Origin of the sequence: Dyella sp. SG562 (assembly GCF_011759495.1) — a bacterium.
GTDB lineage: Bacteria > Pseudomonadota > Gammaproteobacteria > Xanthomonadales > Rhodanobacteraceae > Dyella_D > Dyella_D marensis.
Genome location: NZ_JAAOYS010000008.1, coordinates 57,672 through 114,387 on the forward strand (window position 1 = coordinate 57,672; position 56,716 = coordinate 114,387).

Here is a 56,716-nt window from a genome sequence, read left to right on the forward strand (position 1 = left end):
AGCGCGCTCACCACGTTGCGCGCCTGCGACAGGTGGATCGCCTGCGGCACGCCGTTGTTGTAGAAGCCCTTCGGGTCGAGATAGTACGGAATCACCGCGACCGTGAACGGCACGCCCTTGCTCGACAGGTAATCGGCGATCGCCCGCAGCGCGGCTGGATCGTCGGTGGCGTTGACGTCCTCGATGCGCACCAGCGCCCGCTTGCGCGCCAGCATCGACGGATTGGACACCTTGCCGATCAGGTCGGCGGCGATCAGGTAGCGATCGTTCATGCCGATATAGCTGAAGGGGATCTCGCCGATATAGGTGAGGTTCGCACCCTTGGTCGCCCAGTTCACCGTGCCGCCGGTGTCGTTGGTCGCCACGGCCACGGCCGTCGCCTTGGTCGGATCGGTGATGCTCGTCTGCAGCAGGCCCGACGGCACCGCCAGTGCGTTGCGCTGGATCGCCACGCCCTTGTAGGTGACGGTGAGCGTATTGCTGAAGTCGAAGAACATCGGCGAGAAGCCATACTGCGCGGCGAAATTCGGCGAGCGCGCGGCCAGCTGCCAGATGTTGTCGTTCATCCACAGCACCGGCTTGGTGGTGGCCAGCACGTCGTCGAGCATCGCGGTCGGCAGCGGTTCGTCATAGGTCGAACCGACATAGACCAGGCCGGTGTAGTTGTTGAGTTCGCCGGCGGTGTAGCTCGCGGCCGTGTGCAGCGTGTACTTGCTGCCGTGCGAAACGAGATTGGCCGCCATCACCGCATAGGCTTCGCCCAGCCAGGCCCACGCGCCGGTGCTGTCGTACAGCACCAGGGTGTTCTGGCTGGGATTGGCGCCGGGTGCGCCGGCGAAGGCGTTCGCCGGTGCGCCGAGCAGGATGCTCAGCGATACATTGCGCTGCACCGAGCCGGACGCGGTCAGCGTCGACACCGACTTCTGCGCGGTCTTCATCGACGGTGCGACCACGAGCGAGCGCGGCGGCGCCGGCAGCAACTGCATGTCGGCGTGTTCGGCCAGCTGTGCATGGACAGGAGAGGTCAAGCCGGCTGCCGTGGTTAACACCAGGGCGGCACTGGCGAGAAGAGACCTCACGACGGAGGGCTTGAGGCGGGACCTGGTCATGGGAAATCCTCACATGCTGCGATGGAAATCGACGCAAGCCACGAATGCCCCCGTGCTTGCGCGCATGGCGGAGAACGATTTTCCGAAGCCCAGGTCCCTGTTCCCGAGAGTGGAGAGGCATCGCCCCCAAGTTGAAGCTTACGGGCCTGGAATGCGCGTTTTTATTGGTCTGTCGAGGTATGGCTTTTAGTCAATCGTCAGGCAGCCCGGCGCGACCCCAATATGCGACCCGGACGCAACACCCATCGCAGGTCGAAAACCACCACGCGGACTCCTCAGCCGACACGTCTATCCGGGAACCAGGGACCCCGGACGACCGCTCTTCCCCGCCGTTTGCGCGGCGGCAGCGCGGCGCCGGACATCTGGGCCAGGACACGCGTCGCCATCCTTAAGGGGGAAGGAGTCATGCAGGACATCCTGATCATCTGCGGCACCCGCCCGGAAATCATCAAGCTTGCGCCGGTCTACCACGCGCTGCGCAACAGCGGCTGGGCGCGGCCGGTATGGCTGCACACCGGCCAGCACGACGACATGGCGCGGCAGATGCTTGCCTGTTTCGATATCCAGCCGGATATCGAACTGTCACGCGGAGGTGACACCCTGGCGCAGTTCAGCACGCGCTGCCGCGAACTGCTGGACGAGGTGATGGCGAGCCGGCCGTGGTCGCTGGTGATGGTGCAAGGCGATACCGAAAGCACCTTCCTGGGCGCGCTCGCCGGTTTCTACCACCGCGTGCCGGTGGCGCACGTCGAAGCGGGCCTGCGCACCTACGACCTGGCGCGGCCGTTCCCGGAAGAAGGCCTGCGGCAGATGGTCAGCCGCATCGCCAGTTTCCATTTCGCGCCGACCGCGCGCGCCTCGCAGGCGCTGCAGGCCGAAGCCGTGCCGGACGAGCGCGTGTTCATCACCGGCAATACGGTGATCGACGCGCAGCACTGGGTTACGCGCCATCGCCGCATCCAGCGCGGACATGCGGGGCGCGGCCATCTGCTGGTCACCGCGCACCGGCGCGAGAACTGGGGCAGCGACCTGCGCGAAATCTGCTACGCCATCGCCGACGTGGCCAGCCACCATCCGGAACTGCAGATCCTGTTCCCGGTGCACCTGAACCCGACGGTGAGCAAGCCGGTGCACGCCATACTGGGCGAGCTGGGCAACGTGCACCTGAGCGGCCCGTTCGACTACCTGCGCATGCAGCAGGCGCTGATCGACGCGTGGCTGGTGCTGACCGATTCCGGCGGCCTGCAGGAAGAAGCACCCACCTTCGGCGTGCCGCTGCTGGTGCTGCGCACCGAGACCGAGCGGCCGGAAGCGATCGAAGGCGGCTGCGCGCGGCTCGCAGGCACGCGGCGCGCGTCGATCGTGAAACAGATCGAAGACCTGTGGGACGACGGCGAGGCCTACGGCGCCATGGCGCGCGCGGGCAATCCATTCGGCGACGGCCGGGCCAGCGATCGCATCGTGGATCTGCTGCAGGGGGCGCTGGAGGGCGGCGAACGCCGGCGCGAAGCGGTCTGACAGGGGAGAACACTAAGGATGTGGTGGCTGGATGCATTCACGACGTACCTGTACGGCCTGAGCGTGGCCGTATCGGCGATCGCCATACTCATGCTGCTGAGCGGCATGGACGATCTGTTCATCGATCTCGTGTACTGGACGCGGCGCACGTGGAAGGCGCTGGTGGTGTACCGCCGGCACGAGCGCACCTACTACCACGAGCTGTACCGGCCGGCGGAAAAGCCGCTGGCCATCATGGTGCCGGCCTGGCACGAGACCGGCGTGATCGGGCACATGGCCGAGCTGGCCGCCAGCACGCTGGACTACGAGAACTACCACATCTTCGTCGGCACCTATCCGAACGACGCCGATACGCAGCGCGACGTGGACGAAGTGAGCGCACGCTTCCCCAACGTGCATAAAGTGGTGTGCGCGCGGCCGGGTCCGACCAGCAAGGCCGACTGCCTCAACAACGTGCTCGACGCCATCCTGCAGTTCGAGCGCCGCGCCAAGCTGAGCTTCGAGGGTTTCATCCTGCACGATGCGGAGGACGTGGTCTGCGCGATGGAGCTGCGCCTGTTCAACTACCTGGTGGGCCGCAAGGACCTGATCCAGATCCCGGTGTATCCGTTCGAGCGGCAGTGGAACAACTTCACCAGCCTGCATTACCTGGACGAATTCGCCGAACTGCATGGCAAAGATGTACCGGTGCGCGAGGCGCTGGCCGGCCAGGTGCCCAGCGCGGGCGTCGGCACCTGCTTCAGCCGGCGCGCGGTGCTGGCGCTGATCGAGGAAGGCAACGGCGTCGCCTTCGACGTGCAGAGCCTGACCGAGGACTACGACATCGGCCTGCGCCTGAAGGCGCGCGGCATGCAGGAGATCTTCGTGCGCTTCCCGGTGCTGCGCTACCGCAAGCACCAGAAGCCGCCGCCGTTCGGGCAGAGCCGGCGCGAGTCCAACGTGATCTGCGTGCGCGAATATTTCCCCGACCGCCTTTCGACCGCGGTGCGGCAGAAGTCGCGCTGGATCATCGGCATCGTCTACCAGGGCTACCGCACGCATGGCTGGAAGTGGCGGCACGGCCTGGTGCTGAATTATTTCCTGTGGCGCGACCGCAAGGGCGCCATCGCCAACTTCGTCAGCTTCGGCGCGATGCTGGTGCTGGCGCAGCTGCTGGTCATCGGCACGGTGCAGCAGCTGTGGCCGGGCGCGCCGCGCTTCCTGTCGATCTTCGAAGGGCAGCATTGGCTGGACATGGTGCTGTATGCCAATGCGGGCCTGATGGCCAACCGCATCCTGCAGCGCATCGTGTTCGTCACCGCGTACTACGGGGTGAAGCAGGGACTGCTGGCGATCCCGCGGCTGCTGTGGAGCAACCTGGTCAACTTCCTGGCCAACTGGCGCGCGATCAAGCAGATCCTGCAGACCGGCGATCCGCGCCGCGTGGCCTGGGACAAGACCACCCACGATTTCCCCAGCATCGGCGGCGAGAACCGCTCCAAGCGTTCGCTGGACGAATTGCTGGTGACCCAGGGCGCGCTCACCGAGGCGCGCCTGCGCCAGGCGCGCGCGCAGCCGATCGAAGGCCTGCATCCGGGCAGCACGCTGATCCACCAGGGCGTGATCACCGCCGAGCAGCTGGCGCGGCCGATCGCCGAACAGGCCGGCGTGGATACCGAGACGGTGGATGCCGAGACCTTGGCGCCGGAACTCTTCACCGCGATGCCCGCGGCCGTGGCCTTGCAGTACGCGGTGCTGCCGCTGCGGGTGGACGGCGGCACGCTGGTGCTGGCGAGCGAGTCGTACGTCGACCCGGTGTCGCTGGCGGCGATCGCGCGCAAGCTGGACCGGCCGGTGCGCTACGTGATCGCGCACAAGGGCCAGGTCACGGTGGGGCTGCGCCGCTGGTACGCGCAGTCGCCGGAGCGCGAGCACGATCCGCGCAAGCTGCTGGAGGCCGCCGCACGCAGCGGGCGCATCGGCGCCGAGCGCGCGCGGCAGCTGTGGGACGACTACGTTTCCCGGCAGGTGATGCTGGGCGAGATCCTGGTGGCGCAGGGGCACCTGGATGAAGTGGCATTCAAGGCATTGCTGTTGAGCCATGCGCGCAGCGGGCAACCGCTGGGTGCGTTCCTGGTGGCCCAGGGAGTGATCGGCCAGGACACGCTCGACCGCTTGCTGGCCCTGCAATCGGCGCTGCAACCCAGCCTCGCGGCGCTCCTGGAGAAGGAGGCCGCCCCGCCGGTGCAGCAGGTTATGCAGTGGACGGAGCGCGTGGCATGAAACGCCCATGGCCGACTCGTTGTGCGGCCGCGCTGTTCGCCATGGCACCGGCCCTGCCGCTTTGCGCGGCGGGCCAGCAGCCGGACAGCGCCAGCCGTTACCAGCAATTCCTGTTGTATCCCCATCGCCAGGCCGGCTTCGCCGCGCTGCGCGCCAACGACGAGCGCACCGCGCTGGCCGAATTCGAGCGCGCCCGCGCGCTGGCGCCGCAGAGCATCGACACCGCGCTGGACCTGGCCGAGGCGTATCGCCATTTCGGCCATGCCGACAAGGCGCGCACGGTGCTGGACGACCAGCGCCGCTATACGCCGGCCGATCCGCGCCTGCGCGCGCCGCCGCCGGCCGAGGCCGCGGTGGACTGCAAGGTCGACAACCGGCCGGTGTGCCGTGCGCAACGCGGCTTCGACGCCTTGCAGGCGGGCCAGCTCGATCGCACGCAGGCGGAACTGGCCGCGGCGGATTTCGCCAAGACCAGCGAAGGCCTGGCACTGCGCCGCGCGCTGGTGCAGCGCTCGATCTATCTGGGCGATCGCAACCGCGCCGTGCAGCAGCTGGCCGCGCTGGATCAATTGGGGCAGATCGGCCCCGACGAACGCGCGCAATGGTTCAATGTGCTGCTGATGCAGGGCAGGGCGCTGGAAGCGCGCGACCTGCAGGCGCGTGGCGGACTCGGCGCGCCGGCACAGGAACTGGCCGTGGCGCTGGGCCTGTCCGCTGCGGGCGAGCGCAAGGCGCTGGAAGACTATCTCGCCGTGCACCAGCCGGCCTTCGACGACGAGAAGGACGAGCGGCAATGGGTGAACCTGCTGGCGCAGGTGGGGCGCGCACGGCCGGAACTGCTGGATCTGTACGAAGCGCGCTTCCCGGCCAATGCGGCCTGGCAGGCGCGTTCGTCGCTGCCGCTGGCGCTGGCGCGCCACGACGATGGCGCGACGCAGCGCCTGCTGGCGCGGTTGCCCAAGGACAGCTATCGCGAGGAGCGTTTCTCGCTGGCGCTGGCGCAAGGGCGCTATGAGGACGCGCGCGAACAAGCCGAGGCGCTGGTGGCGCAGCCGGACGGGCATCGCCTGCTCGATCCGCTCAGCTATCGCCTGATGGATGCCGGCGCGCCGGACCAGGCCGAGCGGCTGCTGCTGGCCTCGTATCCGTTCGGCGGCAATCCGCAGGCCGGCACCTTGTTCGCGCGGCTGGCGGTGCTGGCGGCCAAGCAAGCCGCCGCGTTCTCCGCCGCCGACCGCGCGCGCCTGGCGCGGCCGCTGGACAGCGTGCCGCTGCGCATCGTGCAGGTGCCGATCCTGGCCGCGCTGCGCGACTGCGACGGCATCCGCCAGGTGATGTCGGACCTCTCGCCCGACTATCCGGCGGAACTGTGGCGCCAGCTCGGCGACTGCTACGGCAACGACCGCCCCGGCCTGGCCGAATACGCCTATGCCGAAGCGAACAAGCGCAAACCCGACCCCGACACCACGCGCGCGCTGGCCTACCAGGCCTACGGCGCACGCGACTACGCCACCGCCCTGCAGGCCTGGCGCGCGGTGCCGGTCGAGCATATGAAGACCGACGACCTGCTCGCCGCGGCGACCACGGCGATGAGCGCCGAGCAGCCCGGCGTGGCGCGCGCCTGGCTGGACAGCTACGCGGCGCAGGGCGGGCGGCAGGACCACGCCTACTGGTGGCTGCGCGCGCAGGCTGACGAGCCGCGCGACCCGGCGCTGGCGCGCACCGATCTGGACAACGCCATCGCCCTGCATCCGGAAGCGCGCTACTACCAGCGCCTGGCGGCCTTGCAGACCCAGGCCGGCGAAACCCGTCCGGCCCTGCTCTCGCTGCAGCGCGCCGCCTTGCTGGCGCCGGACGACGACAAGCTTGCCGCGCAGCTGGGCTACGCCTATCTGCAGAATGGCTCGCCGGAATTGGCGGTGGTGCAGTTCGAGCGTGCGCACCGCGCCAACCCGGACGACGCCAAGCTCACCTGGCAGTTGCTCTACGTGCACCAGAAGCTGGGCGACAGCAGCCAGGCGCGCAGCTATGCCGCGCAGGCGATCGACCAGCTCGACGCCGGCGGCACCGGCGCCGCTGACGCCACGGATGCCGCACAGGACGAAGGCCAGCAACGCTTCGAGCTGCGCCGCCTGCACGAGGACCTGGGCCGCAAGTGGCGCTTCAATGCCGACATGACGCTGGGCGATACGGTGTCGTCGGCGGCGAACGCGGCGAACCCTGGCCAGTCGTACCGCAGCTATTTCCAGATGGAAGGGCAGTACCGCTTCGATCCGCCGTGGAACGGCGCCGATATCAATACGCTGGCGGCCTATGCGCGCGTGTTCGCCGGCAGCGGCAACGGTGGCTCGGTGTGGCCGATTCATGGCTGGATGCTGGGCGTGGGCGTGCACTGGAAGCCGCTGACCACGCAGAACATCGTGCTGTCGGCCGAGCAGCAGACGCCGGTGTCCGGCAGCCGCTTCACCCGCAACGACACCTTGCTGCGCGCGGCCGGCTCCTGGTCGTTCGGCCCGCACCTCAACGACGACTGGCATGCCTCCGGCGGCGGCTGGTGGTCGCAGAACTTCTACGTGGACGTGGCGCGCTATCTGCGCGCCAAGCAGACGGTGCTGACCGCCGACTACCAGCTCGGCTGGCACCGCAAGCTGGCCGAGGGGCAGTCGATCGAGCCGTATGCGCGCGTGCAGTTCACCGGCATCGACCGCAACCGGGGCAGCTTCCAGCGCGACGGCCGCGTGGGCCTGGGCGTGCAATGGAACCTGTGGTTCGGCGAGACGCGCTACGACGCGTATCCGCATCGCTTCAGCGTGGCGGTGGAGGGGCAGCATGCCTTCACCAGCTATCTGCGCGAGAAGAACGCGGTGTTCCTGATCGTGAGGACCGCGTGGTGAGCCGGGCGCGGCGGTGGTGGTTGATGGTGGCGCTGCTGCTGGCGCCGTGGCTGGCGCATGCCGCCACGGCGGTGTTCTACCAGCCGCAGACGCGCGACCGCGAGGTGGCGGTGGCGCAGTGGCCGGGGTGGTTCGCGCAGTTGCGTGCGCGCGGCTTCGACACCCTGGTGGTGCAGTGGACGCAGTATGGCGATGCCTTCGCGGATCCCGCGGGGCATGCATGGCTGTTGCAGCGGGTTCGCGAAGCGCGCGCCGCCGGGTTGCGCGTCGTGCTGGGGCTGCACAGCGATCCGGCGTTCTTCCAGCGCCAGGAAATGCCGGCAACGGCGCTGGACGACTACCTGCGTTCACTGGCCCGCCAGGATGCCGAGGCGGCGCGCCGTTGGGCCGCCGAGCTGGGCGGGCAGGACATCGCCGGCTGGTACCTGCCGATGGAGATCGACGACCGCCGCTGGCGCGAGCCGGAAGCGCGCGAGGTGCTGCGCGATTACCTGGCGCTGGAGCGGCGGCAGCTGGACCGCGTATTGGCGCGGCCGGTGTTCGTGAGCACCTTCTTTGCCGGGCATATGGCGCCGGCGGCGTATGCGCAGCTGGTGGCGGACGTGCGTGGCAGCGGTGTGCAGGCGTGGGTGCAGGACGGCGCGGGGACGGCGCGGTTGAGCCGCGGCGAGAGTGCGGTGTATCTGGCTTCGGCGATGTCGTGCGATCGGAAGGGGGCGGCGGGTGTGGTGTATGAGGTGTTCCGGCAGACCGGGGGCGACGAGGCGTTCAAGGCGGAGCCGCTGGATGGGCGTGATGTGGAGGTGGCGCTGGTGCAAAGGGCGCCTTGTGGTGGAGACACGGCTTTTTTTGAGTTGCGGTATTTGCCGGAGATGGAGGCGCTGCGGCGCTAGAAAGCCCCGCCTAGTAAAACCCTTCGCCCCTTCGGGGAGAAGGTGGCGGCAGCCGGATGAGGGGTGGGTGCTCGCGGTGGAAGAGCGACGAAGCATTGCTTGCTTTGCTGCTTCGCTTCATCGCTCCGTAGGTCCCCCTCACCCCAACCCTCTCCCCGCTGGGGAGAGGGGGCAGGTTGCGCGAAGGCTTGAGTTCCCTCGCCAGACCAATATGGATTCCTTCTCCCCTTCGGGGAGAAGGTGGCGGCAGCCGGATGAGGGGTGGGTGCTCGCGGTGGAAGAGCGACGAAGCGTCGCTTGCTTTAGTGCTCTCGCTTCACCGCTTCGTAGGTCCCCCTCACCCCAACCCTCTCCCCGCGGGGGAGAGGGGGCAGGTTGCGCGAAGGCTTGAGTTCCCTGGCCGGAGGGGGAGGTCGGGCGAGGCTCGCGCGTGCCCCGCCAATCTGAATTGGTCTCTACGAATCCGTCCAAATTGGTTATGTACCGTCCGCGCGGCCGGCGCCTATCTTTGCCTCCAGCCGCGATAACGAAAAGTTGATGTCCCCACACTCAACGGTTTGACGCGGCCACCTTGGCTCGCCGGAAGCTCCCCACTTCCGTGCGAGTCCCTTCTTCCAGCCCAGTCGATCCGGAGTGAACCCTGTGTCCGCTTTGGTATCCGTGTCCGATGATTTGCTGGCGGCGGCGAGAACGATCTCGACCGGCGCCGCCGTATCCGGCGTTCCTTTTGCACTGGACGTAGCCGACCGCCGAGGCAAGGCGCATGCCCGAGCTTACACCAGGCTTGCAGCATCGGCCCGAACCGCCGAACAGGATTTCCCCGAGCGCATCCGGCTGCTGATCGGACGTGCCGGCGGCGTCGGCGCGCTGGCGCGCTGCTGCGGCGTCACCGCGCGCACGGTGAACAACTGGAGCCGCGGCCGCGGCGATATCTCGCGTCACCGCTGCGTGGTGCTGGCGCGTGCCATGGGCATCTCGGCGCTGTGGCTGGTCAGCGGCGAGGGCGGCATGACCGCCGACGACGTGCCGGCGGCGAACGCGCCGGCGCACAAGACCGGCGTCGATGCCGAACGGCTCGCCGCCGCCTTGCAGATGCTGCAGTCCTACATCGTGCTGGCCGGCGGCGCGCTGAGCGTTGCGCAGCGTGCCGAAGCCATCGTCGAGCTCTACACCATGCTCGCCGAGCCACCCGACGCCACGCGCGTCATCGCTTTCCACAAGAAGCTTGCCGGCTGTCTGCGCGGCAACGGTCAAGCGCCGCCCGCCTGAGCGCAGGGGATCGACCTCATGTTCGTGCACAGGCCTCCGCACGGGAGGTCGTGGAGGCCTGTGCGCCAAAACCGCCACGCCAGGCAGTTGCGGCCGCGGCGTGGTCCTCGCCGGTGCCGATGGCACCACCGCAGTGTCTTCGCGGCATCCGGGCCGCGGATATCCATCAAGCTATTCAAGGGGAGTCGCATGAACTACCAGCATCGGATTCGCTCGGCCCGATCCAGGGTCTGTCCGTCCGCCCTCGGCATGGCCCTGGCGCTCGCGCTGTACGGCGCCATGGCGCCGCCCGTGCATGCGCAGGCCACCACCGGCAGCATCTTCGGCCAGGCGCCGGCCGCCGCGGGCGGCACGGTGAAAGTGCAGAACGCATCGGGCGTGACGCGGCAGGTGGCAGTGGATGCATCGGGCCGCTATGCGATCGGCGCGCTGCCGCTGGGCACCTACACCGTCACCTTGCAGCGCGATGGGCAGACGGTCGACACGCGTACCGACGTCGAACTGCACGTCGGCTCGGGCACCGAGGTTTCCTTCGTGGCGCAGAACGCGCAGAACCTGGCCTCGGTGACGGTGACGGCGAACAGCCTGCCGGCGATCGACGTGACCCAGGTGGATTCGCGCACGGTGATCACCTCGCAGCAGCTGGCCAGGCTGCCATTGGCGCGCAGCGCCGAGGCGATCGCCTTGCTCGCGCCGGGAGCGGTGGAGGGCAGCGACCTGTTCATGGGCATGGGCATGGGCGCATCGTCGCCGCGCAAGTTCGTTTCGTTCGGCGGTTCGTCGGTGACCGAGAACGCGTATTACATCAACGGATTCAACACCACCGATCCGATCAGCGGTTTCGGCGGCCTGACCTTGCCTTACGGTTCGATCGACCAGGAAGAAATTCTCAGCGGCGGCTATGGCGCGGCGTACGGTCGCTCCGACGGCGGCGTGATCAGCCAGGTGGGCAAGCGCGGTACCAACGAATGGCATTTCGGCGGGCAGTTTCTGTGGAAACCGAAGGCCCTGCTGGGCGATCCGCGCGATATCTATTACGGCGAGGGCAGCCCCAAGGCGGGGCAGCTGTATTGGCGCCGGCGCGACAACAAGTCCACCACCACCACGGCCGATGCCTATGTCGGCGGCCCGCTGATCAAGGACAAGCTGTACGTATTCGCTTCGGTCGAGGGCGAACGCATCGAAGGCACCGGCGCCTCCGGCGGCACGCCCTCGGGTGCGGTCGGTTCCGTGGCGGGCGTGGGCTTCAACCAGAAGCCCAGCTACAACAACCACAGCCGGCTGAGCGATCCGAAGTGGTACACCAAGCTGGACTGGAACATCACCGACAGCAACTTGCTCGAGCTGACCGGCGCGTCGAATAAATCGTCCTACCGCGGCAACCTGTACCAATACGACTACGCCACCGGCAAGCAAGGCCGCTTCGACCATCCCGACCTGAGCATCAAGGACGGCTCGGATCTGTATCTGGGCAAGTTCACCAGCTACATCACCGACTCGCTCACGCTCTCCGTGCTCTACGGCAAGATGAAGGGCACGCATTTCAACGAGCTGCCGGGCTACGACCCGACGCTGGCGCCGATCCTGCGCCAGACCTCGCAGAACCCGGCGGTGACCGGCGGCCAATCGTTCGGCAACTCGCAAAGCCTGTCGCAGCTGTTCGATCCGCAGCACATCACCAAGAACACCAACCTGCGCCTGGACCTGAGCTACAAGCTGGGCGACCACACGCTGACCGCCGGCCTCGACAACCAGGACGTGCGCGACATCCACGACGGCCAGTTCACCTCCGGCCCCGGCTACGCATGGCAATACCTATTGGGCGATCCGAACGGCTGGATATCCGGCGGCCCCGACGCCAATGGCCCCGATTGGCAGATGTATCCCTGGGTGCGCCCGCCCGGCGGCTATACGGGAGGTTCGACCGGCTATTACGTTTCCAAGCGGGTCATCGTCAACAGTGCGTCGGTGCGCGTGAAGCAGCAGGCGCAGTACATCGAGGACGCCTGGCAGATCAACGACCGCTGGCTGGTCAAGATCGGCCTGCGCAATGACGAGTTCACCAACTACAACGGCGCCGGCACGCCTTATCTGCGCCTGACCCATTCGCAGCTGGCGCCGCGGCTCGGCTTTACCTGGGACGTCAACGGCGATTCCAGCCTGAAGGTGTATGGCAACGCCGGCCGCTATTACCTGGCCATCCCCGCCTCGGTGGCGCTGCGCTCGGCCGGCTCCTCGCTGTTTACCAATGTGTATTACACCTACACGGGCATCGATCCGAAGACGGGTTATCCCACCGGCCTGACGCCCATCGACACCTACCGCGGCCTGGAGCAGCCGATCTCGGCCAATCTCGAATACGGCCAGCCGCGCGATCCGAAGACGGCCGCGGCGACCAATATCAAGTCCGAATACCAGGACGAGTTCATCCTCGGCTTCGACAAGAAGCTCGGCGATGCCTGGGTGTACGGCGCCAAGGCCACGTACCGCAAGCTCGGGCGCGCCATCGACGACTGGGGCGACACCGGCCGCATCGCCGCCAAGATGGCCCAGCTGGGCATGGACGACTACGACAAGGTCAACGGCATCAAGGGCAGCTATCTGATCAATCCCGGCGTGAACCCCATCATCCAGGTGGCGAAACTTTCCGGCGGCTATTACGACGTGCCGCTGGACTGGAAGAAGGACATGGGCTTCAACACCACGCTCAAGCGCAAGTACTACGCGCTGGAGATGTACCTGGAGCATCCGTTCGACGGCAAGTGGTACGGCAAGCTCGATTACCTGTTCTCGCGCAACTACGGCAATACCGAGGGCCAGGTGCGTTCGGATATCGGCCAGGTCGACGTGTCGGCGACGGTGGACTGGGATTACACGCAGGTGATGGATTACGCCAACGGCTATCTGTCCAACGACCGCAAGCACCAGATCAAGGCCTACGGCTACTACCAGCTCACGCCGGAGTGGATGCTGTCGGGCAACCTGGCGATCCTGTCCGGCTCGCCCAAGAGCTGCCTCGGCTATTACGGTGCGGACCAGACCAACCCCGGCCTGGCCTACGGACCCTTCTACCATTTCTGCGGCGGCGTGCCGTTCACGCCGGGCTCCAAGCGCCAGCCATGGACCTACCTGCTCAGCCTGGGGGCGCAGTACCGGCCAGAGTGGGGACGCCAGCGGCTGGGTTTCAGCGTGCAGATCTACAACGTGCTCAACAAGCAGCAGATCCTGCAGACCAATGCCAACTACGGCAGCTCGGCCAACGTATTGCCGAACTACAACCTGCCGTTGTCCACGCAGGCGCCGCGCTACGTGCAGTTCGGCGTGACCTACGACTACTGAGTCCGCGCGGCAGGTGCCCGGCACATGCGCCGGGCACCTTTGCAGCGATTGCCTATGGGAGCTATGGCGATGAACAAGTCGATGCTGTTGGCGGCGCTACTCTCCTTCGCTTGCGGCGAAGCAGTGGCGTCCACGCCCACGCAAGCCCCCGAATTCGCCGGCATCGACCACTGGTTCAACTCACCGCCGCTGCGCATGTCCGCCCTGCGCGGCAAGGTCGTGCTGATCGATTTCTGGGCGTACTCCTGCATCAACTGCATCCGCGCCATGCCGCACGTCGAGCACCTGTACGAGACCTACAAGGACCAGGGCCTGGTGGTGGTCGGCGTGCATGCGCCGGAGTTCGATTTCGAGCGCGACCCGGCTAATGTGCAGGCGGCGATCGCGCGGGCCGGCGTCACCTATCCGGTGGCGATGGACAGCGGCTTGTCCACCTGGAACGCATGGCACAACCAGTTCTGGCCGGCGGAGTACCTGATCGACCGCGACGGCAAGCTGATCGGCCATCACTATGGCGAAGGCGGCTACGACAAGATGGAGAACGCGATCCGGCTGCTGCTGGGCCTGGACATGCAGGCGCCGGAGAACACGGCGAACCAGTTCAAGCCGGGGCCGGGCGACACGCCGGAACTGCATCTGGGCAGCGCGGGACAGCAAGGCTTCGGCAATGCGGAAAGCGGCGGCGAAGGGACGCGGCGCTTCAGCGTTCCCGCGGCATTGGCGATGCACAAGTTCGCGCTCGGAGGCAGCTGGGAGATCACCCGCCAGTACGCCCGCACGGTGGGCATGGAGGTGGAACTGCAGCTGCGCTTCAAGGCAGCCAGGCTGTACATGGTGGCCAGCGCGGACAGCACCACTGCGCTGGAGGTGACCGTCGACGGCAACCCGCAACCGGCGGTGGAAGTGCAGGGCAGCCGCCTTTACACGCTGTTCGACAGCCATGACGACCGCGAGCACGTGCTGCACCTGCGCATCCCGCGGGCGGGGCTGCGGGTGTACTCCTTCACGTTCGGCTGAGCGTGGGCACGCTTCGTGCAGCCGCGCCGCAGCATGCCCCGGGATTGCTGCGCACCCGGGTTGTGCGCAACCCTTATGGCCGACGCCATGGAGTGTGCGCCGGCATGTTTCTCGAACTCGACGGTCAAGGTCCGCAATACGCGCAGCTGGTCCGCGCGCTGAAATCGTCCATTCTCGACGGGCGCATGCTTGCCGGCTCGCGCCTGCCGCCGACGCGCGAGTTCGCGCTCAACCTCGGCCTGTCGCGCACCACGGTGCTGGCGGCGTACGAGCAGCTGCGCGCCGAGGGCTTTATCAATGGCCGGGTGGGGTCGGGCAGCTACGTCAGCGGCCTGCAGCTGACGCCGTCGCTGCCGCGGCCGGCGAATGCGGCCGATACGGCCCAGTCGCGCTATGCCGAGCGCGCCCGGCTGTTCCGCGAGCGCAAGATCGCACGCTTGCATTACGGCCTGCGCTACGAAATGCGCTACGGCGACCCGCTGACCAATCCGGCCTTGAATGCCGCCTGGGGACGCGAGCTGGCGCGCGCCGCCGCCTATTCGACGCTGGGCATCACCGGTTCGTGGGGCCTGCCTGCGCTGCGCCAGCAGATCTGCGCCTACCTGGCGCGCCGGCGCGGCCTGCTGACCGAGCCGGACAAGATCCTGATCGTCACCGGCACCCAGCAGGCGTACTCGCTGTGCGCGCGCGTGCTGCTCGACGAGGGCGACACAGCCGTGCTGGAGGAGCCGCATTATTTCGGCGCGTATCACGTGCTGCACGCGCATGGGGCGAAGCTGCATCCGGTGCGCTGCGATGACGACGGGCTGGTCTGCGAGGAGTTGCCGGAGCAGGCGCCCAAGCTGATCTGCGTCACCCCTTCGCATCAGTTTCCCACCGGCGCCGTGCTGTCGCTGCCGCGCCGGCTGGAGCTGCTGCGCTACGCGGCGCGCAAGCAGTGCTGGATCATCGAGGACGACTACGACGGCGAGTTCCGCTACGACGCCCACCCGCTGGCCGCGCTGCGCTCGCTCGACGAAGGCGACCGCGTGATCTATGCGGGCACTTTTTCCAAGACCTTGTTCGGCACGTTGCGCATGGGCTACCTGGTGATGCCGGAGGCGCTGCGCGAAGACCTCACCACCGCCAAGTACCTCAGCGACGTGTCGTCGCCCGGCATCGAGCAGGCCGCGCTGGCGCATTTCATGGAGAGCGGCGGTTTCGAGCGGCATCTGCGCCATGCGCGGAAGGAGCTGCAGTGCCGGCGCGAGGCCTTGATCGCCGGCCTGCGCCGCCATGCCGGCGACCGCGTGGAGATCGTGCATTCGCCGGCGGGCATGCATGTGGTGGCGTGGTTGAACGGCTACGACCACGAGCGGGCCGAGGCCTTGATGTGGTATGCGCACGAGCGCGGGCTGGGGCTGTATTCGATGGCGCCGCATTATTTCGCGCCGCCGAAGCGGCCGGGTCTGCTGCTGGGCTATTGCAGCCTGTCGGTGGCGGAGCTGCGCGATGCGATGCAGTTGCTGGGGGAGTGCCTGGATGCGGTGCCGGCGTGAGTTGCGGCGGTGCTTGATTCATACGTTGTCGGAAAAAGAAAACGCCTCCGCAAGGAGGCGTTTTCTGTTCCGGCGCATGTTGGGGTTCGCTGCGCTCACCCCAACCTACGATAGAGCTGCGGTGCGGTCTTATTGCGGAACCTTCAGCGTCGAGATCGTCTGGTTCAGCGTGCCCCAGTAGGTCTTGGTGTACGGCACCATCTGCTCGGCGTAGTTCCACCAGAACACGCCGCCGATGTAGCGCGAGTCCTTCATCGTATTGACCATCGGGTAGTAGGTCTTGATCAGGTTGGTCTGCACGGAAGCCGGCGCGCTCAGGCTCGAGGTGCCGATTTCGCCGAAGCCGACCTTGGCGTTCGGGAAGATGCCTTCCAGCGCGGTGAAGTCAGCCTGCCACGACGGCGACAGCCCCGGGCAGTCCTGGTAGGGGTAGTAGCTGAACAGGGCGTAGTCGGTCTGCTGGCGCACGGTCAGCGGCAGGAAGGTGGTCGGCCAGGTCTTCCAGTTGTCGACCGGCTTTTCCCAGCAGTTGGTGCCCTTGCTGTCGTCGTTGTAGTACAGCGTGATGGCGGTCTTGCCGCCGGCGGCCTTCACGATCTGGTGCGCGGCGGCGACCATCTGGCCGATCTGCGTTTCCTGCGCATTGACTACCGAGTTGCTGCCGTTCGGGTTCGGGCGCAGCCACTCGCCGTTGATCTCGTTGGCGATCTCCCACACGTCGACCAGGCCGTTGAGCTTGCCCACCAGCTCCTTGGTGCGCGCGGTGTAGGTGTTGATGTCGGTCGGGAAGTAGTACGAGTCCATGATCTCGCCCATGGTGTAAGCCACGGTGTGCAGCTTGACGAGGGCGGCGTAGTAGTCGGCGGTGCTGGTGTCCGGATCGAACACCACGCGCACCGTCGGGCGGTACGGCAGCTTGCTGAGCGAAGTAACGATGGCGTTGATGTTGGAAATGTCATCCACCGTCACGCCGTAGATCGGCGCCTTGATGGTGGTGGCGGCCTGGGCGTGCACGTCGGGGGACAGCGGAGCCGAGCCGGCGTAGAGCGCGGCCGAGGCGAGCAGGGAAGCAAGAAGGGTTTTTGCGGTGGTCTTGTTCATCAGATTTGATTTGAGTTCGCTTGCGTGGGCGATCCGTTCCCCCGGTGGGCTGCGGCGAAAAAAAGGCCGCAGCGATACGTCGGTCGCCCCCGAAAGTCGGGCGGCCGGGCTTAAGTCGTGCGTTCCGCGCACTGGTGAAGGTCGTCCGTACAACGCAACCCCCGGCCCCTGGGCCGTGGAGACCGAGGGGATGCGACGGATATCGACGCTGGGAGTGCCGGCGAAACGGCAGGAACCACCAGGAGCTCATCGCGGAACGACACCCTTCCGGTGTGCCCTTCCGCGTGGCTCCGCCCGTCCTGGAGCGGGCCGGACCGTATCACCCGGGAGACAACGCACCGGGCTTCGCTGACGGGGAGCAGTCTAGTTGCTCATCGTTACAAGTGATGAAATTTTAGTTAGCATGAATCACATGGATCGAGTCAAAGCATTCAATCCATGCGCAGGACTGTCGCCGGCCTTACATTGACGCAGCCAGTGCACGATCTTTCAGTCACTTGCGTGAGCGTGCGTGAAGCCACTGTATCGCTCATGTGACACGCGATCCGTTCATGTTACGTCACTCCGTGACACCCGTAGCCACAGGCTGCGGAACGCGCTTGTGCGCCATATCACGTTGGGAAAAAACACAAGCGCCATTCCCGGAAATCACAAGCCGCTCTTGCCCAAGATGCGCGCTGGCATTCGCGCCGGTACGAGGGAGAGCAGGCGATGGGGTTGCGCACGTGGGTGGTGGTATTGGGGTGTTGCGTGTCGTCCGGCGCGGTTGGCGTTGCATTTGCCGATGCGCCAAGTGCGCAGGTGACGGTGCATGTGGATCGACCGGGCGCGGTGATCCATCGCGAAATCTACGGCCAGTTCGCCGAGCAGCTCGGGCGCGGTATCGATGAAGGATTGTGGGTAGGCGAGAACTCGTCGATTCCGAATGTGCACGGCTTCCGCAAGGACGTGGTCGATGCATTGAAAGCCATCCACGTACCGGTGATCCGCTGGCCCGGCGGCTGCTTCGCCGACGAATACCACTGGCGCGACGGCATCGGCCCGCGCGACAAGCGCGCCGTGCGGCCCAATCACTCGTGGGGCGGCGAAGAGCACAATGCCGTCGGCACGCACGAGTTCATGGATTTCGCCGAGCTGGTGGGCGCGCAGACCTATCTGGCCGCCAATATGGGCACCGGTTCGCCGCGCGAGATGAGCGACTGGCTGGAATACGTGACCGGCAACGGGCAGACCGATCTCGCCCGCGAGCGCCGCGCGAACGGCCGCGACAAGCCGTGGCAGATCGCCTACCTGGGCATCGGCAACGAGAGCTGGGGCTGCGGCGGCAACATGCGCGGCGCGTACTACGCCGACCAGTACCGCCAGTACGCCACGTTTGCGCGCACCATGAGTGGCCCAGCGTTGATGAAGGTCGCCAGCGGCGCCAACGCCGACGACTACGCCTGGACCGAAGCCGTGATGGCCGGCGCGGCCTCGCAGATCGACGCCTACGGTGTGCACTACTACACGCTGCCCACCGGCGACTGGAAGCACAAAGGCTCGGCGGTGGCGTTCGACGAGAACGCCTGGATCGCCACCTTGAAAGCCGCGCTGCGCATGGACGAACTGGTCTCCCGCCATAGCGCCATCATGGACAAGTACGACCCGGCGAAGCGCATCGCCCTGGCGGTGGACGAATGGGGGACCTGGTACGACACCGAGCCCGGCGACTCCGCGCTGTACCAGCAGAACAGCCTGCGCGACGCGATGGTGGCGGCGATCACGCTGGACATCTTCCACGCGCATGCCGAGCGCGTGCGCATGGCCAATATCGCGCAGATGGTGAACGTGCTGCAGGCGATGATCCTCACCAGCAAGGGGCGCATGGTGCTGACCCCGACCTATCACGTGTTCGACCTGTACCAGGTGTTCCAGGGGGCGACGTCGTTGCCGGTGGAGGTGCGCGCGGGTGAGTACGCGCATGGCGGCGCACGGGTGCCGGGCTTGTTCGTCACCGCGGCGCGGGGGACGGATGGAGCGGTGCACGTGGCGCTGGTCAATCCCGATCCGGAACATGCGTTGCGGGTGGCGGTGGCTTTGCCTGGGATGAAGGTCGGGAAGGTGAGCGGGCGTGTATTGACGGCGCCGGCGATTAACACCATCAACAGCTTCGAGAAGCCGGATGCGGTGAAGCCGGTGGGGTTCGATGGGGCGAAGATCGGTGGCGATGGTGTTCTTGCGGTATCGCTGCCGGCGAAGGCCATCGTGACTTTGGAGTTGCGGTAACGCCCTTTGCTCGTCATCCCGGCGCAGGCCGGGATCCAGTAGCGTCGCTGTCCGGCTTTCGCGAAAGCACTAAAGAGCAAGCCCTTAAGCGCCATCGCCTCCATCAAACGCGTCGCTACTGGATTCCGGCCTGCGCCGGAATGACGGGGGTGTGAGGTTCGGCTTGCCTTGATCGCAGGCGGGGAATGTCACGCTGATGCCGAAGCCAACGCCATCCAGGCCATCTCCAATCTCAATCCTCGCCCCATGCGACTGCGCAATCCGCGCCACCAGCGACAAGCCGATCCCGCTGCCGCGCTCATTGCTCCCCGCCACCCGATAAAACCGGTCGAAAATCCGCGGCCGGTCTTCCTCCGCCACGCCAGGCCCGTTGTCCTGCACCTGCAACCGCACCCGGTTGCCATCGCGCAGGCAACTCACCGCCACCCGCCCGCCCGCCGGCGTATAGCGCAAGGCATTGTCGATCAGGTTGCCGATCAGGATGCCCAGCTCGTCGACGTCGCCCTCGATCGGGCTGGGGCAGGTGTCGAGCACGATGGACTGCTGCTTGGCCGCGGCGATGGTCTCGAACTCGCGCGTCAGCATGGCCACCAGGTCGGCCAGTTCCACCGGCACGCGTTCGCTGTTCGGGCGGTCGGCATCCAGCCGTGCGGAATCCAGCAGCTGCTGCGAGAGGCGCGCGCTGCGCTCCACCCCTTTGACCAGCTGCCGCAGCGGCGCCTGCGCTTCTTCCAGGCTGTGCGAACGCAACGCCACCTGCGCGTGGGTGAGCAGGGCGGCCAGCGGCGTGCGCAGTTCGTGCGCGGCTTCGGCCAGGAACTGGCGCTCGTTGTGCATCGCGCGGTCCAGCCGGGCCAGCATGCGGTTGAAGGATTCGACCAGCGGCTGCACTTCGTCGGGCAGGTTGTGGTCGGGCAGCGGGGCAAGGTCCAGCGTGTCGCGCGCGGTGATGGCCTGGCGGATGCGCGTGATCGGCCGCAGCGACCAGAACAGCACGCGCTGGATCGCCACCGCCAGCACCAGCACCAGCAGGGCAGTGGTGATCAGGCCGATGCGCACCCCTTTGCGCAGGTCGTTGGCCAGGTCCGCGGTGGGCTTGCCGACCTGCACCTGCACTTCGCCATGCGAATCGGTGATGGCATAGATGCGCCATTCCTCGCCGTCGATGCTGCGCGTGGCGAAGCCGTCGGCGAAATCCGGCTGCAGCGGTTTGCGGAACGGTTCCAGCGAGTGCACCACCAGATGCTGGCGGTCCTTGATCCAGACCTGGAAGATCAGGCGCCCGAGCTTGCCGTGCCGTTCCGGCGGCGGCGCGCTGTGCTCGGGCAGGCGCAGGTTGGCATTGCCGTCGAGGCGGCTGACGTCGGCCGGCATCGAGACCAGGATCTCGCGCGCGATCTCGCTCAGGCTGCTGTCCCACAGGCCGGTGCGGTCCTTCGAATAGCGCACGCCCAGCACGGTGAGAGTGACGCCCCAGGCCACCACGAAGATCGCCAGCATCACCACGAACAGCCGCCGCCGCAGCGAGCGCATGCGCAGGGCCATCAGCGTTCCTCGCCCAGGCGGTAGCCATAGCCGTGCACGGTGGCGATCACGTCCTCGCCCAGTTTGCGCCGCAGCTGGTGCACGTATACCGCGATGGTGTTGCTCTCGATCGCGCCCTGGCCGCCGTAGACCAGGTCTTCCAGCAGATCGCGCGCCACCGCGCGGCCCTGGCGTTCCATCAGCGCGAGCAGGGTGCGGTATTCGTGCGCGGCCAGCCGCACGGATTCGCCATGGCGGGTGACGGTGCGCCGGGCCGGATCCAGCACGATGCCTTTCCAGCTCAGCACCGGCGCCACGCGGCCTTCGCTGCGCCGGATCACCGCGCGCAGGCGCGCCAGCAGTTCGTCGATCTGGAAGGGTTTCACCAGGTAGTCGTCGGCGCCGGCGTCGAGGCCGCGGATGCGGTCGCCGAGCTGGTCGCGCGCGGTGATGATCAGTGCCGGCGTGGTGTCGTAGCGCTCGCGCATGGCGCGCAGCACGTCCAGGCCCGAGCCGCGCGGCAGGCCCAGGTCGAGCAGGGCGGCGGTATAGGCATGGTCGGTAAGCGCGATGCGCGCGGCCGCGGCGTCGTGCGCGCAGTCCACGTGCCAGCCGTCCTGGCGCAGGGCCGCGGCGATGGCGTCGGCCAGCATGCGGTCGTCTTCGACTAGCAGGATGTTCGGCAAGGTCCCCTCGTGGCGCTGCAGCCGTGTCATGAGTCATGCAGCCTAGGCGCGCGGCTTTAAAGAATTCTTAAATCCGGACGGCCAGACTGCCAGACATCCGGCACGGTCCGCTCCACCCCGCACGCGGACAGGGAAGGGGCCGGCTCCCTCCGTCCAAGAGACGATGCCTGAGACGATGCCATGAGCGCCCAACCCAGCCGCCTGCCCATCGATGCGCCGCCCGCCGCCGTTCCGGATGAAACCGCGCCGGAACGCTGCACGATGCGCCTGAGTGTGAACGGCCAGGCCCGCACGATCAATGCGGACCCGGACACTCCCTTGCTGCGCGTGCTGCGCCAGGACCTGGGCCTGACCGGCGCCTGCTTCGCCTGCACCAACGGACGCTGCAGCGCCTGCACGGTGCACGTCGACGACCGGCCGACCCGCGCCTGCCGCGTGCCGGTGCACGTGGTGCAGGGCGCGCAGATTGTCACCATCGAAGGCCTGGCCGCGCGCGAAGGCCTGCCGCCGGGCCAGCTGCATGCGGTGCAGCGCGCCTGGGCCGAATGCGGCGTGCCGCCGTGCCCGTGCCAGGCCGGCATGATCATGGCCGCCACCGCCTTGCTGATGGACAACCCCGATCCGGGCACCGCCGAGATCGAGGCCGCGCTGTTCCTCGACTGCGGCTGCGGTGCGCGGCCGCACGTGCTGCGTGCGGTGCGTTCGCTGGCGGAGCGCCTGCGCTCCTGGTGAGCGCACGCAAGCCATCCCTCACTTCCCCCGACTGGAGTTCCCCATGCATCACCGTGCGCGTGGTCGTGCCCGTGCCTTGTCCCTGGTTTTCTTCCTGTCCGGCAGCGGCGCCGCGTTCGCGGCGGATGATGGCTGGCATGTGGTGGTCGGCGCCGGCGGGCTGGACATGCCGCGCTATCCCGGCAGTTCCGAGCGGCGCAGCCAGCTGCTGCCGATGGTGAGCGCCAGCTACGGCCGTTTCTTTCTAGGCGGTGCGCCGGGCTCCGGCTCGCCGGCGGGGCTGGGCATGTATTTCCATCAGGACGAGCAGTGGCGCGCCGGCGTGTCGCTGTCGTACGACTTCGTGCAGCCGCGCAAGGAATCCGACGACCGCAAGCGCCTGCATGGCATGGGCGATATCGACCGCACGGCGCGGGTCACTTTGTTCGGCAGCTATACGCACGATTGGCTGACGGTGCGCGGCAATGTGTCCAGCGACGTCGCCGGCAAGGACCAGGGCACGACGGCGTCGCTCGACCTGGAAGGCAAGTACCGCTGGAACGACAAGCTCAGTTTCGTGGCGGGGCCGGGTGTGACCTGGGCCGACGGCAAGCACAATCGCACGTTCTATGGCGTGGACGATGTGCAGAGCCTGCGTTCGGGGTATGCGGCGTATCGGCCGGGGTCGGGATTGGAAACGGTGCGGTTTTCGCTGGGCGCGGATTACCGGATCGGCGAGCGCTGGACCCTGGGTGCGCGAGCGATCGCGGCGCGTTTGCAGGGCGATGCGTCGGATAGTCCGATCGTGGCGAAGCGGATGCAGAACACATATGTGGCGTATGCGTTCTACCGGTTCTAAAGCCACGCCCCGCCGGGCGTAGGTTGGGTGAGCCGCAGGCGAACCCCAACAACGCGATGCGCATCAACGTGCCGATGTTGGGGTTCGCCTGCGGCTCACCCCAACCTACGCCGGGCGCTGTCGGGATCAGGGTTGCTTGAACGCCTTCCGCGCCTTCTCCACCTTCGCCCGGATCGCGCACGTCTCCACGTGGTCGTCCACCAGCCCCATCGCCTGCATGAAGGCGTACATCGTGGTGGGTCCGACGAACTTCCAACCCTGCTTCTTCAGCGCTTTCGACAGCGCCACCGACTCATCGGAAGTGGCAATGGCCTGGGTCGGCGCCGGGCGCTTGCGGTCGGCCTCGTAGCGCCACAGGTAGGCGGCCAGCGAGCCTTCGCGCTCCGCCAGTTCCACCGCATGGCGGGCGTTGTTGATCACCGCCTCGATCTTGCCGCGGTGGCGGATGATGCCTTCGTTCTTCAAGAGCCGCTGCACGTCGCGCTCGGTGAAGCGCGCCACGCGGTGGTAATCGAAACCGTGGAATACCGCGCGGAAATTCTCGCGCTTGGCCAGGATGGTGCGCCAGCTCAACCCGGACTGGAAACCTTCGAGGCTGAGCTTCTCGAACAGGCGGAAATCGTCCGCGACAGGGAAACCCCATTCGGTGTCGTGGTAATGCATGAAGTCCGGCGCGGACGCGCTCCAGCGGCAGCGCGGCTTGCCGTCGGGGCCGGCGATGGTGTCGCTCATGGGCAGCGGTTTCCTGGGGAAGGCTGCCGGCGATCATGTCACTGCGGCCGTTGCCGGACCAGATATTGCTCGACCATCGGCTTGCCCCATTGCTCGCCGGGCGCTTCCGAGACGAGATGGAACCCGGCGCGCTCGTACAGGTGGCGCGCGGCATCGAGGCCCTTCACCGTCCACAGGTGGATTTCGCGGAAGCCTTGCTCGTCGCAATAGCGCAGCACGTCGTCCAGCATGCGCCGGCCCACGCCGCGGCCCTGCATGCGGCCGTCGACGATAAAGGTGCGCAGATGGGCGATGCCCGGGCCCATGCTTTCGCCGTCGATGGCGACCGAACCGACCAGGGTGTCGCCGAGCATGGCGCGCCAGATCTGGTTGCCGGGGCGGTCCAGGCGCGAGGTGAGGTCGGCCACCGCCGCCGCCACGCGGCTTTCGAACACCTGGCCGAAGCCGACCGCCGGTGCGTAATACGCCATATGCAGCGCGGCCACGCCGCCGATCACGCCGGGCGCGTAGCCGGTCTCGATGCGGATCTCTTCCGGTACCGGCGCCACCCCGAGGCGATTCGCGCGCAGCGCTTGCGCATACGCGACGAGGCTGCCGCATACCGTTTCCAACCGGGCCGGCGCGAAGTGCGAGGCGGCGGCGGTCACCTGCTTGCGCGCGAAGGCGTCGACGGCGGCCAGCGTGCGGCGGCCCTTCTCGGTGAGTACCAGCGGCTTGATGCGCGCGTCGCCGGCGCTGTCGAGCACGGTGATCTCGCCGGCCTCGGTCAGCTTGGTCAGCAGGCGGCTGATGCTGGACTTGTCCAGGCCCAGCAGTTCGACCAGGTCGGCCGCGGTCAGCGTGCCGCGCCGGCCGAGTTCGACGATGGCGTGCACGGCGGAAGGCGAGTAGGTGGTGCCGGCCAGGGTGGGGCGCAGGAAGCCCCATTCGCGCGCCATCTGGCGGGAGGCGGCGCGGATGTCGTCGATCAGGTCGTTCATGGTGGCGGCCCCCTTGGCGGCTATTGGTTGCAATATACAACTTTATGGGGGAGTTGCCAGGGATGGAAGGAAATCTTTCCAAGTCATTGATAAAGCTGTTTCTATCCAGGGGAATTTGGCTGGGAAGCACCACCGTCCGGGGCTCTCGGATATTTTGCCCAGTATATATTGACCGAGCCAATTAGCCCGGGTATATATGTCGGCCCCGCCCTCCAAGGATCAACCCCCTATGCCATCCCCGACTCACCAGCCGCCCCCCTCTGCGCGTGGCCGCAACATCCAATTGTTCGACCGCCACTGGGCCTGGCTCGACGCGCAGCCGATCAGCGCCCAGGCCACCCTGCGCCGCTTGGTGGAGCGCGCCAGCCGCGACGCCGACGGCCACTACCGCAAGGCCGCGGCCAAGGAGGACTGCTACTTCTACATGCGCGACGCCGGCGGCGACCGCCCGCAGTTCGAAGAAGCCGCGCGCGCCCTGTTCGCCGACGACCGCCCGCGCCTGCGCCTGTGCATCGCTTCCTGGCCGGACGACGTGCGCGCACGCATCGAAGCCATGCTCGGAGCAGCGTGATGGACCGCGCCAGGCGCAAAGCCCTGCTGCAGGCCTACAAGCTGGCTTTCCCGCCGATGGGCATCTACGCCGTCCGCAACCTGCGCAGCGGCCGCATGCTGATCGGGCAGAGCGCCAACACCACCGGCGCGCTCAACCGCCACCGCACCCAGCTGCGCCTGGGCATGCACCGTATCGCGCAGCTGCAGAACGATTGGCGCGAGCTGGGCGAGGAGGCGTTTGCGTTCGAGGTATTGCAACTGCAGGAAGAGCGCGCCGAAGCCACCTTCGATTACGCAGCGGAGCGCGAAGCATGGCTCGACGCATGGCGCGAGCGCATGCCGCCGGAGGACGCCTATCTCTAGCGCGGTGCGCCGAAAAAAATATGCGCGGAATTTATGCGCAGCCACCCGCGCTTGGTGGAGCCTTTATCCGCACCGGCGCCAAGATGGCCTGGTTCCCCCAACGAGGTCCATCGCTTATGAGCATCCTGATCGTCCAAGGCCCGCATGCGGAAGGACACGCCGTCGGCGGCGATTTCGTGGCCGCGCTGCAGCGCGCGGTGCAGGCGGCGGGACATACGCTGGCGGTATGCCAGTGCGGGGGCGTGAAGGATCTGGTCGGGCGCATCCGCGAGCTGCGCGCGGACGACACCGAATTCGTGGTGCTCGATCCGGGCGACCTGGCCGAACAGGTGCGCGCGCAGCCCGACGGCCTGGGCGAAGCGCTGGATGCCTTGCCTTCGCCGTATATCGAGATCCACGACGACAGCGGCGCGGCCATGGCGCCGCCCGGCCCCGCGCGGCATGCGCCGCTGGCCACCATCGTGATCAACGGCGATCTGCCGACCAGTTATCGCATCGCCATGGGCATCGCCCTGCGCCAGCTGGCGGCGTGAAGGCGGTGTGGAGTGTGATGCGCGTCGCGGTTGTGTCATATCCGTGTGCGAGCCTGCGCCTCCCGCAAGCACCAGTACATAAGAAGAAGAGGATGGCGATGTCCATCGAACTGGACCAGGCCGACATCGACACGCTGCTGCAGATCCATGCCGGCCGTCTGAAAGTGGTGGAAACGCGCCGCGCCGCGCGGTTGATGCTGATGGGCTATCTCGCCCCGCTCGAAGCCGGCTGTGCCGCGCTGGCGCCGGCGAAGATGGAGCGCAACGGCAAGACCGTGCCGCTGCGCATCACCTACCGCGGCAGCCGCCTGCTGGCGCTGCATCGCTGCGACGACGGCGGCGAGGACGGTCCCGCGCCGCGCCCCGTGCGCGCCGCGGGCTGAGCCGCGGCTTCAGTCCAGCGACACCACGCAGTCGATGCCTTCGCGCGCCATCTTGGCGTAGGGGCAGATGCGCTCGGTGTTGCGCACCAGTTCTTCGGCGGTGGCGCGCGCCACGCCGGGAAGCTCGATGCGCACCCGCGCGATCAGCATGAACAAGCCGTCCACCGGATCGCGGCCGAAGGTGACCGCGGCGGTGACCGCCGCATCCGGAATCGCCACGCCCGCACGCGCGGCCAGCAGGGTCAGCGCGCCGTGGAAGCAGGCGGCATAGCCCGCGGCGAACAGCTGCTCGGGATTGGTGCCTTCGCCCTGGCCGCCGAGTTCCGCCGGCATGCGCAGGCGCACATCCAGCTTGCCGTCGTCGGAACAGGCCACGCCGGATGCACGCGCATGCGCGGCCTCGCCGCCGGTGACGCGCACGGTGCCGGTGTAGAGCGGGCGGAAATCCGCGCCGCGGTACTTGTCGAGCAGTGCAGTGGAAGGGCGCTGTGGCTGGCTCACGTGGAACTCGCAGGCGTCTGGGCTTATACCGACTGCGCGAACTCGGAACGGTCGAACCAGGTCTGGAAATTTACCGCGCCGATCCGTGCGCCCGAAGCCGGCAGCAGCGAGTCCCGCTGCAGGATGGCGCCGAAGTACGGCGCGCTGGCATCGGCCAGGACTTCGTGCGGATCGTGGGTGAGCGTGAGAAAACGCTCGACCAGGGCCGACAGGCCGAACGCATCCGGGCCGGCGATTTCCACCGTGCCGTTCACCGGCTTGCCCAGCGCGTAATCGGTGACGGCGTCGGCCACGTCGTCCGAGGCGATCGGCTGGATCAGCGCGGGCGACACATGCACCTGCCTGCCCTTGGCCGCGGCTTTGACGATGCCGCTGAGGAATTCGAAGAACTGGGTGGAGTGGACGATGGTGTAGGGGATGCCGCAGTCGCGGATGATCTGCTCCTGCACCAGCTTGGCGCGCATATAGCCGCTGTCCTTGAGGCGCTCGGTGCCGACCACCGAAAGCGCCACGTGGTGCCGCACGCCGGCCTTCTTCTCGGCGGCGGCAAGGTTGCCGCCCGCGGTGCGGAAGAAGTCCAGCACGGCCTGGTCCTCGAACGAGGGTGAGTTGGCCAGGTCGATCACGATATCGGCGCCGGCCAGCGCCGCGTCGAGGCCTTCGCCGGTCAGCGTGTTGATGCCCGAAGCCGGCGAGGCGGCAATGGCTTCATGCCCGCGCTGGCGCAGGCGCGCCACGACCTTGCTGCCGATCAGGCCGGTACCGCCGATGACCACGACTTTCATGGGGAATCTCCGCTGGGGGGCGCTGGATGCGCGTCGTGGTGATGCTAGGCAGCGGGGCAGGGAGGCGGTAGGCGCGGGGATGGGCGCATGGTGTTGCGTTGGGGGCATCAATCGAACACCGCGCGCGGCGTAGCGCGGCGTAGGTTGGGGTGAGCCGCAGGCGAACCCCAACGGGCGGTGCGTATGGGGTGCGCAAACGTTGGGGTTCGCCTGCGGCTCACCCCAACCTACGCCGGCTGGTGCGGAGCGGACAATCCGTGCACATGCATCAACTCCAACCCCCGCACCGCCTCCGTCATGTAGTCGATAAACACCCGCACCCGCGTCGGCAGCTGCTGCCGGCTGAGATAGCACAGGTAATGCCCCCGGTCGTCCGGCGCGTACTGCGCAAGGCAGGCCACCAGCCGTCCCTCGCGCAGGTAGTCGCTCACCATGTAGCCCGGCAGCTGCGCCAGGCCTTCGCCGCGCAGCACGCTTTCCAGCACCAGGTCCAGATCGTTGAAGGACGAGCGCGACGGCGGCACCAGCCTGCGCTTCTGTCCTTCCACCTTGAATTCCCACTCCGCGATCCGCCCCGCCACCGTGCGGTAGTGGATGCAGGCATGCGCGTCCAGCTCGCCCACATTTTGCGGCAGGCCATGCGCCTGTACGTACGACGGCGCCGCGCACACCAGCAGCTGCATCGGCACCAGCCGCTTGGCGATTACCTGGCTGTCTTCCAGTTGCCCGTCGCGGAAGGCCACGTCGACGCGGTCGGAGGTGAAGTCGGCCAGGCGGTCGTCCAGCACCAGGTCGATGGCGATCTCCGGATAGCGTGCGCGGAAATCCGCCAGCAGCGGCGCGATCACGCGGCGGCCGAAGCCCACCGTGGCGCTGATGCGCAGCTGCCCCTTCGGCGGGCCTTCGCGCAGCTCGCGCATTTCCTCCAGCGCCTGCACGATCCGCTGCACGCCGGGGTGGCAGTTGCGGAAGAACAGCTCGCCTTCGCGGGTCAGCGAGGTGTTGCGGGTGGTGCGCTGGAACAGCCGCGCATCGAGCTGCGCTTCCAGTTTCTGCACGCTGCGGCTGACCGCGGAGCGGCCCACGCCCAGGCGGTCGGCGGCGCGGGCGAAGCTGCCCTCGGCGGCGACGGCAATAAAGGCGACCACGCCGGCATAGCTGGCGGTAAAGCTGGAGGCCAGGGCGTCGGCCTCGTGCTGCGGTTTGTCCGGGAGGTTCAAGCTCATGCGCGGATAGCCTCGTCGATAGGGAGCCGGACGGATGCCGGCGCAGGCGCCGGCCGGTCCATGCCCCCTAGTCGTATGAGCCCGGGCGTTTGTGACGCGGGCGGCGAAAAAAATCCGTCTCGGCTAAATCCCGCCCAGGCGCTGCTCGATCCGCCGGTCCGGAATGAACCACATCGCCGCCACCACCGCGTACAGCACGCAGGAAGCCACCGGGCTGCGCAAGGCCAGCGAGGTGGCCGCCAGATGGATCGCGATCGAGAGCCGCGTCTTGCGGTCCGCGCCCAGCGCCTTGCGCAACTCCGACTGCTCGCCGCCGTTGGCCGCGATCAGCCTGCGTTCCAGCAGGCCCCACGACAGCGCGGTCAGCAGCAGGGTGATGCCGTAGCACACCGTCGGCACCGCGGCCGGCGCGGGCTGCGCCTTGTTGAGCCAGGCGGTGGAGAACGGAAACAGCGACAGGCAGAACAGGAAGAACAGGTTCGCCCACAGCACGCTGCCGTCGACACGGCGGACCAACTGGAACAGATGGTGATGGTTGGTCCAGTAGATGCCCACGTAGATGAAGCTGAGGATGTAGCTGAGGAAGACCGTGCCGTCCTCCAGCAGCGCCGTCCAGGTCGCGGCCGAAGGCACGTGCAGCTCCAGCACCATCACGGTGATCACCACCGCGATCACGCCATCGGTGAATGCTTCCAATCGCCCCTTTTCCATCGCACCGCTCCGCCGCTCCGCCAGGCCTGCATGGTGGGCCGGAACGCGGCGCCACATTGGTGCGCTTCCGGCAACGCGCTATGTCCCTCGCCGCGGCTTTTGGCGCTGCGGGTGCGGGCCTAGCATCGAAAACCTGGCTGCGGCCATTCGATCGCCCATGGACATCGGCCATCGCCCGTTGAGGTAGCGCATGAACATCGTTGTGGTGGGTGGTAACGGACTGGTCGGCCGCAACGTCGTGCGCCGCCTGCGCGCCAAGGGGCACGAGGTGGCGGCGGCATCGCGTGCCACCGGTGTCGACATCGTTACTGGGAAAGGCCTGGTGCAGGCGCTGGACGGCGCCGAAGTCGTGGTCGACGTGAGCAACTCGCCCGTGCTGGTCGGCGAGGCGCCGTGCGATTTCTTCAAGGCCGCCATCGCCAACCTGCTCGAGGCGGAAGCGGCGGCGGGCGTGCAGCATCATGTCTCGCTGTCCGTGGTGGGCACCGAGCGGCTCGGCGACAGTCCTTACTTCCGCGGCAAGGCCTTCCAGGAGCAGCGCATCCGCGAGTCCGGCCTGCCGTTCACCGTGCTGCATGCCACGCAGTTCTTCGAATTCCTGCTGGATATCGTCGAGGTCAGCGTCTACGACCAGGCGCTGCGCCTGGCGCCGGCGTATATCCAGCCGGTGGCGTCGGCGGACGTCGCCGCCTGCCTGGCGGAACTGGCGGTGCGTCCGCCGCGCAACGGCGTGATCGAGATGGCGGGGCCGGAGCGCGAGCGGATGTCCGAGATCATCCAGCGCTTTCTCACCCAGATCGAAGCACCGTACGACGTGGTCGCCGACCCGCTGGTGCCCTATTTCGGCGCGCGGCTGGCCAGCGATTCCCTGCTTCCCGGCACCGATGCGCATCTGTGCGCGATGGACTTCGATGCCTGGATCGAGCAGTCCGAATACTGGGGCGCGAGCTGGTGATGCGCATTGATGCCATGCAGGCAACAGCGTGAGCCGCCGCGCGCGCCTACCGGCCGCCCATCGCCTGTTCCAGTCTTCCGCCGGCCACGCAATGCCTTCCACCACCACCCACGAGGAAAGACCATGAGCCAGCGCCTCAACTACCAGCAGCAGTCGCCCGAGCTGTTCAAGAAGTTCGCCGACTTCAGCCTTGCCCTGAATCATGCCTCGATCGAGGCGGCGATCCACGACCTGGTCAATATCCGCGCCTCGCAGCTCAACGGCTGCACCTTCTGCCTGGACATGCACGTGAAGGAGGCGACCTTGCACGGCGAGCGCGCGCTGCGCCTGTATCACGTGACGGCCTGGCGCGAATCCACGCTGTTCTCGCCGCGCGAGCGCGCCGCGCTGGCCTGGACCGAGGCGCTGACCGAGCTGCCGCGCGAGGGTGTGGCGGACGAGCTCTACGAGCGCGTGCGCACCCAGCTTTCGGAGAAAGAGATCACCGACCTGACCTACCTGGTGATGGCGATCAATGCGTGGAACCGCATCAACGTGGCGTTCCGTCCGCAGCCGGGCGCGTTCGACAAGGCCTATGGCCTGGACAAGGCCGGGCTGGCCTGATCACTGACGAGGAGAACAGCATGAGCGTTTCCAGAATCCTTGCGGCCCTGCTGCTGTCGGCCGCCGGCGCAGCCGGCGCGCAGGAAACCGGTCCGCATGCCAGCGTGGCCACCTTGATGACCAAGGCGTTGAGCGACTACCCAGGCAAGGAGGCCACCATGATTACCGTGGACTATCCGCCGGGCTCGGTGGATCCGGTGCATCGCCACGATGCGCATGCCTTCGTGTATGTGCTGGAAGGGTCGATCGTGATGGGCGTGAAGGGCGGCAAGCCGGTGACGCTGAAGGCGGGCGATACCTTCTATGAGGGGCCCAACGATGTGCACACCATCGGCCGCAATGCCAGCCAGACGCAGCCGGCGAAGTTCGTGGTGCTGTTGTTGAAAGAGCAGGGGAAGCCGCTGCTGACGCCGGTGCATTGAGGCTGCTATTGAACCCTTCTCCCCGTCGGGGAGCACGCGGGGAGCGCACATGGATGTGCGCGGCTTTGAGGAGCGAGGAAGGTGGCGGCAGCCGGATGAGGGGCCACTCTTGCCACGGTCGTTCTACGCAGCGAAGAAAAGCTCTTCGGCTTTTCTCGACCCTCGGCTCATCGCTCCGCCCGGCCCCTCACCCCAACCCTCTCCCCGGAGGGGAGAGGGGGCAGGTGGCGGTTTAAAGTGGGGTCCACAGTTCCAGGCCAAGCTTTTGCGCCACCCCCGCCAGCTTCTCCGGATTGCGCTGCACGAACATATCGGTGACCCGCTCGCCATCCGTCTCGACCATCATCACCGACTCCAGCTTCCCGCCGATCGAGCGCAGGATCGCCAGCCGTCCGTTGACCTCCACCACGTCGATACCCAGCTCGCCCTTGAAACGCAGCTTGCCGGCATACAGCAGCTGCGCGATTCGCTTGCCGCCAGGCATCGGCCGGGGCAGCGAAGTGGTCCTGCCGCCGCCGTCGCCGATCAGCTCCGCGTCGTCGGCCAGCAAGGCCGTGAGCAGCTTGAATTCCCCCTCGGCCGTGGCCTGCGCGAACCGCCGCACGATGCGCAGGTGCGATTCCGCGGACACCGCATAGCGCGGCCGCCCATCCTGCAGATGCGTCTTCGCGCGGTGCACGATCTGGCGCACGCCGGCCTCGTTCTTGTCGATGATCCCGGCGATCTCGGGATAGCCCACGTCGAACACTTCGCGCAGCAGGAAGGCCGCGCGGGCCTCCGGCGACAGGCGTTCGAGCAGCAGGAGCAGGGCGACCGACACCTCGCTGGAGCGCTCCTGCAGCTGTTCCGGCGTGTCCGCGGCGTCGGTCAGCATCGGCTCGGGCAGCCACATGCCGACGTAGTGCTCGCGCCGTGCCTTCAGCGCGCGCAGGCGGTCGATGGCGGCGCGGGTGGTCGCGGTGACCAGCCAGGCTTCGAGGTTCCCGATGCGCGATTGCTCGGCGGCATGCCAGCGCAGCCACACGTCCTGCACCACGTCCTCGGCGTCGGCCACGCTGCCGAGCATGCCGTAGGCGATGCCTTGCAGGCGCGGGCGCAGGCCGTGGAAGACGGCGTTGAGGTCATTGGTGGCCATGCGCTGTGCTTACCCCTTGCGTGGGAGCGATCCCTCGCCCGTGACGATCGTTTGCGCCACCTTGCATTGTGGCGCAGATGCACGGCGGCGGTTGGTGCCCGCGCGGAAACACGGTGGCGTCCCGCGCGGACCTACAGCGGCGCGGCGGCGGTGGACATGCTGGCCGCCCTCGTTCATCCCTGCCGGGAGCAAGCCATGACCGTATCCTTCGCCAAAGACATCGCCGCGCTGTTCACCGACGGCGACGCGCGCTGCATGGGCGGCATGGGCGTCCATCTGCGCGAGTACGACTACATGGCCAACCCCGCCGGCGACGCCGTGTTCGCCGACTACGCCAACGCGCGCCACGTGCTGGCGCGCCTGGACGGCAGCGAGAAGCCGCGCATGCCGCCGAGCGGCCCCGGCTGGAACCAGGACCAGCTCGCGCTGTTCGCCGCGTGGATGAAGGACTGGCAGCCCTGAGCCGAATTGACAGGTCCGTGGCCGCGCCGCAATGTTCCCGCACTTTCGCGGCGCCGCAACCCGGCGCCGCGGCAAGACCGGCCATTCAAGCAAAGGATTCGATGTGTCTTCTGTCATGACGCAAGCGGTGACCGCCCCGCTGACCCAGGCGGCGATCTTCCTGGTGGTGACGCTCAAGCCCGACCCTCGCGGCGACGCGGCCGTGCGTGGATTGTGCGCCGATCTGTCCGCGCTGGTGCGCTCGATCGGCTTCCGCGATCCGGAGCGCCGCCTCTCCTGCGTCACCGGATTCGGCTCCGCTGCGTGGGACCGCCTGTTCGGCCAGCCCCGGCCGGCCGAGCTGCATCCGTTCCGCGAGATCCGGGGCGCGCACCATGCGCCGTCCACGCCCGGCGACCTGCTGTTTCATATCCGTGCCACCCGGATGGACATGTGTTTCGAACTGGCGACGGTGATCATGTCGCGCCTGGGCGAGTTCGCCGCGGTGGAAGACGAGGTGCACGGCTTCAAGTATTTCGACGCGCGCGACCTGCTGGGCTTCGTCGACGGCAGCGAGAACCCGGTGCACCAGGAGGCGTTCGACGCCACCATCATCGGCGACGAGGACGCAGGCTTCGCCGGCGGCAGCTACGTGATCGTGCAGAAGTACCTGCACGACCTGAAGGCCTGGGATGCGATCCCGGTCGAGCAGCAGGAAAAGATCATCGGCCGCAGGAAGGCCTCGAACATCGAGCTGGACGATGAAACCAAGCCCAGCTACGCGCACAACGCGCTCACCGTGATCGAGGAGAACGGCGAGGAGCTGGACATCGTGCGCGACAACATGCCGTTCGGCGAGGTGGGCAAGGGCGAGTTCGGCACCTATTTCTGCGGCTATGCGCGCTCGCCGTCGCGGATCGAGCGGATGCTGGTGAACATGTTCGTGGGGCGGCCGGCGGGGAATTACGACCGTTTGCTGGATGTAAGCAGGGCGGTGACGGGGTCGCTGTATTTTGTGCCGACGGCAAGTTTTCTGGACGGGCTCTAATAAGCCACGCGGCGTAGGTTGGGGTGAGCGCAGCGAACCCCAACGATGACCACTGCCGAACGTATCGTATCGTTGGGGTTCGTTGCGCTCACCCCAACCTACGCCGGCACGGTCATGGGCGCGGGGCTGAAGACGGCCGCGGCTGCGCGGTCTGCGCCTTACGCGCATGTGCCGCCGCTCGTTCCAGTGCGGTCACCACGACGTCCAGCGGGCAGGGTTGATCCACCTCGCATCCCGCCGGTACCAGCGCCAACGTCTCCGGCGGCGCCTTGCCATCCAACCCCCGCAACTGCTCCAGACTCTGCGCCTGATACAACAGGCGCACATAACGCTTGCCCGCCGCGTCCTTCCACAACTCCACGCCAAACGCCCCGCCGATCGGCGGATCGTCCTTCGCATACCCGCCAAGCTGGAAATGCACGCCCAGCACGGCCGCCAGCGCGACGATATTGTTGTCGCTGCCGACCAGCACGCTGAGCCGCGGCCCATGCGGGTTGCGCAACAGTTCGAGCAGGCGCCCGCTCATCGACGAAGCCACACGCTGCGCCACATAGCTGGGCCGCGCATGGATCTCGAACAGCAGCGCATGCAACTGCGACAGCTGCTGCAGCCGCTGCGCGTCGGTGCGGCCCCAGCCCACTTCCGGCAAGGGCCGGCCTTCCGCATACGCCATCAGGATCGCTTCGGCCGTGCCCGAGGTGGTGGCGATCGGGCCGGTCAGCCGCATGTGTCCCGTTTCCGGCGCGAGCGCCAGGCTGCCGTGCCATGTGCCCGGCGAACACCACGCCGGGTCGTGCGCGCCACCGCAACCCATTACCTGCGCCATCGCCGCCAGCGCATCGGCATGCGGCGCGGTCAGCGCGTCCGGGCCGCCGGTGGCGCTCTGGATCGAAGCCACCGCATCCGCTTCGTTCCAGTCGGTGGTGTTCGCCTCGATCGGATGGAACAGCGGATCTTCGCTGCCCTGCGGCTGGTGGCCCACCGGGATATGGCAACCGGGCGCGAAGCCTTCGGCCAGCGCCGCCGCGCTGTCGATGGTGCGCTGGTCGGTATTGGCCCAGAACCACAACTGCTCCGCGGCCGGGCAACCGTGTGGCTTGAACAGCCCCAGCGCGGCGAGGCGCTGGCGGTCATAGGCGCCCATCAGCTTCACCCCGGCGATGCCATGCGGTGTGAGCTGGCTCGGCGCCTGCTTCCACTGCGGCCATGGCTTGCCGCCGGCTTCGTCGAGCTGGATCTCGCCGGGCAGCGGCGTGCGCACGCCGTGGCGGTACAGCAGCACCACACGTTCCAGCTGCATGCTGTCCGTGGCGGCGGAAGCGTGGGAGGACATCAGCGCCAGGCCCAGGCCCAGCAGCAGCCACGCCGCCACATGGGGCAGCCGGCGGTGGATCGCGATTTGCATCGTCATGGCATCGATACGGCGTTCAGGGCTTGAGGTCCGCGTCGCTGCAGCGCGCCTCGGGAAACTGCGGATTGCAGCGTGCGCGCAGGTGCCTGGCGAAGCCGACGACGTAGCCATTGGCAGCCGCTTCGCCGTCCGGGTAATCGGTGCTCAGCAGTTGCGCGCCGCTGGCCAGCATGGCGTCGCGGCGCCTGGTGTCGTTGCGCTGCGCTTCCTGCAGGTCGGCATCGGTGCGGGTGCGCACCAGATAGCCCTGCTTGACCAGCTGCGCGATCTCTTCGGCGCTGCCGTCATTGAGTTCGGTAAAGGCGGCATCGTCGTCGCCGGGCCTGGCGTTGGTGAACAGCACGCGGCCGCGCAGCGAGGCGTGGCCTTGCAGATACGCCGGGCCGACGTGGCGCTGGTCGAGCAGGAACACGATCCTGCCGCGTGCGCTGTCCAGCGTCGGCCAGCCCTGCGCGCGGATGGCGGCGTTGAGGGTGGCGAAGTGGCCGCGCACGTCGTCGGGCGCGATGTATTCCTGGCGCGCGAACACCGCGCGGATTTCCGCATCCAATGCATCCAGCGCCGTGGTGTCGAACGGCTCGGGCTGCACGGTGGGGAAGGGCAGCTTGAGCGGCGCCTCCTCGGTCTCCAGCAGCACGAACAGCGGCAGGTGCCGCGGATGCGCCTGCGACCAGGCGCGCACTTCGCGCAGGCAGGCGACCAGGGGCTGGCAGGTGGCGCGCTGGTCCAGGTCCTGGATATGCATGACCTTGAAGCCGGGGCGGCGCATCGCCTCCGCATCGGCGAACGGCGGGTCCGCCGGCAGTCCCGCCTTCGCCACCTGCTCGGCAATGGCCGGATGCGCATAGCGGCCGCCCTTGGCGTCGGCGTAGATGTCCAGCTCGATCTGGCGCACGCCGTCGTCCAGCTGCTTCGCCAGCGGTGGATGCGCGTAGTCGATCCTGGCGAACAGCGCCGGATCCGTGCGCTTCCATATCGCCGCTTCGCCCGGTGCGAGGCCGGCGTGGTAGCTGTTGTGGCTGCCGATGTACTGCAGCTGGTTCATGCGCAGCGGCGCGGATTCGGCGGCGAGCGAGGGCAGCACCGCGGCCAGGGCCAGCAGCGCCGCGCAGGCATGCGTGGCGATGGCCAGCACGTCGAGGCCACGCCAGGCGCGGGCAGGGGAATGGCGCAGCTCGGGTGCGGGACGCGTTGCGGACATGGCGGTGCTCATGGATGGAAGGACGCGGCCGCGCCGGGGAGCGCAACTTGACGCCAGGGTGGGTTGGATCGATCCAATCCGGGGATTTTAGAAACAGGCGTTTTGCAATCAGGTGACGGCCGTGTGAAGTCTTTTGCTTGCGTTTGGACGTCCGAACGACGCGGCTGTCGTCCTGGCAAGGCCGTCGATCAAAGTCATGACCGGTGTGTGTCGATGGTCACGCAGGCCAGGCAGCACAAAAGCAACGCCAACTTTCGCGTGACTGACAAGCCGTGCGTGAACGCGGCGGCGCGCCTAGCTGCGGTGCCTATCACGCTTTTCCCGGAATGCGTTTCTTACCATCGCCGGCGCAGGGGGAGCCACCTGGAGGTCGTCATGTTCCCCGGAATTACCGGTCGCGTCGCCGTGTCCGTCCTGCTTGCCTGTCTCACCTGGAATGCGTGTGCCGCGGCCGATGCGCCGACGCCGGGCACCGATTTCCTGGTGCGCGCCGATCCGCCGGTGCCGCGTCCGTCCAGCCGTCCCTGCAGCGTGGAACTAGTGCGCATGACCACCAACGGCGTGGGCAGCGGCAACTTCGACTATTCGTCGCAGTCCTGCGGCAAGGGGCCGTGGGCGAAGGTGGTGCTGGAGATGGATTTCGTGCTCACCGACGACCAGGAGGAGCAGGGCCTGGCCTTGCCGCTGAACCTGTGGCTGAGCGGCGTGAACCTGTATTCCGGCAACGTCGCGCTGGCCGGCAACCACGTGCAGATGCAGCCTTGCTTCGAGCTCTATTGCGGACATACGGAGCGCGACGTCACCGACTATCTACCCGTACTGGCCTACCGCGACGGAGCGCCGGCCCTGGAGGGCAATTGGATGATCGGCACAGGGCAGGAGGCCTATGTGCCCGCCCCGTACTTCGCCGGCATCGCCACCTTGAAGTTCTATCCGGCCACCGTCGCCGAGCCGGCGCCCGCCGTGCCCGATGCGGTGTTCCCGCTCGGGGCCGGCAACTACAGGGACGGCAACTATTACGCGACCGGCGCCCTGGCCGACCTGCGCGGAACGTCGGACCGCCTTGCCGCCAGCTTCAATGTGTTTCGCCAGCAGACGCTGCCGCGCAATATCGAGCGCGCCTATCTCGACGTGATCGTGCGGCCGTCCACCTATCACTACGTGCCGGCCACGGGCTCGACGCAAGGCCACGTGGTACCCCACGACGCCTGGTACAGCTGCCTGCCGGCGCCGCTGGCCGTGGTGTTCCCGCGCCTGCTGCTGGATGCGCAGCACAGCTTCGCCGCGCACTGCATCGGCGGCGCTTTCCGCGAGGCGGAGGTGAGCATCGACCAGCAGCCGGCCGGCGTGGTGCCGCTGTATCCGGCTTATCCCAGCCTGGACGAGGGCGACGCGGCCTTGTGGCGGCCGGCGTCGCAGCCGCAGGAGCTGTTGAACGTGCCCCATCGCATCGACCTGAGCCCGTTCGCCGCGCTGCTCAGCAATGGCGCGCCGCATACCGTCTCGGTGCGCATCGCCAGCAACAGCGTGCCTGGCCTGACCAATAATCCGCTGGCTGGCGCATGGGCTTCGGCGACCCTGCTGGTCTACCAGGACCGCCGGGTGAAACAGGTGACCGGCATGCTGACCCGCAACGACCTGGCCGGGCAGCCGGCGGTGCCGAAGCAGCGCAGCACGGTGGTGCGCGACCGGCAGGGCAATCTCAGCGGCAGCGTCGCCACCACGCTGAGCCGGCATTTCGTGATCGATGGCTATGTGAACGGGTCCAAGGGGCGCATCCGCCACCGGGTGGAGCGCTGGGTCGGCTTCGACAACACCCAGGAGTTCAGCGTACCCGCCGAGCCGGTGGCGCCATTGCAGCGCAAGGTGCTGCAGAAGAGCATCACCCTGCACAGCACCGAGACCGGCAAGACGCGCACCTATTTGAATGGCGTGCTGGCGGACGAGCACATCACCAACTACGGCTATCCGATGTCCAGCTTCTACTATCTGTGGCACGACCCTACGGTGGAACGCGAGATCAGGCGCTACCGCCAGGACGTCGGCCTGCAGCTGGTGCGCCGCGCCAACGGCAATACGGTCTACAGCGCGGTGACGCAGAACCTCACCGGCGCGGAACTGGACGTCACCACCGGCCTGTTCCCGTACCGCGTGTTCACCAAGGTCAACGACCAGGGCGGCTGGCAGACCTATCGCTTCAACGACTCGGCCGGCAGCTGCTACGACGCGATGCTGACCACGCGCGACGGCAAGCTGGCGACGTGGGAGACCGGCGCGAATTGCACGGACGGCCAGAACCGCCTGTCGTGGCAGAGCCGGCCGGATGGTTCGCCGGCGCCGCTGGGGTGGCTGCCTTATCCCTGATCGAGCCACCCGTAAGGGCAGGTTGGGGCTCCCCCAGCCTGCGGCGTTCAGTCGAGCTGTCGCACCCAGATATTGCGGAAGCTGATCGGCGCCGACGGATCGCCATGCGCCTGCAGCTTGATCGGTGCGTCGGTGTACGGCTTGTACACCGGCTTGCCGATGTACAGCGTCTCGCCGGTGAGCTTGGTGTGGTTCTGCACGATCACGCCGTTGTGGAACACCGTCACGTAGGCGGGCGATTGCACGCTGCCGTCGGCGGCGAACACGGGCGCGGTCCACACGATGTCGTAGGCCTGCCACTCGCCCGGCGGGCGCATGGCGTTGGCCAGCGGCGCCGCCTGCTTGTAGACCGCGGCCGCCTGGCCGTTGACGTAGGTCTTGTTGCGGTACGAATCGAGAATCTGGATTTCGTAGCCTTCGTCGCCGGGCCCGGTCGAAGCCGTGAACACACCGCTGTTGCCGCGCGCCTGGCCTTCGCCGCTGATGTTCTTCGGCACCTGCCATTCCAGATGCAGCTGGTAGTTCTTGAAGCGGCGCTTGGTCTGGATATTGCCCGTGGTCTTGTCCACCGTCGCCACGCCGTCGTGCACTTTCCAATGCGCGGGCGAGTGGTCTTTCGAGGCTTCCCATTGTTCCAGGTTATGGCCGTCGAACAGCACGACCGCATCCGAAGGCGGCGCAGCATCGCGCTGGCCCGGCGTCACCACCGGCGGCACCGGTTCCCATTGCTCGGTGGCCTTGGGATCGCCGGCTGGCGGCGTGGTCTGCGCCGATGCCACACCGGCGGCGAGTGCGAAGGGGAGGAGGGCGAGAGCGAGGCGCGGCGTCATAAGCGGGTCCCGTAGGCGATCAGACGGTGCAGATCTTGTAGGCGTCGGCGAAGGCAGCGAACGGATCGGGGCCGGCCGGCATGAACTCGTGCGCGATATAGCCCTGGTAGTCGAGGTCGGCGATCGCCTTGGCCACGGCGTGGTAGTTCAGCTCCTGCGTGCCGTCGATCTCGTGGCGCCCCGGCACGCCGCCGGTGTGGAAATGGCCGATCCACTGGATGTTGTCGCGGATGGTGCGGATCACATCGCCTTCCATGATCTGCATATGGTAGATGTCGTACAGCAGCTTCACGTTGGGCGAGCCGATGCCTTTCATCACCTCGACGCCGAAGCGCGTGCTGTCGCCCTGGTAGCCGTGGTGATCGACCTTGCTGTTGAGCAGTTCCACGCACAGGGTGACACCGTGCTCGGCCGCCAGCGGTGCGATCCTGGACAGGCCGGCGATGCAGTTGTCGCGCGCCTGGTTTTCGTCGATGCCGGGCACGCGGTTGCCGAACATGGTGATCACGTTGCTGATGCCGGCCTTCTGCGCAAGCGGAATGGTGGTCTCCAGCTCCTTCAGCAAGGTGGCGTGATTGGCCGGGTCGTTGAAACCCATGCTGATGAAGTTGTCGCGTTTGGCCGGATAGCCCATCGTCACCTTCAGGCCGCTGTCGTTGACCACGGCCCATTCGTCCGCATACAGCAGGTCCACGCCGGCGAAGCCCAGGCTCTTGAGGCGCTTGCACAGTTCCGGCAGCGGCGCCTTGGACGTCCAGCGGCTCAGCGATTGCTTGAGGCGGCCGGGGCCGCTCTTCTGCGGCGCGGCGGATGCGCTCTCGGCGGGAGCCAGCGCCGCGGTGGCGCCGAAGGCCGCGGCGGCGGCGAGCTGGCGGAGCATGGCGCGGCGGGTAATGCCTGGCGAGTGGCTCATTCGAGTCCCAGCAGTTGGCGGTTGAAGTGGCGGTCGGCGCCGGTCGCGGCGAAATCGTCGAATGCGCGCCCGGTGACCTTGATGATGTGCTCGCGGATGAAGACCGCGCCTTCCTGCGCGCCCTGCTGGGCGTCCTTGATGCAGCACTCCCATTCCAGCACGGCCCAGCCGGGATAGCCGTACTGCGCCATCTTGCTGAACACCGCGGTGAAATCGATCTGCCCGTCGCCCAGCGAGCGGAAACGGCCGGGGCGGTCGATCCAGCTCTGGTAGCCGCCGTAGACGCCGGCACGGCCGTTCGGGCGGAACTCCGCATCCTTCACGTGGAAGGCGCGGATGCGCTGGTGGTAGAAGTCGATGAACTGCAGATAGTCCAGCTGCTGCAGCACCATGTGGCTGGGGTCGTACAGGATGTTGGCGCGCGGATGGTTGTCCACCGCTTCGAGGAAACGCTCGAAGGTGACGCCGTCGTGCAGGTCTTCGCCGGGGTGCAGTTCGTAGCAGACGTCGACGCCCGCTTCGTCGAAGGCATCCAGGATGGGACGCCAGCGCCGGCCCAGTTCCGCGAACGCTTCTTCCACCAGGCCGGCGGGACGCTGCGGCCAGGGATAGAACAGATGCCAGGCCAGCGCGCCGGAGAAAGTCGCATGCGCGCTCAGGCCAAGGTTGCGGCTGGCCTTGGCGGCCAGCTTCAGCTGCTCGACGGCCCAGGCCTGGCGTTCCTTGGTCTTGCCGCGCAATTCCGGCGGCGCGAAGCCGTCGAACTGGCGGTCGTAAGCAGGATGCGAAGCGACCAGCTGGCCTTGCAGATGGGTGGACAGCTCGGTCACCGCAAGCCCGTGCTCGGCCAGCATGCCGGCCACGTCGTCGCAGTAAGTCTTGCTCGACGCGGCCTGTTCCAGGTCGAACAGGCGCTTGTCGTTGGAAGGAATCTGCACGCCGACAAAGCCGAGCGACGCGGCCCAGCGCGCGATCGCCGGCAGCGAGTTGAACGGCTCGGCATCGCCCGCGTACTGGGCGAGAAAAATGCCGGGGCCTTTGAGTGTCTTCATGCGTCAGATCCTCAGCACGGTCTCGACCGCCCAGGCGCGGCCATTGCCCGCTTCGGACAGCGGGATATCGCCGTGGTAGGCGCCGGGCACCGGCACGTACTGCATCACTTGCGTGCAGCCGGGCTGGGAGATGAAGAAGCCCGACGTTGCCAGCCGCTTGGTCATCAGCACGAATGCCGCCGCGGATTCCGGATCGAGGTCCTTGCCCTTGATCAGCGCCTGCTCGTGCAGCTTGGTCACCAGCGCCAGGCGCTGCTTGGCGTCGAGCTGGGCGAACGGCTTGCCGCTTTGCTTCTCGAACGCCGCCATGGCGGTGAGGTAGCGCTTCTGCTCCTCCGGCGTATAGACGTCCTTGAACATCTGGTCGATGAAGCGCGGCACCCCGGCATCCACGGCGCCGGGCGTGTCGGTGCGCGGGACGATGATGTCCACCACGGCGGTCACCGTGTCGTGCTGCGGCGGGGTGAAGAACTGCGGCGCCGGACCGCCTTTCTGCGCGGCGGCATGCGCGTCGAACACGGCCAGCAGCGAGGGCGCGGCGGCCACGCCGACGGCCAGCGTGGTCATGCTTTTCAACCATTCGCGACGATTCATGGGGGTTCTCCTTAGATATTGCCGCGCTTGAGTTCTTCCACCGCATGGCTGGCCGCGCGCGCGGTCATCGCCATGTAGGTGAGGGAGGGGTTCTGGCAGCCGGAGGAGGCCATGAACGAACCGTCGGTGACGTAGACGTTCTTGCAGGCGTGCATCTGGTTCCAGCCGTTGAGCACCGAGGTCTTCGGGTCGCGGCCCATGCGCGCCGTGCCCATCTCGTGGATCCCGGCGCCGACGTTCGCCTGGACCTTGAACGAACGCACGTCGCGGTAGCCGGCGGCGCTCATCATTTCCAGCGCGTCGTCGACGATCGCCTTGCCGAGCGCCAGCTCGTTCTCCTCGTGCGCCGCGTCGAAGTTGAGTACGGGCAGGCCGTACTTGTCCTTGCGGTTGCGGTCCAGCGTCACCTTGTTGCGATGCGAGGGCAGCATCTCGCCGAAGCCCATCATCGAGATGCTCCAGGGGCCGGGCGTCTGCGCGGCGCGCTTGAGATCGCCGCCGATCAGCGGGGTGTTGACCAGGCGCGTCCAGTCCTGGCGGCTGGCGCCGCCCTGGTAGCCGTAGCCGCGCAGGAAGCTGCTCTTGTCGCTGCCGACGTTGCGGTAGCGCGGGATATAGAAGCCGTTGGGGCGGCGGCCGGAGTAGTAGCGGTCGTCGTAGCCGTCGACCATGGCGCGCGCGCCGCTGCCGAACAGGTGGTCCATGATGTTGTGGCCCAGCTCGCCGCTGTCGTTGCCGAAGCCGTTGGGGAAGCGGCTGGAGGTGGAGTTGAGCAGGATGTGCGTGGTGCCGAAGGTCGAGGCGCACATGAAGATGACCTTGGCGAAGTACTCGGTCTGGTGGCCGGTCTCGGCATCCAGCACGCGCACGCCGGTGGCCTTGCCCTTGTCGTTGTCGTAGATCAGCTCGTAGACGATGGCATTGGTCACCATGGTCATGTTGCCGGTCTTCTCCGCCGCGGGCAGGGTGGAGGAGTTGCTGCTGAAGTAGGCGCCGAACGGGCAGCCGCGCATGCACAGGTTGCGGTATTGGCAGGGGGCGCGCTGCGGGCTCTTGTCGTGCTTCAGCGGCGCGGAAAGATTGGCGGTGCGGCCGATGATCAGCTTGCGGCCGCCGAACTTGCCGGCGATCTTGTCGCGGAAGTCCTTCTCCACGCAGGTCAGTTCCATCGGCGGCAGGAAGTCGCCGTCCGGCAGCTGCGGCAGGTGCTCGATCGAGCCGCTGACGCCGATGAAATGCTCGACATAGTCGTACCACGGCGCGATGTCGTCATAGCGGATCGGCCAGTCCACGCCCACGCCTTCCTTGCCGTTCGCTTCCAGGTCCATGGGGCTGAGGCGGTAGCTCTGGCGTCCCCACATCAGCGAGCGGCCGCCGACGTGATAGCCGCGGAACCAGTCGAACGGACGGGTTTCCTCGTAGGGGTTGTCGATGTCGTCGACGAACCAATGCTTGGTCGACTGCGTGATGCCGTAAAAGGAAGGTCGCGTGTGGATCGGGTGGCGCTCGATATCGTGCCGCGTCGGCTCGTCGCCGTAGGGCAGTTCCCACGGCGCTTTCATCGCGGTGGGGTAGTCGCCGTGCTTGACCATGGGGCCGCGGTCCAGCACCAGGGTCTTGAGGCCTTTCTCGGTCAGTTCTTTCGCGGCCCAGCCGCCGCTGACGCCGGTGCCGACGACGATGGCGTCGTATACGTGCTTGTTGTCCATGTGTTTCCCTATGGAGCAGAAGGTGGGGACGTGAGGTTCAGCGCAGCGGCTTGAGGTAGGCGTAGTCGATACGCGCGGCCTCGAGGTCGCTCATGCGGCTGAACGGCCCTTCCTGTTCGACGAAGCAATGCTTGAGGCCCGAACGGTCCGCGGCGGCCATGATCGGCTTGTAGTCGAGCGTGCCGCGGCCCAGTTCCGCGCCGGGGAAATCCTTGCCGCCCGCGCCGGGCAGGAAATCCTTGGCGTGCATCAGCGCGATGCGGCCGGGGTTGGCCTTGAAGTAGTCGGCGGGATTCTTGCCGCCCACGTGCACCCAGCCGCAGTCCAGTTCGAAATGCACCAGCTGGTGGTCGGTTTCCTTCAGCAGCACGTCGTAGAAGGTCTGGCCGCCGCCGACGTCGGTGAACTCGCGGTGGTGGTTGTGATATGCGTACTGCAGGCCGGCTTTCTTCGCTTTCTCGCCCAGGCGGTTGGCGTATTCGGCGGTGCGCTTGGCCTCGTCCAGCGAATACGTGGGCTCGGGCGCATGGGCGCCGGCTTCCTTCTGCATGATCGACGGCAGCATGCTGCTGACGATGAACTTCGCGCCCAGGGTGTGCGCGGCTTCGATGCCCGGATCGAAACCGAGGCTGTCGAAGTGCATGCTGGGACAGCCGAGGCCAGCCTCTTTCAACTGGTCGCGCAAGGTGGCGGCGGTGGTGGTGACGATCGCCTCGATCTCGCTGTAGCCGATGCTCTTGAGCGTCTTGAGCGTGCCGAGCGGATCGGCCTGGTACGACTTCAGCACCATGTACAGCTGGATGCCGAGCGCCTTGCCCTGCGCGCCGGCGGCGAGCAGCCGGCCGGAAGGGCTGGCGGCAAGCCATGCCGCGGCGCCGAACATGGCGGATCGAGCGAGGAACTGCCTGCGATTCATCATCATATGGATTCTCTCGGGGCGGCCGGTGGGTAGCTTGGGAGATGGGGCGTCAGTGCGTGACCGCGGCGGGCTGGCCGACAGCACTCCTGCGGTCCTTGAAGGCGAGTACGAACAGCACCAGCACGGCGAAGGCGCAGCCGCCGGCGATCAGCCAGATCGAGCGCCAGTCGTGCGCGCCTGGCGTGGCATAGGCATCGACCACCACGCCCGACAGCCACGAGCCGACGAACATGCCCAGGCCATAGGTAAGGAAGGTGATCAGGCCCTGCGTCGCCGCGCGCAAGGCGGTGGGCGCTTCGCGGTCGATATAGATCTGGCCGACCACGAAGAAGAAATCGAAGCAGATACCGTGCAGCACGATGCCCAGCCACAGCATCCACATCAGCTCGCCCGGCGCGCCGAAAGCGAACATCGCATAGCGCAGCACCCAGGCCAGCATGCCCACCGCCAGCATGTACTTCACGCCCAGGCGGCGGAAGAACCAGGGGATCAGCAGCATGCACAGGATCTCGGACATCTGTCCGCCGGTCATCTTGCCGGCGGCGTTGACCACGCCCACTTCGTTGAGGAACAGGTTGGTGAACGCGTAGTAGAACTGCAGCGGGATGCAGATCAGGAAGGACGCCAGCGCGAACACCGCCATCGAGCGGTCGCGCAGCAGGTGCAGCGATTCCAGCGGCAAGGCGTGGCGGATTTCGAAGCGCTGGTTGCGCGCCAGCGGCGGCGTGGGCGGCAGGGTGAGGCAGTACAGCGCCGTCACCACCGACAGTACCGCGGCCAGGTGCAGCGGCGAGGCGGTGGCTTCGACGCCCCAGGCGCCGACGGCCAGGCCGACCAGGATCCAGCCGATGGTGCCGAGCACGCGGATGCCGCCGAATTCTTCCTGCGGGTCGCTGATGTGGCGCATCGCCAGCGAAGTGGTCAGCGCCAGCGTCGGCATGTAGCACAGGCTGTAGGCGAGCAGGGTGCCGTAGAGCAGCGCGAACGAGGTCTGCTTCGCGGCGAACACCAGCAGCACGGCGCCGAGCAGATGCAAGGCTGCGAGCACGCGGCGCGTATCGAACAGGCGGTCGGCGAGCAGGCCGACGAACAGCGGCGAGATCATCGCGCCGATCGCGGTGGTGCCGGCCACCGCGCCGATCTCCTTGCCGCTGAAGTGCAGGGTCTGGCCCAGCCAGGTGCCGACGGTGACATACCAGGCGCCCCAGATCGCGTACTCGAACAGCATCATCAACCTAAGGCGCCACTTCATCATCCCCGTGCTCCCCTTTTGCGTGGTGTTGCGGTCAGGTCTTCGACGTCTTGCCACACGCCGCCCGCGGCGTGGCTTTTCAGCATGGCGTCGACCAGCAGGCTGTTGCGGTAGCCGTCCGCGAAGGTAGGCAGGGCGGACGGCTTCTTCGCCGGCGCGCCGCCCTGGCGGACCCAGGCATAGGCATCGGCGATCAGGTTGCGGAACGCATCGGGCCAGGCTTCCGGATGGCCGGCAGGCAGGTGCGCATACGGACGCGCGGCCGCATCGAGCAGGGCGGGATCGCGCGTCAGCACGGTGTTCGGCTGGTTGTGATGGCCGATCCACAAATCGTTCGGCTGCTCCTGCCGCCAGGCCAGCGACGCCTCGCGGCCGCTCACCTCCAGGCGCAGGTCGTTCTTGTGGCCGGGCAGCACCTGGCCGATGGTGACGCAGCCGCGCGCGCCGTTGTCGAAGCGCAGCAGCACGCTGGCGAGATCTTCGCTGGCGATCTTGATCTTCTTGCGCGGGGCGGATTTCGCCGCCTTGGCGAAAGCCTTGGGCGAGGCGGCCGGCACCTCGCGCACTGGCACCGCGGTATGCAGGTCGGCCAGCACGGCGACGATGCGCGCGCCGGTGACATGCTCGGCCAGGTCGCACCAATGCGAGCCGATATCGCCCAGCGCCGAGCTGGCGCCGCCGCGCTTGGGATCGAGCCGCCACGAATAGGCGCGCTCGTCGGTGAGCCAGTCCTGCAGATAGCAGCCGTGCACGAACACCTGCGCGCCGAGCTTGCCCTTGGCGATCATCGCGCGGGCCTGCTGGATCAGCGGGTAGCCGCGGTAATTGAAGGTGACCACGTGGGCCACGCCGGCCTTGCGCGCGGCTTCGTGCAGCTCGCGGCTTTCTTCCAGGCTGCTGGCCAGCGGCTTGTCGGAGATCACGTGCTTGCCGGCCTGCAGTGCCGCCAGCGAGATCTCGCGATGCAGATGATTGGGCGTGGTGTTGTGCACCACCTGCACGGCCGGATCGGCCAGCAGTTCGCGGTAGTCGGCATAGGCGCGGTCGACGCCCAGTTCGCGGGCACGCTTCTGCGTCGATTCGGGACTGGAGCCGGCGATGCCGACGACGTCGACGTCGCCCAGGCGGCGCACCGCATCCAGGTGATGGGCGGCGATAAAGCCGGGGCCGACCAGGCCCATGCCGAGACGCTTCATCGGCACATCCTGTCGTCGCTGGTCGCTGTGGACTGGCTAGGCATGTTCCCCCTCCGAGGTATCGCTACCATCGAAAATGTATTCGATTACATCCGCATGCGGACTGGACTTCCAAGGCACAACCGGGAAAAGTGCGATGCAAGCCACGCAAGTGGGAAGCGGCAAGACCGCGAAAAAACTGCGCTGGTATGTAACAGACTTGGAAATGCCGATGCAACGATTTCATGTAATCCATTACATTGCGGCGCAGCATGAGTGGCGGCCCGAGCCTTGGCAGGGCGCTTGCGGGCTTGCGCGGGGGTGCTATCGTCCCGCACCAATCGGCGGCATGGGAGTCCGGCATTCGTGAGCGGCAAGGGATCGAAGGGCGGACGCAAAGACGGCAAGGTCGCGGCGGCCGAGGCACCGCCGGCCCGCGTCAGTACGGTCAAGGAGATCGCCGCCATCGCCAAAGTGTCGGTGGCCACCGTGTCGCGCGCATTGCAGCGGCCGGAGGTGGTCAGCGAGGCCACGCGCCAGCGCATCCACGAAGTGGTCAAGCGCCTCGGCTACACGCCGAACGCCCTGGCGCGCAACCTGCGCACCGCGCGCACGCGGCTGATCGTGGCGCTGCTGCCGGACATCGCCAACCCCTTTTTCTCCGAAGTGATCCGCGGCATCGAACAGGTGGCGCACGAGAACGGCTATTCGGTTTTGCTTGGCGAAACCCAGGGCAGCCTGGTGCGCGAGCAGGCCTATGCCGACATGGTCGCGGCGCGCCGCGCCGACGGCATCATCACCATGTCGCCGCGCGTGCCGGCGATTCCGATCCAGGGCCGCCAGCCGGTGGTCAATGCCTGCGAGTACGTCAAGGACGGACAGATTTCCAGCGTTTACATCGACAACGTCGCGGCGGCGGGCGTGGCGGTGGATTACCTGGCCATGCTGGGACACCGCGAGATCGCCTTCGTCGCGGGCCCGCCGTCCAGCCCCATCTGCGTGGACCGCGAGCAGGGTTACCGGCTGGCCTTGCAGCGCGCGAAGCTGCCGGTGCATCCGGGTTTGATCGTGACCGGCGATTTCTCGATCGAGGCCGGCGAGCGCGCGGTCGAGCAGTTGCTGGCACAGGGGCAATCGTTCACCGCGCTGTTCTGCTCCAACGACGAAATGGCCATTGGCGCCATGCGCGCGCTCAGCTCGCATGGACTGAGCGTGCCGGACGACGTGTCGGTGGTCGGCTTCGACGACATCCGCTTCGCCCGCTACACCTCGCCGCCGCTCACCACGGTGGCGCAGCCGAAGAACGCGCTGGGGCGCGAGGCGATGAGCATGATGCTTGAGCTGCTCAACGATGCCGAGGTGCCGCCGCGCAAGCGCGTGCTGTCGGCGGACCTGGTGGTGCGCGGTTCGACGGCGCGCAGGCGACCGGCGTAGGTTGGGGTGAGCCGCAGGCGAACCCCAACAATACGGGATGCTTGAAGGTTGCGATGTTGGGGTTACTGGCTGCATCAGCAGCCAGCCCTTCGGGCCATCCGCTACGCGGATGTTCGCTACGGCATCCTGCCTTCGCAGTCGCCTGCGGCTCACCCCAACCTACGTCGCTACGTCGCTTTCTTCTCGCGGTTGCGCTTGCGGACAGGTGCGGCGGCGCCTTCGATCTGGAGCTGCTCCATCCACGACAAGGCATCGAGATAACCGAGGAAATGCCGCAGATACCCGGGCGACAGCTCGCGCATCGAGGCGATGGCGCGATGCGCCAGCGCGCTCGAGTTGAGCGGGCCGGCATTGGCGGGAGCGGGCTGCAGCGATTGGCGCAACTGGCTTTCGGTGCGCAGGCCGGACCAGAGCTGGCGGACATCGGCCAGCATGGGCAGTTCGGGAAAAGCATCGGGTGCGCGCCGGGCCAGCGTCTGCGCGAGCGAGCGGAGCGGGCCATCGCCGGTTGCCGCCGTGCCGGACTGCGGTTGCGCGGCAGCTTGTTCGACGGTGGCAGCATAGCCATCGAGCAGTAACGACAACCGCTCGTCGAGCAGGCGCCGCACTTCGCCTTCATGTCCCGCCGCGCGCTGCTCCAGCGCTTCCAACACGTGGAAGCGCACCGGGTCGATCCGGTCGGCGCCTTGTTCGCGCCACGTATCGAGCCTCGCTTTCGCCGAGGTCCGCTCTTCAGTCATGGATAAGGCTTTCGGGCGAGCCCTGCGCCGGACGCGGCACCGGCGCGATTTCCACGCGCCGGTTCTTGGAACGTCCATCTTCGCTTGCATTCGAACCCACCGGCTGCTCCGCGCCGAACGCGGCGGCAAATACCGACGAAGCGGGCACGCCTTCGGCGATCAGCGTGCGGGTGACGGTAAGCGCGCGCTCGGCCGACAACTCCCAGTTGTCGGCGAACTGGCGGTTGCCGTCGCGCACCTGGCGGTCGTCGGTGAAGCCACTGACCATCAGGATCTCGTCACGCGACTTGAGATAGCCCGTCAACGGACCGGCCAGGCTCCGGAGCACCTCGCGTCCTTCCGGCTGCAACTGGTCGGAGTTGAGCGCGAACAGCACATTGCCGCGGATGCCGATGCGGCCGTCGACCAGGGTCACGCGGCCGGCGGCGAGCGGCGCGGCCAGCGCCTGTTCCAGCGTCTGGCGGCGCTGCGCCTCGGCCTGGCGCCGCTTCACTTCTTCTTCCAGCTGGTTCGACAGCTGCATCTGCATGCCGATCATGCCGACCAGGATCAGCACGAACACGCCCAGCAGCACCGACATCAGGTCGCCGAAGGCGGCCCAGATCGGCGTCGATTCGGTTTCCGCTTCGATCTCGCCGCTCATGCCGTTTCGGCTCCGGCGGCGGTGCGGGTTTCGGCCAGCTGCTGGATCTCTTCGATGATCTGCTTCTGCGACAGCATGCTCAGGTCGACCACTTCGCGGGCCTGGGCCACGTAATAGGCGAGCTGTTCGTCACTGCGCGCGAGCGTGGCGTCCAGTGCGCCGGCGATCTGCTGCAGGCGTTCCGCCAGCGCCTCGTTGGACTGGCCGAACATCTGCACCGCGACGCCCAGCGCTTCGCCCAGGCTGGCCACCTCGGCGGCGCCGCCGGCCACGTGCGCGGCGGCCGTGCCGAGCTTGCCGGTCTGCGCTTCGACGTGGTCCTGGAAGCGCGTGCCGACGCGGTCGAGCAGGTCGGCCGAGGTGGCGATCAGGCCGTCGACGGCGGCGCGCTGTTCGGTCGAGGCGTGGTTCACCGAGTCGAGCAGGGTTTCCACGGTGGCGAGCAGGCGGCTGCGTTCTTCCAGCATCGCGGTGTCGCGCACCATGCTGTCGGAGAGCTTCTGGCGCAGTTCGGCGACCACTTCGGCGGCGGCCTTCGGCGCTTCGGAGGCGGCCTGCACCAGGCGCGCGATCTCGGCGATGGTTTCGCCGGCGTGCGCCTTGGCCTGTGCCGTGATGTCGCGCGAGGTCTGCGCGAGCGTGTCGCAGATGTCGCGCTGGCGGTCCGCGGCGTGCGCGGCGGTCTGTTCCCACTGGCCGTGCAGCGCGGTGGACATGGCGCCGAGGCTTTCGGTCCATGCGGCGAGGCGTTCCTGGTCGCGCGCGGTGAGTGCCGCGTGCAGGTCTTCGTGAGACTGGCGCACGACGCCGACCAGCGAGGCAGCGTGCTGTTCGAACGTGGCTGCCGCGGCGGCCAGCGCTTCCTGGTTGCGCGCAGCCAGCTCGCCGTTGGCGGCTTCCTGGCGCGACAGCGTCTGCTGCCAGGCTTCCGCGGCGTGGTTCGCGGCGGTATCGAGGCGGGCGGCGACGTCGCCGATCAGCGCGGCGGAGCGCTGTTCGAAGCAGCCGTTGAACTGCTGCAGCGACTCACGAAGATCGCCGGTAAGCGCCGCGCCGGCGCGGCGATGCTCGTCCAGCGCTTCCTTCCACAACCCGGCCACCTTGGCGGTGGTCGTCTCGAAGCCGGCGGACACGCCGTCGAGATGGCGCTGCACGCCTTGTTCGACCGCTTCGCGCAGCGCCACCGTCTCGCGCGAGAGGCCGGCCATGGTGGCTTCCACCACTGGCTGGATCGATGCGCTCACCGCGCGTGCGCTCTCGGCCACGCCTTGTTGCAGCGACTGCTCGACGGAGTCGGCAAGGCGCGCATAGATGGTTTCGGTCCTGGCGTGGAAAGCGTCCTGGCCGGCGAGCTGGCGCTCGTGCGCGGCCTGGTTCTGCTGTTCGATGCTCGCCATCAGCGCCTGCAGGCGGTCGACCAGGGCCGGCATCAGCTCGGTCTGGCGCTGCAGCAGGCGCAACGCCTCGTCGCGCTGGTGCGCCTGGGAGAACACACGCAAGGTGGTGGCGGCGTGCGTATCCAGCTGCTGCGTCGCCTGCATGCGCTCGCGGCGGCACAGCGCGGACAGCAGGCCGAGCATGGCCGAGCTGGCCACGCCCGCGATCGAGGTGCCGAACGCGAAACCCAGGCCCTTGACCGGCGCGGCCAGCGAACCGCGCATGGCCTGGAGATCGTCGGCGCTTTCCAGCGCCAGGCCGGTGCCGCGCAGCGTGGCCATCATGCCGAGCAGGGTGCCGAGCATGCCCAGCAGCACCAGCAGGCCGACCAGGTAGGGCGTGAGCACCGGCACCGGCAGCGCCGCGCGTTCGCCCTCGACGCGCAGGCGCACGGTGTTGCGCAGGCTGGGATGCAGTTGGCCCAGCCAATCGCCCAGGTTGGACGGTGCCATTTCAAGCTTGGCAACGGCATCGCCCAGCGTGTGCGTGGCCTGCCGGTAGCGGAACAGCTCCATGCCGCCGGCGAGATAGCAGGCGCCGATCAAGGCGGCGATCGCCGCGCCCAGCGGATTGGAGCCGACGTAGCCGGCGCCGATCCAGCCGACGGCCACGAGGCCGGCGGCGAAAACGAGGGGATAAACGAGACTTCTGAACATGACGTTCCAGTTAGCTGGCGCGAAGGGCCGCGAGCAGGCCATCGACCGGTTGAAAACGAACATCCAGTTCGGCGAGCAGCACGCTCTGCATGTCCTTGCGAAAGACGTCGAGCCACGCGGCCGACGTTTCCCCAGCCGGGAGCTCCGCTCCCGCGGCACCTTCCGCGGCGTTCTCCGCGGTCTGGCGCAGTTGTTCGAAATGCGCGCCCAGCAGCTTGGGCGCGGCCGCCAGCAGCGCGTGTTCGCGCGGACTCAGCGCCACTTCCATCGCCGCATCGACTGACGCGAGCCGCGCCATCTCCGCATCTTTCGCGGCGAGCCGGTCGCGCAACCTGCCGCGCAACCGCCCGGTGGCGGCCTGCATCGCGCGCTGATGGGTGAGATAGCGCTGGCGGACGATGGCGGCGTCGATGCCGATCTCGTCCTGCGCGGCGGCCGGCGACAGCGCCCGGTCGCCCACAATGGCCTGGGCCAGCGCGGCGCGCGTGCGGGCGCACTCCTCGGCGTCCTCGTCGGTGAAGGGCGCGCCATCCGCCAGCACCGGCCGGCCGTCCAGCGCCGTGGACAGCGCAATGGACTGCTTCCAGTCGAGCCATTGGCTCAACCGGTCCGGCAGGGGAGGCGGGGAGGCCGGGGCGCCGGCGTCCGTCAGGCTGGCTAGCAGGCGGATGAACGTCGGGCCGCGGACGGGCGTCCGGTGGAGGGCTTGCACCATGCGGCTGGGTAAAAAAAGACGACGATTCTACACGTGGGGTGGGACGCGTCGATTAACAGCAGGGGGCGAAGTCGCCGAATGGCAATGCAAATTATTGATTGGCATTGCTTTTGCCCGCCGCGACCGCGCCACCTGGCTCGAGCATGGCAATCGTCCCCGGCCATCGCTTCACCGGCTTGGCCGGGCCATCCGGCGGGTCATCGCGGACACGGCGCGATGTGCCGCTCCGGGTAACGGTTTCCTGAAACGGCCATGCCCGGTCAGCAGAAGCGCCGCAGCAGGGAGCTGACCGCATGGGCGAAGCAGCTACACTCGGCCGCCGTTACATGGATGGAGCTGCCCGATGGAGGCCGCGAAGCAAACGCCGGCGTTGCACGGCGAGGCGCGCGATGAAACCTGAAGACCTGCAGCGCCTGGTCACCGTCACCATGCCCTATGGCCGCTACCAGGGCCGCCTGATCGCCGACCTGCCGGGCGCCTACCTGGCCTGGTATGCGCGCAAGGGTTTCCCGCCCGGCGATCTCGGCAACCTGCTCGCGCTTGCGCTGGAAATCGATCACAACGGCCTGAAGCGGCTGCTCGATCCCTTGCGGAAGCGCTCATAAATGGATGCCGCGATGAAGCGATGGCGTGTCGTTCTTGGCGTGGCCCTGGCGCCTGCGGTGCTGCCGCTGGCTTATGCGCTGGCGTCGCTGCTGCTTTCGGGGTACGTGTTCGATGCGCCGGGGCATCTGGATAAGTTCTTCCTCGAAATAGCTGCTATTGCGATCGTCTGCTACGTGGCCAGCTATCTGCTCGGCGCGCCTGTGGTGATTGGGCTGGTGCTGGCGCGCCGCTTGAGCGTCCTGCCTTGTGTTTCGCTGAGCGCCCTGGTCGGGGCGGTGGCGGCGGTGCTGGTCTACCTGCACTACCGGGAGGGCGGCGTGGAAAGCGGGCTCGCCGCCCTGCTGGGAGCCTGCGCCGCCGTGCTGGTGTCCACGGTCTTCTGCGCGCTTGCCGGCGTGCCCTGGCGACGCCGCACCATCGCCGCGGCGGCTTGATGCTGCCGCGCGTCGCGGATCGATATTCGCAATTAATTACTTGGATGTAATTAATTGCGCCGTCCGCATTTATATTTTACGAATAAAGCCATAAGCTTTTGATGCGCCGGTAAATGCACTCGCATTGCATCGATATAATGCGTTTTCTCGCCTAAGTCATTTCACCAGGCCTTGATTTATCTCCGATGGATTCGTGATTTGAATCACGGGATTTTCTGTTGACGCCCCAAGACGTCGCGCCCTAGGTTTATTGAATTCATCAGTCGGGAGCTGATGAATGATCCTGTGACTCGCGCGGCAATTACTTGCGCACTTCCAGAGGGCGGAAGTGCGTATTTCGTGCAGAAGATGGGGCAGGGGCTGCAACGCGCCTCGGATCGCTCGGCAATTCCGGAAAACACAAAAGCTGCCGTGCCCAAGCACGGTTTTCATTGATGAGGGTTCACGCAACCCCACGGGGTTCGTTTGTCCTCAAAATCCTTCGGAGTATTCCATGCCAAGTCATTTCCGCCATAAAGCCATGCAGAACGGTGATTCCTTGAAACGCCAAGGGCTGGCCAGCCGGATCCGGTGCGTGCTGGGTCTGTCCGTGCTGGTTGCGGCATCGGGTCTATGCGTGATGCCACCCGCCAGCGCGGCCGATGCCGGCGTCGTCGCCGTTGGCTCCGTGGCAACCCATCATGTGCCGCTGGCCGTACGCAATGGCGCGGCGCCGCTGATCAGCAACCTGGATACGAGCAAGCACCTCAAGCTCGCCCTCAGCCTGCAGCCGCGCAACCAGGCCGAACTCGACCAGCTGCTGCGCGACCTGCAGGATCCGCACAGCCCGCAATACCACCAGTACCTCAGCGTCGAGCAGTTCACCGCGCGCTTCGCGCCGACGCAGGATGACTACGACACCGTCGTCGCCTGGGCGCAGGCCAATGGCCTGACGGTCACCGGCACCACGGCGAACCGCCGCCTGGTCGACGTCGAAGGCCCGGTCGATACGATCAATCGCGCCTTCCAGGTAAAGATGGGCAACTACGCGCATCCGACCGAGAGCCGCACCTTCTTCGCCGCCGACCGCGAACCCGTGCCGGCCGGCCTGAGCGTGCCGCTGCTGCACGTGTCGGGACTGGACAACTTCCGCCTGCCGCACACCAACTATCACAAGAAGGCGGATGCGGCGCCGGTGCAGCACGGCGGCTCCGGCCCCGGCGGCGAATTCCTGCCCAGCGACATGCGCACGGCCTATTACGGCAGCGGCTCGCTGACCGGTTCCGGGCAGACGGTGGGCATCTTCTCGTTCGACGGCTACGTCACCAGCGACATCTCGCTGTACTACACCAAGACGGGCATGTCCTCGAGCGTGCCGGTCAGCAACGTGCTGGTCAGCGGCTTCGACGGCAAGTGCGGACACGTCGGCGGCAGCTGCGACGACGGCGAGCAGATCCTCGACATCGTCAACGTGATCGGCATGGCGCCGGGCCTGACCAAGGTGCTGTTCTATGAAGGCGACAGCGCCACCGACATCCTCAACAAGATGGTCTCGGACAATCAGGCCAAGGTGCTGAGCTGCTCCTGGGGCGGCGGCGATTTCAACAATGCCACCGACGATCCGATCTACCAGGAAATGGCGGCGCAGGGCCAGACCTTCGTCAACGCGACCGGCGACAGCGGTTCGTACAACGCCTCGTCGAGCGCCTACGATCCGCCCTCGGCCGACTCCAACGTGCTGGAAGTGGGCGGTACCGACCTGACCACCAGCAGCAGCGGCGCCTGGTCGGCGGAAACGGCGTGGTCCGATGGCGGTGGCGGCTATACCAGCGCTTCCGGCGAAAGCACGCCCAGCTACCAGAAGCTGGCCGGCGTGATCACTTCGGCGAACAAGGGTTCGACCACCTATCGCAACGATCCGGACGTGGCGGCCGAAGCGAATTTCGACAACCCGACGGTGAGCAACGGCACCTTCGAAACCGGCTATGGCGGCACCAGCTTCGCCGCGCCGCGCTGGGCGGGCTTCCTGGCCCTGGTGAACCAGCAGGCGGTGGCGAACGGCCACTCGACGGTGGGCTTCGTCAACCCGGCCATCTACAACGTCGGCATCGGCACCAGCTACACCAGCAACTTCCACGACGTGACCAGCGGCAGCAACGGCTTCAGCGCCGTGGCCGGCTATGACCTGGCCACCGGCTGGGGCAGCCCGCAGGCCGCGCTGGTCGCTTCGCTGGCCGGCTCCGGCGGCGGTGGCGGCAGCACGCCGGTGGCGAACTTCGGCGACACCATCAGCGGCC

At 67.3% G+C, this 56,716-nt stretch carries 50 protein-coding genes (2 of these 50 only partly in view); 25 read left to right on the top strand and 25 right to left on the bottom strand.

Going from position 1 to position 56,716, the window contains the following annotated elements; all coding sequences use genetic code 11:
- Positions 1–1,028, bottom strand: the 5' portion of a protein-coding gene (locus FHW84_RS15230; RefSeq protein WP_208399811.1) for a polysaccharide deacetylase family protein. Its footprint begins 673 nt before the window's first position; only the first 1,028 of its 1,701 coding nucleotides appear in the window; its start codon is at positions 1,026–1,028; the stop codon falls past the left edge of the window.
- A 486-nt stretch (positions 1,029–1,514) separates the two neighbouring features.
- Here FHW84_RS15230 and wecB point away from each other — a divergent pair, with 486 nt between their 5' ends.
- The 8 genes from wecB (at position 1,515) to FHW84_RS15270 (ending at position 15,839) form a co-directional block, all read left to right on the top strand.
- Positions 1,515–2,627 (top strand): UDP-N-acetylglucosamine 2-epimerase (non-hydrolyzing), encoded by a 1,113-nt coding sequence (wecB, locus tag FHW84_RS15235; RefSeq protein WP_167256828.1) that lies wholly within the window; start codon positions 1,515–1,517, stop codon positions 2,625–2,627.
- Between the two features lie 18 nt (positions 2,628–2,645).
- On the top strand, positions 2,646–4,889 hold the full coding sequence (locus FHW84_RS15240) for a glycosyl transferase family protein (RefSeq protein ID WP_167256829.1): 2,244 nt from the start codon (positions 2,646–2,648) through the stop codon (positions 4,887–4,889).
- Entirely contained in the window at positions 4,886–7,783 is a 2,898-nt protein-coding gene (locus tag FHW84_RS15245; RefSeq protein WP_167256830.1) for a tetratricopeptide repeat protein, read from the top strand. The genes FHW84_RS15240 and FHW84_RS15245 overlap by 4 nt, the downstream gene beginning before the upstream one ends.
- A gap of 23 nt (positions 7,784–7,806) precedes the next feature.
- Entirely contained in the window at positions 7,807–8,676 is an 870-nt protein-coding gene (locus tag FHW84_RS15250) for a DUF4434 domain-containing protein (protein WP_167256831.1), read from the top strand.
- 660 nt (positions 8,677–9,336) lie between these two features.
- Complete coding sequence (locus tag FHW84_RS15255; RefSeq protein ID WP_167256832.1) at positions 9,337–9,945, top strand: YdaS family helix-turn-helix protein; 609 nt, start codon at positions 9,337–9,339, stop codon at positions 9,943–9,945.
- Between the two features lie 189 nt (positions 9,946–10,134).
- Positions 10,135–13,284, top strand: a complete 3,150-nt coding sequence (locus FHW84_RS15260) for a TonB-dependent receptor (RefSeq protein WP_167256833.1) — start codon at positions 10,135–10,137, stop codon at positions 13,282–13,284.
- 69 nt (positions 13,285–13,353) lie between these two features.
- Positions 13,354–14,301 carry a thioredoxin family protein gene (locus tag FHW84_RS15265; protein ID WP_167256834.1) on the top strand — a complete coding sequence of 316 codons (948 nt, stop codon included), beginning with the start codon at positions 13,354–13,356 and terminating at the stop codon, positions 14,299–14,301.
- 104 nt (positions 14,302–14,405) lie between these two features.
- Positions 14,406–15,839: a PLP-dependent aminotransferase family protein gene (locus tag FHW84_RS15270; RefSeq protein ID WP_167256835.1), complete on the top strand. Its 1,434-nt coding sequence runs from the start codon at positions 14,406–14,408 to the stop codon at positions 15,837–15,839.
- 129 nt (positions 15,840–15,968) lie between these two features.
- Here the strand turns inward: FHW84_RS15270 and FHW84_RS15275 are convergent, their stop codons facing one another.
- Positions 15,969–16,940, bottom strand: a complete 972-nt coding sequence (locus tag FHW84_RS15275; protein ID WP_208399812.1) for a hypothetical protein — start codon at positions 16,938–16,940, stop codon at positions 15,969–15,971.
- Between the two features lie 711 nt (positions 16,941–17,651).
- Here FHW84_RS15275 and FHW84_RS15280 point away from each other — a divergent pair.
- On the top strand, positions 17,652–19,205 hold the full coding sequence (locus tag FHW84_RS15280; protein ID WP_208399813.1) for an alpha-L-arabinofuranosidase C-terminal domain-containing protein: 1,554 nt from the start codon (positions 17,652–17,654) through the stop codon (positions 19,203–19,205).
- A gap of 84 nt (positions 19,206–19,289) precedes the next feature.
- Here FHW84_RS15280 and FHW84_RS15285 read toward each other — a convergent pair whose 3' ends face one another.
- On the bottom strand, positions 19,290–20,750 hold the full coding sequence (locus tag FHW84_RS15285; RefSeq protein ID WP_167256836.1) for an ATP-binding protein: 1,461 nt from the start codon (positions 20,748–20,750) through the stop codon (positions 19,290–19,292).
- Positions 20,750–21,445, bottom strand: a complete 696-nt coding sequence (locus FHW84_RS15290) for a response regulator transcription factor (protein ID WP_167256837.1) — start codon at positions 21,443–21,445, stop codon at positions 20,750–20,752. The genes FHW84_RS15285 and FHW84_RS15290 overlap by 1 nt, the downstream gene beginning before the upstream one ends.
- A 150-nt stretch (positions 21,446–21,595) precedes the next feature.
- Between FHW84_RS15290 and FHW84_RS15295 the strand changes: the two genes are divergently transcribed.
- Positions 21,596–22,147 carry a (2Fe-2S)-binding protein gene (locus FHW84_RS15295; protein ID WP_208399814.1) on the top strand — a complete coding sequence of 184 codons (552 nt, stop codon included), beginning with the start codon at positions 21,596–21,598 and terminating at the stop codon, positions 22,145–22,147.
- 76 nt (positions 22,148–22,223) lie between these two features.
- Positions 22,224–22,985: a MipA/OmpV family protein gene (locus FHW84_RS15300; RefSeq protein ID WP_167256838.1), complete on the top strand. Its 762-nt coding sequence runs from the start codon at positions 22,224–22,226 to the stop codon at positions 22,983–22,985.
- A 126-nt stretch (positions 22,986–23,111) separates the two neighbouring features.
- Here FHW84_RS15300 and FHW84_RS15305 read toward each other — a convergent pair whose 3' ends face one another.
- Positions 23,112–23,717 (bottom strand): DNA-3-methyladenine glycosylase I, encoded by a 606-nt coding sequence (locus FHW84_RS15305; RefSeq protein ID WP_167256839.1) that lies wholly within the window; start codon positions 23,715–23,717, stop codon positions 23,112–23,114.
- A 38-nt stretch (positions 23,718–23,755) separates the two neighbouring features.
- Entirely contained in the window at positions 23,756–24,697 is a 942-nt protein-coding gene (locus FHW84_RS15310; RefSeq protein WP_167256840.1) for a bifunctional helix-turn-helix transcriptional regulator/GNAT family N-acetyltransferase, read from the bottom strand.
- 229 nt (positions 24,698–24,926) lie between these two features.
- On the opposite strand from FHW84_RS15310, the gene FHW84_RS15315 reads away from it, so the two are divergent.
- The 4 genes from FHW84_RS15315 to FHW84_RS15330 all read left to right on the top strand — a co-directional run bounded on the left by FHW84_RS15315 (position 24,927) and on the right by FHW84_RS15330 (position 26,528).
- Entirely contained in the window at positions 24,927–25,268 is a 342-nt protein-coding gene (locus tag FHW84_RS15315) for a DUF2239 family protein (protein ID WP_167256841.1), read from the top strand.
- Positions 25,268–25,612 (top strand): GIY-YIG nuclease family protein, encoded by a 345-nt coding sequence (locus tag FHW84_RS15320; protein WP_167256842.1) that lies wholly within the window; start codon positions 25,268–25,270, stop codon positions 25,610–25,612. Before FHW84_RS15315 ends, FHW84_RS15320 begins: the two co-directional genes overlap by 1 nt.
- 116 nt (positions 25,613–25,728) lie before the next feature.
- A complete protein-coding gene (locus FHW84_RS15325) occupies positions 25,729–26,145 on the top strand; it encodes a hypothetical protein (protein WP_167256843.1) in 417 nt (138 codons plus the stop codon).
- A gap of 98 nt (positions 26,146–26,243) precedes the next feature.
- Entirely contained in the window at positions 26,244–26,528 is a 285-nt protein-coding gene (locus tag FHW84_RS15330; RefSeq protein ID WP_167256844.1) for a hypothetical protein, read from the top strand.
- A gap of 9 nt (positions 26,529–26,537) precedes the next feature.
- Here FHW84_RS15330 and FHW84_RS15335 read toward each other — a convergent pair whose 3' ends face one another.
- The 4 genes from FHW84_RS15335 to FHW84_RS15350 all read right to left on the bottom strand — a co-directional run bounded on the left by FHW84_RS15335 (position 26,538) and on the right by FHW84_RS15350 (position 29,736).
- A complete protein-coding gene (locus FHW84_RS15335) occupies positions 26,538–27,029 on the bottom strand; it encodes an Ohr family peroxiredoxin (protein WP_167256845.1) in 492 nt (163 codons plus the stop codon).
- 23 nt (positions 27,030–27,052) lie between these two features.
- On the bottom strand, positions 27,053–27,814 hold the full coding sequence (locus FHW84_RS15340) for an SDR family oxidoreductase (protein ID WP_167256846.1): 762 nt from the start codon (positions 27,812–27,814) through the stop codon (positions 27,053–27,055).
- A 227-nt stretch (positions 27,815–28,041) separates the two neighbouring features.
- Positions 28,042–29,040, bottom strand: a complete 999-nt coding sequence (locus FHW84_RS15345; RefSeq protein ID WP_167256847.1) for a LysR family transcriptional regulator — start codon at positions 29,038–29,040, stop codon at positions 28,042–28,044.
- Between the two features lie 123 nt (positions 29,041–29,163).
- Positions 29,164–29,736: a TMEM175 family protein gene (locus FHW84_RS15350; protein ID WP_243868136.1), complete on the bottom strand. Its 573-nt coding sequence runs from the start codon at positions 29,734–29,736 to the stop codon at positions 29,164–29,166.
- 205 nt (positions 29,737–29,941) lie between these two features.
- Between FHW84_RS15350 and FHW84_RS15355 the strand changes: the two genes are divergently transcribed.
- The 3 genes from FHW84_RS15355 (at position 29,942) to FHW84_RS15365 (ending at position 31,731) form a co-directional block, all read left to right on the top strand.
- On the top strand, positions 29,942–30,706 hold the full coding sequence (locus FHW84_RS15355) for an SDR family oxidoreductase (protein ID WP_167256849.1): 765 nt from the start codon (positions 29,942–29,944) through the stop codon (positions 30,704–30,706).
- A 123-nt stretch (positions 30,707–30,829) separates the two neighbouring features.
- The gene (locus FHW84_RS15360) at positions 30,830–31,309 is read left to right on the top strand and encodes a carboxymuconolactone decarboxylase family protein (RefSeq protein ID WP_167256850.1); all 480 of its coding nucleotides are present in this window, start codon (positions 30,830–30,832) and stop codon (positions 31,307–31,309) included.
- Positions 31,310–31,329: 20 nt separating this feature from the next.
- Positions 31,330–31,731: a cupin domain-containing protein gene (locus FHW84_RS15365; protein ID WP_167256851.1), complete on the top strand. Its 402-nt coding sequence runs from the start codon at positions 31,330–31,332 to the stop codon at positions 31,729–31,731.
- Positions 31,732–31,963: 232 nt separating this feature from the next.
- Here the strand turns inward: FHW84_RS15365 and FHW84_RS15370 are convergent, their stop codons facing one another.
- The gene (locus tag FHW84_RS15370; protein ID WP_167256852.1) at positions 31,964–32,866 is read right to left on the bottom strand and encodes an RNA polymerase sigma-70 factor; all 903 of its coding nucleotides are present in this window, start codon (positions 32,864–32,866) and stop codon (positions 31,964–31,966) included.
- A gap of 195 nt (positions 32,867–33,061) precedes the next feature.
- On the opposite strand from FHW84_RS15370, the gene FHW84_RS15375 reads away from it, so the two are divergent.
- Positions 33,062–33,328, top strand: coding sequence for a hemagglutinin (locus FHW84_RS15375; protein ID WP_167256853.1), 267 nt, complete (start codon positions 33,062–33,064; stop codon positions 33,326–33,328).
- A gap of 103 nt (positions 33,329–33,431) precedes the next feature.
- On the top strand, positions 33,432–34,355 hold the full coding sequence (locus tag FHW84_RS15380) for a Dyp-type peroxidase (protein WP_167256854.1): 924 nt from the start codon (positions 33,432–33,434) through the stop codon (positions 34,353–34,355).
- A 112-nt stretch (positions 34,356–34,467) separates the two neighbouring features.
- Here FHW84_RS15380 and FHW84_RS15385 read toward each other — a convergent pair whose 3' ends face one another.
- On the bottom strand, positions 34,468–35,766 hold the full coding sequence (locus tag FHW84_RS15385; RefSeq protein ID WP_167256855.1) for a histidine-type phosphatase: 1,299 nt from the start codon (positions 35,764–35,766) through the stop codon (positions 34,468–34,470).
- A gap of 16 nt (positions 35,767–35,782) precedes the next feature.
- Positions 35,783–36,967, bottom strand: coding sequence for a phosphatidylinositol-specific phospholipase C1-like protein (locus FHW84_RS15390; protein WP_167256856.1), 1,185 nt, complete (start codon positions 36,965–36,967; stop codon positions 35,783–35,785).
- A gap of 405 nt (positions 36,968–37,372) precedes the next feature.
- On the opposite strand from FHW84_RS15390, the gene FHW84_RS15395 reads away from it, so the two are divergent.
- Positions 37,373–39,331: a peptide-N4-asparagine amidase gene (locus FHW84_RS15395; protein ID WP_167256857.1), complete on the top strand. Its 1,959-nt coding sequence runs from the start codon at positions 37,373–37,375 to the stop codon at positions 39,329–39,331.
- A 47-nt stretch (positions 39,332–39,378) separates the two neighbouring features.
- On the opposite strand, the gene FHW84_RS15400 is transcribed toward FHW84_RS15395, so the two are convergent.
- The 8 genes from FHW84_RS15400 to FHW84_RS15435 are packed head-to-tail and all read right to left on the bottom strand — an operon-like array spanning position 39,379 to position 47,796.
- Entirely contained in the window at positions 39,379–40,161 is a 783-nt protein-coding gene (locus FHW84_RS15400; protein ID WP_167256858.1) for a DUF1080 domain-containing protein, read from the bottom strand.
- A 19-nt stretch (positions 40,162–40,180) separates the two neighbouring features.
- Positions 40,181–41,074 carry a TIM barrel protein gene (locus FHW84_RS15405; RefSeq protein WP_167256859.1) on the bottom strand — a complete coding sequence of 298 codons (894 nt, stop codon included), beginning with the start codon at positions 41,072–41,074 and terminating at the stop codon, positions 40,181–40,183.
- Positions 41,071–42,126 (bottom strand): sugar phosphate isomerase/epimerase, encoded by a 1,056-nt coding sequence (locus FHW84_RS15410; protein ID WP_167256860.1) that lies wholly within the window; start codon positions 42,124–42,126, stop codon positions 41,071–41,073. The genes FHW84_RS15405 and FHW84_RS15410 overlap by 4 nt, the downstream gene beginning before the upstream one ends.
- A gap of 3 nt (positions 42,127–42,129) precedes the next feature.
- Entirely contained in the window at positions 42,130–42,720 is a 591-nt protein-coding gene (locus tag FHW84_RS15415) for a gluconate 2-dehydrogenase subunit 3 family protein (RefSeq protein ID WP_167256861.1), read from the bottom strand.
- Positions 42,721–42,731: 11 nt separating this feature from the next.
- Positions 42,732–44,429, bottom strand: a complete 1,698-nt coding sequence (locus FHW84_RS15420) for a GMC family oxidoreductase (RefSeq protein ID WP_167256862.1) — start codon at positions 44,427–44,429, stop codon at positions 42,732–42,734.
- A 37-nt stretch (positions 44,430–44,466) separates the two neighbouring features.
- Positions 44,467–45,351, bottom strand: coding sequence for a sugar phosphate isomerase/epimerase (locus FHW84_RS15425; protein WP_243868137.1), 885 nt, complete (start codon positions 45,349–45,351; stop codon positions 44,467–44,469).
- Positions 45,352–45,397: 46 nt separating this feature from the next.
- Complete coding sequence (locus FHW84_RS15430) at positions 45,398–46,600, bottom strand: nucleoside permease (RefSeq protein ID WP_167256997.1); 1,203 nt, start codon at positions 46,598–46,600, stop codon at positions 45,398–45,400.
- Positions 46,600–47,796 (bottom strand): Gfo/Idh/MocA family oxidoreductase, encoded by a 1,197-nt coding sequence (locus FHW84_RS15435; protein ID WP_167256863.1) that lies wholly within the window; start codon positions 47,794–47,796, stop codon positions 46,600–46,602. Before FHW84_RS15435 ends, FHW84_RS15430 begins: the two co-directional genes overlap by 1 nt.
- Positions 47,797–48,141: 345 nt before the next feature.
- On the opposite strand from FHW84_RS15435, the gene FHW84_RS15440 reads away from it, so the two are divergent.
- Positions 48,142–49,209 (top strand): LacI family DNA-binding transcriptional regulator, encoded by a 1,068-nt coding sequence (locus tag FHW84_RS15440; RefSeq protein ID WP_167256864.1) that lies wholly within the window; start codon positions 48,142–48,144, stop codon positions 49,207–49,209.
- Between the two features lie 167 nt (positions 49,210–49,376).
- On the opposite strand, the gene FHW84_RS15445 is transcribed toward FHW84_RS15440, so the two are convergent.
- The 4 genes from FHW84_RS15445 to FHW84_RS15460 are packed head-to-tail and all read right to left on the bottom strand — an operon-like array spanning position 49,377 to position 53,400.
- A complete protein-coding gene (locus tag FHW84_RS15445; protein ID WP_167256865.1) occupies positions 49,377–49,949 on the bottom strand; it encodes a DUF2894 domain-containing protein in 573 nt (190 codons plus the stop codon).
- Positions 49,942–50,592 carry an OmpA family protein gene (locus tag FHW84_RS15450; protein WP_167256866.1) on the bottom strand — a complete coding sequence of 217 codons (651 nt, stop codon included), beginning with the start codon at positions 50,590–50,592 and terminating at the stop codon, positions 49,942–49,944. Before FHW84_RS15450 ends, FHW84_RS15445 begins: the two co-directional genes overlap by 8 nt.
- A complete protein-coding gene (locus tag FHW84_RS15455) occupies positions 50,589–52,685 on the bottom strand; it encodes a DUF802 domain-containing protein (protein ID WP_167256867.1) in 2,097 nt (698 codons plus the stop codon). Before FHW84_RS15455 ends, FHW84_RS15450 begins: the two co-directional genes overlap by 4 nt.
- Before the next feature lie 10 nt (positions 52,686–52,695).
- Positions 52,696–53,400 (bottom strand): DUF3348 domain-containing protein, encoded by a 705-nt coding sequence (locus tag FHW84_RS15460; protein WP_167256868.1) that lies wholly within the window; start codon positions 53,398–53,400, stop codon positions 52,696–52,698.
- Between the two features lie 389 nt (positions 53,401–53,789).
- On the opposite strand from FHW84_RS15460, the gene FHW84_RS15465 reads away from it, so the two are divergent.
- From FHW84_RS15465 to FHW84_RS15475, 3 genes are all read left to right on the top strand, one after another.
- The gene (locus tag FHW84_RS15465; protein WP_167256869.1) at positions 53,790–54,005 is read left to right on the top strand and encodes a DUF3820 family protein; all 216 of its coding nucleotides are present in this window, start codon (positions 53,790–53,792) and stop codon (positions 54,003–54,005) included.
- A 12-nt stretch (positions 54,006–54,017) separates the two neighbouring features.
- The gene (locus FHW84_RS15470) at positions 54,018–54,440 is read left to right on the top strand and encodes a hypothetical protein (RefSeq protein WP_167256870.1); all 423 of its coding nucleotides are present in this window, start codon (positions 54,018–54,020) and stop codon (positions 54,438–54,440) included.
- Positions 54,441–55,014: 574 nt separating this feature from the next.
- Positions 55,015–56,716: the 5' portion of a protease pro-enzyme activation domain-containing protein gene (locus tag FHW84_RS15475; RefSeq protein ID WP_167256871.1), read on the top strand. It continues 695 nt past the right edge of the window; the window shows 1,702 of its 2,397 coding nt (coding positions 1–1,702); it begins with the start codon at positions 55,015–55,017; the stop codon falls past the right edge of the window.

What these genes read in the sequence shown, in the direction of transcription:
- wecB (WP_167256828.1), top strand. Translation starts at nt 1,515, where the DNA reads ATGCAGGACATCCTGATCATCTGCGGCACCCGCCCGGAAATCATCAAG.
- FHW84_RS15240 (WP_167256829.1), top strand. Translation starts at nt 2,646, where the DNA reads ATGTGGTGGCTGGATGCATTCACGACGTACCTGTACGGCCTGAGCGTG.
- FHW84_RS15245 (WP_167256830.1), top strand. Translation starts at nt 4,886, where the DNA reads ATGAAACGCCCATGGCCGACTCGTTGTGCGGCCGCGCTGTTCGCCATG.
- FHW84_RS15250 (WP_167256831.1), top strand. Translation starts at nt 7,807, where the DNA reads ATGGTGGCGCTGCTGCTGGCGCCGTGGCTGGCGCATGCCGCCACGGCG.
- FHW84_RS15260 (WP_167256833.1), top strand. Translation starts at nt 10,135, where the DNA reads ATGAACTACCAGCATCGGATTCGCTCGGCCCGATCCAGGGTCTGTCCG.
- FHW84_RS15265 (WP_167256834.1), top strand. Translation starts at nt 13,354, where the DNA reads ATGAACAAGTCGATGCTGTTGGCGGCGCTACTCTCCTTCGCTTGCGGC.
- FHW84_RS15270 (WP_167256835.1), top strand. Translation starts at nt 14,406, where the DNA reads ATGTTTCTCGAACTCGACGGTCAAGGTCCGCAATACGCGCAGCTGGTC.
- FHW84_RS15275 (WP_208399812.1), bottom strand. Translation starts at nt 16,940, where the DNA reads ATGAACAAGACCACCGCAAAAACCCTTCTTGCTTCCCTGCTCGCCTCG.
- FHW84_RS15280 (WP_208399813.1), top strand. Translation starts at nt 17,652, where the DNA reads ATGGGGTTGCGCACGTGGGTGGTGGTATTGGGGTGTTGCGTGTCGTCC.
- FHW84_RS15285 (WP_167256836.1), bottom strand. Translation starts at nt 20,750, where the DNA reads ATGGCCCTGCGCATGCGCTCGCTGCGGCGGCGGCTGTTCGTGGTGATG.
- FHW84_RS15290 (WP_167256837.1), bottom strand. Translation starts at nt 21,445, where the DNA reads ATGACACGGCTGCAGCGCCACGAGGGGACCTTGCCGAACATCCTGCTA.
- FHW84_RS15295 (WP_208399814.1), top strand. Translation starts at nt 21,596, where the DNA reads ATGAGCGCCCAACCCAGCCGCCTGCCCATCGATGCGCCGCCCGCCGCC.
- FHW84_RS15305 (WP_167256839.1), bottom strand. Translation starts at nt 23,717, where the DNA reads ATGAGCGACACCATCGCCGGCCCCGACGGCAAGCCGCGCTGCCGCTGG.
- FHW84_RS15310 (WP_167256840.1), bottom strand. Translation starts at nt 24,697, where the DNA reads ATGAACGACCTGATCGACGACATCCGCGCCGCCTCCCGCCAGATGGCG.
- FHW84_RS15315 (WP_167256841.1), top strand. Translation starts at nt 24,927, where the DNA reads ATGCCATCCCCGACTCACCAGCCGCCCCCCTCTGCGCGTGGCCGCAAC.
- FHW84_RS15320 (WP_167256842.1), top strand. Translation starts at nt 25,268, where the DNA reads ATGGACCGCGCCAGGCGCAAAGCCCTGCTGCAGGCCTACAAGCTGGCT.
- FHW84_RS15325 (WP_167256843.1), top strand. Translation starts at nt 25,729, where the DNA reads ATGAGCATCCTGATCGTCCAAGGCCCGCATGCGGAAGGACACGCCGTC.
- FHW84_RS15330 (WP_167256844.1), top strand. Translation starts at nt 26,244, where the DNA reads ATGTCCATCGAACTGGACCAGGCCGACATCGACACGCTGCTGCAGATC.
- FHW84_RS15340 (WP_167256846.1), bottom strand. Translation starts at nt 27,814, where the DNA reads ATGAAAGTCGTGGTCATCGGCGGTACCGGCCTGATCGGCAGCAAGGTC.
- FHW84_RS15345 (WP_167256847.1), bottom strand. Translation starts at nt 29,040, where the DNA reads ATGAGCTTGAACCTCCCGGACAAACCGCAGCACGAGGCCGACGCCCTG.
- FHW84_RS15355 (WP_167256849.1), top strand. Translation starts at nt 29,942, where the DNA reads ATGAACATCGTTGTGGTGGGTGGTAACGGACTGGTCGGCCGCAACGTC.
- FHW84_RS15360 (WP_167256850.1), top strand. Translation starts at nt 30,830, where the DNA reads ATGAGCCAGCGCCTCAACTACCAGCAGCAGTCGCCCGAGCTGTTCAAG.
- FHW84_RS15365 (WP_167256851.1), top strand. Translation starts at nt 31,330, where the DNA reads ATGAGCGTTTCCAGAATCCTTGCGGCCCTGCTGCTGTCGGCCGCCGGC.
- FHW84_RS15370 (WP_167256852.1), bottom strand. Translation starts at nt 32,866, where the DNA reads ATGGCCACCAATGACCTCAACGCCGTCTTCCACGGCCTGCGCCCGCGC.
- FHW84_RS15375 (WP_167256853.1), top strand. Translation starts at nt 33,062, where the DNA reads ATGACCGTATCCTTCGCCAAAGACATCGCCGCGCTGTTCACCGACGGC.
- FHW84_RS15385 (WP_167256855.1), bottom strand. Translation starts at nt 35,766, where the DNA reads ATGACGATGCAAATCGCGATCCACCGCCGGCTGCCCCATGTGGCGGCG.
- FHW84_RS15390 (WP_167256856.1), bottom strand. Translation starts at nt 36,967, where the DNA reads ATGTCCGCAACGCGTCCCGCACCCGAGCTGCGCCATTCCCCTGCCCGC.
- FHW84_RS15400 (WP_167256858.1), bottom strand. Translation starts at nt 40,161, where the DNA reads ATGACGCCGCGCCTCGCTCTCGCCCTCCTCCCCTTCGCACTCGCCGCC.
- FHW84_RS15405 (WP_167256859.1), bottom strand. Translation starts at nt 41,074, where the DNA reads ATGAGCCACTCGCCAGGCATTACCCGCCGCGCCATGCTCCGCCAGCTC.
- FHW84_RS15410 (WP_167256860.1), bottom strand. Translation starts at nt 42,126, where the DNA reads ATGAAGACACTCAAAGGCCCCGGCATTTTTCTCGCCCAGTACGCGGGC.
- FHW84_RS15415 (WP_167256861.1), bottom strand. Translation starts at nt 42,720, where the DNA reads ATGAATCGTCGCGAATGGTTGAAAAGCATGACCACGCTGGCCGTCGGC.
- FHW84_RS15420 (WP_167256862.1), bottom strand. Translation starts at nt 44,429, where the DNA reads ATGGACAACAAGCACGTATACGACGCCATCGTCGTCGGCACCGGCGTC.
- FHW84_RS15425 (WP_243868137.1), bottom strand. Translation starts at nt 45,351, where the DNA reads ATGATGATGAATCGCAGGCAGTTCCTCGCTCGATCCGCCATGTTCGGC.
- FHW84_RS15430 (WP_167256997.1), bottom strand. Translation starts at nt 46,600, where the DNA reads ATGAAGTGGCGCCTTAGGTTGATGATGCTGTTCGAGTACGCGATCTGG.
- FHW84_RS15435 (WP_167256863.1), bottom strand. Translation starts at nt 47,796, where the DNA reads ATGAAGCGTCTCGGCATGGGCCTGGTCGGCCCCGGCTTTATCGCCGCC.
- FHW84_RS15445 (WP_167256865.1), bottom strand. Translation starts at nt 49,949, where the DNA reads ATGACTGAAGAGCGGACCTCGGCGAAAGCGAGGCTCGATACGTGGCGC.
- FHW84_RS15450 (WP_167256866.1), bottom strand. Translation starts at nt 50,592, where the DNA reads ATGAGCGGCGAGATCGAAGCGGAAACCGAATCGACGCCGATCTGGGCC.
- FHW84_RS15455 (WP_167256867.1), bottom strand. Translation starts at nt 52,685, where the DNA reads ATGTTCAGAAGTCTCGTTTATCCCCTCGTTTTCGCCGCCGGCCTCGTG.
- FHW84_RS15460 (WP_167256868.1), bottom strand. Translation starts at nt 53,400, where the DNA reads ATGGTGCAAGCCCTCCACCGGACGCCCGTCCGCGGCCCGACGTTCATC.
- FHW84_RS15465 (WP_167256869.1), top strand. Translation starts at nt 53,790, where the DNA reads ATGAAACCTGAAGACCTGCAGCGCCTGGTCACCGTCACCATGCCCTAT.
- FHW84_RS15470 (WP_167256870.1), top strand. Translation starts at nt 54,018, where the DNA reads ATGAAGCGATGGCGTGTCGTTCTTGGCGTGGCCCTGGCGCCTGCGGTG.